The organism is Amycolatopsis sp. WAC 01375, assembly GCF_003947325.1.
In the GTDB taxonomy this organism is placed as follows: Bacteria; Actinomycetota; Actinomycetes; order Mycobacteriales; family Pseudonocardiaceae; genus Amycolatopsis.
This window is the reverse complement of the sequence record NZ_QHHW01000027.1, coordinates 168,230-223,930: the sequence shown is the minus strand read 5'-3', so window position 1 is coordinate 223,930 and position 55,701 is coordinate 168,230. Positions and strand designations below refer to the sequence as shown.

General features: G+C 69.2%; 56 protein-coding genes (2 of these 56 only partly in view). 17 read left to right on the top strand and 39 right to left on the bottom strand.

Annotated elements, in window-relative coordinates; translation table 11 throughout:
• The 10 genes from DL991_RS17730 to DL991_RS17685 all read right to left on the bottom strand — a co-directional run.
• Positions 1-1,135: the 5' portion of an MCE family protein gene (locus tag DL991_RS17730; RefSeq protein ID WP_125785422.1), read on the bottom strand. The gene continues 71 nt to the left of window position 1, outside the view; only the first 1,135 of its 1,206 coding nucleotides appear in the window; the start codon lies at positions 1,133-1,135; the stop codon falls past the left edge of the window.
• A complete protein-coding gene (locus DL991_RS17725) occupies positions 1,132-2,313 on the bottom strand; it encodes an MCE family protein (protein WP_125785421.1) in 1,182 nt (393 codons plus the stop codon). Before DL991_RS17725 ends, DL991_RS17730 begins: the two co-directional genes overlap by 4 nt.
• A complete protein-coding gene (locus DL991_RS17720; protein WP_199746550.1) occupies positions 2,310-3,341 on the bottom strand; it encodes an MCE family protein in 1,032 nt (343 codons plus the stop codon). The genes DL991_RS17725 and DL991_RS17720 overlap by 4 nt, the downstream gene beginning before the upstream one ends.
• Complete coding sequence (locus DL991_RS17715) at positions 3,338-4,375, bottom strand: MCE family protein (RefSeq protein ID WP_125785419.1); 1,038 nt, start codon at positions 4,373-4,375, stop codon at positions 3,338-3,340. The genes DL991_RS17720 and DL991_RS17715 overlap by 4 nt, the downstream gene beginning before the upstream one ends.
• A gap of 106 nt (positions 4,376-4,481) precedes the next feature.
• On the bottom strand, positions 4,482-5,798 hold the full coding sequence (locus DL991_RS17710) for an MCE family protein (RefSeq protein WP_125785418.1): 1,317 nt from the start codon (positions 5,796-5,798) through the stop codon (positions 4,482-4,484).
• Entirely contained in the window at positions 5,795-6,643 is an 849-nt protein-coding gene (locus tag DL991_RS17705; RefSeq protein WP_125785417.1) for an ABC transporter permease, read from the bottom strand. Before DL991_RS17705 ends, DL991_RS17710 begins: the two co-directional genes overlap by 4 nt.
• A gap of 1 nt (position 6,644) precedes the next feature.
• A complete protein-coding gene (locus DL991_RS17700; RefSeq protein ID WP_091597335.1) occupies positions 6,645-7,430 on the bottom strand; it encodes an ABC transporter permease in 786 nt (261 codons plus the stop codon).
• Positions 7,431-7,521: 91 nt separating this feature from the next.
• The gene (locus tag DL991_RS17695) at positions 7,522-8,283 is read right to left on the bottom strand and encodes a glucose 1-dehydrogenase (protein WP_125785416.1); all 762 of its coding nucleotides are present in this window, start codon (positions 8,281-8,283) and stop codon (positions 7,522-7,524) included.
• Positions 8,284-8,300: 17 nt separating this feature from the next.
• Entirely contained in the window at positions 8,301-9,185 is an 885-nt protein-coding gene (locus DL991_RS17690) for a 3-oxoacyl-ACP reductase (protein ID WP_125785415.1), read from the bottom strand.
• A gap of 85 nt (positions 9,186-9,270) precedes the next feature.
• Positions 9,271-9,462, bottom strand: a complete 192-nt coding sequence (locus DL991_RS17685; RefSeq protein WP_125785414.1) for a ferredoxin — start codon at positions 9,460-9,462, stop codon at positions 9,271-9,273.
• A 103-nt stretch (positions 9,463-9,565) separates the two neighbouring features.
• Between DL991_RS17685 and DL991_RS17680 the strand changes: the two genes are divergently transcribed.
• From DL991_RS17680 to DL991_RS17670, 3 genes are read left to right on the top strand one after another with little or no spacing between them, the layout of a single operon-like run.
• The gene (locus tag DL991_RS17680) at positions 9,566-10,747 is read left to right on the top strand and encodes an acyl-CoA dehydrogenase family protein (protein WP_125785413.1); all 1,182 of its coding nucleotides are present in this window, start codon (positions 9,566-9,568) and stop codon (positions 10,745-10,747) included.
• A gap of 9 nt (positions 10,748-10,756) precedes the next feature.
• Positions 10,757-11,830, top strand: a complete 1,074-nt coding sequence (locus tag DL991_RS17675) for an acyl-CoA dehydrogenase family protein (protein WP_125785412.1) — start codon at positions 10,757-10,759, stop codon at positions 11,828-11,830.
• Entirely contained in the window at positions 11,827-13,335 is a 1,509-nt protein-coding gene (locus DL991_RS17670) for a long-chain-fatty-acid--CoA ligase (RefSeq protein WP_125785411.1), read from the top strand. Before DL991_RS17675 ends, DL991_RS17670 begins: the two co-directional genes overlap by 4 nt.
• Here DL991_RS17670 and DL991_RS17665 read toward each other — a convergent pair.
• The 6 genes from DL991_RS17665 to DL991_RS17640 form a co-directional block, all read right to left on the bottom strand.
• Positions 13,332-13,877 carry a LuxR C-terminal-related transcriptional regulator gene (locus tag DL991_RS17665; RefSeq protein ID WP_158632650.1) on the bottom strand — a complete coding sequence of 182 codons (546 nt, stop codon included), beginning with the start codon at positions 13,875-13,877 and terminating at the stop codon, positions 13,332-13,334. The two genes, DL991_RS17670 and DL991_RS17665, sit on opposite strands and share 4 nt — an antisense overlap.
• Before the next feature lie 238 nt (positions 13,878-14,115).
• On the bottom strand, positions 14,116-15,882 hold the full coding sequence (locus tag DL991_RS17660) for an ABC transporter ATP-binding protein (protein WP_125785409.1): 1,767 nt from the start codon (positions 15,880-15,882) through the stop codon (positions 14,116-14,118).
• On the bottom strand, positions 15,879-16,310 hold the full coding sequence (locus tag DL991_RS17655; protein WP_125785408.1) for a lasso peptide biosynthesis B2 protein: 432 nt from the start codon (positions 16,308-16,310) through the stop codon (positions 15,879-15,881). Before DL991_RS17655 ends, DL991_RS17660 begins: the two co-directional genes overlap by 4 nt.
• A complete protein-coding gene (locus DL991_RS17650) occupies positions 16,307-16,564 on the bottom strand; it encodes a lasso peptide biosynthesis PqqD family chaperone (protein WP_125785407.1) in 258 nt (85 codons plus the stop codon). The genes DL991_RS17655 and DL991_RS17650 overlap by 4 nt, the downstream gene beginning before the upstream one ends.
• Positions 16,561-18,405 (bottom strand): lasso peptide isopeptide bond-forming cyclase, encoded by a 1,845-nt coding sequence (locus DL991_RS17645; protein WP_125785406.1) that lies wholly within the window; start codon positions 18,403-18,405, stop codon positions 16,561-16,563. Before DL991_RS17645 ends, DL991_RS17650 begins: the two co-directional genes overlap by 4 nt.
• A 21-nt stretch (positions 18,406-18,426) precedes the next feature.
• Positions 18,427-18,534 (bottom strand): keywimysin-related RiPP, encoded by a 108-nt coding sequence (locus tag DL991_RS17640; RefSeq protein ID WP_125785405.1) that lies wholly within the window; start codon positions 18,532-18,534, stop codon positions 18,427-18,429.
• A gap of 223 nt (positions 18,535-18,757) precedes the next feature.
• On the opposite strand from DL991_RS17640, the gene DL991_RS17635 reads away from it, so the two are divergent.
• Positions 18,758-19,852 carry an alpha/beta hydrolase gene (locus tag DL991_RS17635; RefSeq protein ID WP_125785404.1) on the top strand — a complete coding sequence of 365 codons (1,095 nt, stop codon included), beginning with the start codon at positions 18,758-18,760 and terminating at the stop codon, positions 19,850-19,852.
• On the opposite strand, the gene DL991_RS17630 is transcribed toward DL991_RS17635, so the two are convergent.
• Positions 19,804-20,409, bottom strand: coding sequence for a TetR/AcrR family transcriptional regulator (locus DL991_RS17630; RefSeq protein ID WP_125785403.1), 606 nt, complete (start codon positions 20,407-20,409; stop codon positions 19,804-19,806). The two genes, DL991_RS17635 and DL991_RS17630, sit on opposite strands and share 49 nt — an antisense overlap.
• A 65-nt stretch (positions 20,410-20,474) precedes the next feature.
• Between DL991_RS17630 and DL991_RS17625 the strand changes: the two genes are divergently transcribed.
• Both DL991_RS17625 and DL991_RS17620 read left to right on the top strand, forming a co-directional pair.
• A complete protein-coding gene (locus DL991_RS17625) occupies positions 20,475-20,900 on the top strand; it encodes an SgcJ/EcaC family oxidoreductase (protein ID WP_125785402.1) in 426 nt (141 codons plus the stop codon).
• Between the two features lie 28 nt (positions 20,901-20,928).
• Complete coding sequence (locus tag DL991_RS17620) at positions 20,929-21,840, top strand: hypothetical protein (RefSeq protein WP_125785401.1); 912 nt, start codon at positions 20,929-20,931, stop codon at positions 21,838-21,840.
• Here the strand turns inward: DL991_RS17620 and DL991_RS17615 are convergent.
• From DL991_RS17615 to DL991_RS17605, 3 genes are read right to left on the bottom strand one after another with little or no spacing between them, the layout of a single operon-like run.
• Positions 21,833-24,526, bottom strand: coding sequence for a bifunctional GNAT family N-acetyltransferase/acetate--CoA ligase family protein (locus DL991_RS17615; protein ID WP_125785400.1), 2,694 nt, complete (start codon positions 24,524-24,526; stop codon positions 21,833-21,835). The genes DL991_RS17620 and DL991_RS17615 overlap by 8 nt on opposite strands.
• A gap of 1 nt (position 24,527) precedes the next feature.
• On the bottom strand, positions 24,528-25,700 hold the full coding sequence (locus DL991_RS17610; RefSeq protein ID WP_125785399.1) for an acetoin utilization protein AcuC: 1,173 nt from the start codon (positions 25,698-25,700) through the stop codon (positions 24,528-24,530).
• A gap of 57 nt (positions 25,701-25,757) precedes the next feature.
• Positions 25,758-26,606, bottom strand: a complete 849-nt coding sequence (locus tag DL991_RS17605) for a sulfurtransferase (RefSeq protein ID WP_125785398.1) — start codon at positions 26,604-26,606, stop codon at positions 25,758-25,760.
• A gap of 109 nt (positions 26,607-26,715) precedes the next feature.
• Between DL991_RS17605 and DL991_RS17600 the strand changes: the two genes are divergently transcribed.
• The 3 genes from DL991_RS17600 (at position 26,716) to galE (ending at position 29,765) form a co-directional block, all read left to right on the top strand.
• Positions 26,716-27,435, top strand: coding sequence for a metal-dependent transcriptional regulator (locus DL991_RS17600; RefSeq protein ID WP_125785397.1), 720 nt, complete (start codon positions 26,716-26,718; stop codon positions 27,433-27,435).
• Positions 27,432-28,613: a galactokinase gene (gene galK, locus DL991_RS17595; RefSeq protein WP_125785396.1), complete on the top strand. Its 1,182-nt coding sequence runs from the start codon at positions 27,432-27,434 to the stop codon at positions 28,611-28,613. The genes DL991_RS17600 and galK overlap by 4 nt, the downstream gene beginning before the upstream one ends.
• A gap of 198 nt (positions 28,614-28,811) precedes the next feature.
• Positions 28,812-29,765 (top strand): UDP-glucose 4-epimerase GalE, encoded by a 954-nt coding sequence (gene galE / locus DL991_RS17590; protein ID WP_125785518.1) that lies wholly within the window; start codon positions 28,812-28,814, stop codon positions 29,763-29,765.
• On the opposite strand, the gene DL991_RS17585 is transcribed toward galE, so the two are convergent.
• The 3 genes from DL991_RS17585 to DL991_RS17575 form a co-directional block, all read right to left on the bottom strand.
• Positions 29,740-30,804, bottom strand: coding sequence for a DUF4192 domain-containing protein (locus tag DL991_RS17585; protein WP_125785395.1), 1,065 nt, complete (start codon positions 30,802-30,804; stop codon positions 29,740-29,742). The two genes, galE and DL991_RS17585, sit on opposite strands and share 26 nt — an antisense overlap.
• Before the next feature lie 151 nt (positions 30,805-30,955).
• Complete coding sequence (locus DL991_RS17580; protein WP_125785394.1) at positions 30,956-31,810, bottom strand: M23 family metallopeptidase; 855 nt, start codon at positions 31,808-31,810, stop codon at positions 30,956-30,958.
• A 226-nt stretch (positions 31,811-32,036) separates the two neighbouring features.
• Positions 32,037-33,848 (bottom strand): Xaa-Pro dipeptidyl-peptidase, encoded by a 1,812-nt coding sequence (locus DL991_RS17575; RefSeq protein WP_125785393.1) that lies wholly within the window; start codon positions 33,846-33,848, stop codon positions 32,037-32,039.
• 82 nt (positions 33,849-33,930) lie between these two features.
• On the opposite strand from DL991_RS17575, the gene DL991_RS17570 reads away from it, so the two are divergent.
• Positions 33,931-35,496 carry a DUF4139 domain-containing protein gene (locus DL991_RS17570; RefSeq protein WP_125785392.1) on the top strand — a complete coding sequence of 522 codons (1,566 nt, stop codon included), beginning with the start codon at positions 33,931-33,933 and terminating at the stop codon, positions 35,494-35,496.
• Between the two features lie 80 nt (positions 35,497-35,576).
• On the opposite strand, the gene DL991_RS17565 is transcribed toward DL991_RS17570, so the two are convergent.
• Genes DL991_RS17565 through DL991_RS17555 form a run of 3 tightly spaced genes read right to left on the bottom strand, consistent with a single transcriptional unit; the run spans position 35,577 to position 37,467 of the window.
• The gene (locus tag DL991_RS17565; protein ID WP_125785391.1) at positions 35,577-36,008 is read right to left on the bottom strand and encodes a CBS domain-containing protein; all 432 of its coding nucleotides are present in this window, start codon (positions 36,006-36,008) and stop codon (positions 35,577-35,579) included.
• A gap of 47 nt (positions 36,009-36,055) precedes the next feature.
• Positions 36,056-36,538 carry a hypothetical protein gene (locus tag DL991_RS17560; protein ID WP_125785390.1) on the bottom strand — a complete coding sequence of 161 codons (483 nt, stop codon included), beginning with the start codon at positions 36,536-36,538 and terminating at the stop codon, positions 36,056-36,058.
• Positions 36,535-37,467 (bottom strand): neutral zinc metallopeptidase, encoded by a 933-nt coding sequence (locus DL991_RS17555; protein ID WP_125785389.1) that lies wholly within the window; start codon positions 37,465-37,467, stop codon positions 36,535-36,537. Before DL991_RS17555 ends, DL991_RS17560 begins: the two co-directional genes overlap by 4 nt.
• An 85-nt stretch (positions 37,468-37,552) precedes the next feature.
• On the opposite strand from DL991_RS17555, the gene DL991_RS17550 reads away from it, so the two are divergent.
• Positions 37,553-39,559, top strand: a complete 2,007-nt coding sequence (locus DL991_RS17550; protein WP_125785388.1) for a prolyl oligopeptidase family protein — start codon at positions 37,553-37,555, stop codon at positions 39,557-39,559.
• A gap of 46 nt (positions 39,560-39,605) precedes the next feature.
• Here DL991_RS17550 and DL991_RS17545 read toward each other — a convergent pair whose 3' ends face one another.
• Both DL991_RS17545 and DL991_RS17540 read right to left on the bottom strand, forming a co-directional pair.
• Entirely contained in the window at positions 39,606-39,920 is a 315-nt protein-coding gene (locus DL991_RS17545; protein ID WP_125785387.1) for a multidrug efflux SMR transporter, read from the bottom strand.
• The gene (locus tag DL991_RS17540) at positions 39,920-40,576 is read right to left on the bottom strand and encodes an FMN-dependent NADH-azoreductase (RefSeq protein ID WP_125785386.1); all 657 of its coding nucleotides are present in this window, start codon (positions 40,574-40,576) and stop codon (positions 39,920-39,922) included. Before DL991_RS17540 ends, DL991_RS17545 begins: the two co-directional genes overlap by 1 nt.
• A gap of 93 nt (positions 40,577-40,669) precedes the next feature.
• Between DL991_RS17540 and DL991_RS17535 the strand changes: the two genes are divergently transcribed.
• Positions 40,670-41,257, top strand: coding sequence for a TetR/AcrR family transcriptional regulator (locus DL991_RS17535; RefSeq protein ID WP_125785385.1), 588 nt, complete (start codon positions 40,670-40,672; stop codon positions 41,255-41,257).
• Here DL991_RS17535 and DL991_RS17530 read toward each other — a convergent pair whose 3' ends face one another.
• Positions 41,258-41,656 (bottom strand): SRPBCC domain-containing protein, encoded by a 399-nt coding sequence (locus DL991_RS17530; protein WP_125785384.1) that lies wholly within the window; start codon positions 41,654-41,656, stop codon positions 41,258-41,260.
• Positions 41,657-41,711: 55 nt separating this feature from the next.
• Here DL991_RS17530 and DL991_RS17525 point away from each other — a divergent pair, with 55 nt between their 5' ends.
• The 3 genes from DL991_RS17525 to DL991_RS17515 are packed head-to-tail and all read left to right on the top strand — an operon-like array spanning position 41,712 to position 43,775.
• The gene (locus tag DL991_RS17525; protein ID WP_125785383.1) at positions 41,712-42,311 is read left to right on the top strand and encodes an ABATE domain-containing protein; all 600 of its coding nucleotides are present in this window, start codon (positions 41,712-41,714) and stop codon (positions 42,309-42,311) included.
• 18 nt (positions 42,312-42,329) lie between these two features.
• Positions 42,330-43,379, top strand: coding sequence for a DUF2293 domain-containing protein (locus DL991_RS17520; RefSeq protein WP_125785382.1), 1,050 nt, complete (start codon positions 42,330-42,332; stop codon positions 43,377-43,379).
• A 39-nt stretch (positions 43,380-43,418) separates the two neighbouring features.
• A complete protein-coding gene (locus DL991_RS17515; RefSeq protein WP_125785381.1) occupies positions 43,419-43,775 on the top strand; it encodes a DoxX family protein in 357 nt (118 codons plus the stop codon).
• Here the strand turns inward: DL991_RS17515 and DL991_RS17510 are convergent.
• From DL991_RS17510 to DL991_RS17490, 5 genes are all read right to left on the bottom strand, one after another.
• On the bottom strand, positions 43,763-44,425 hold the full coding sequence (locus DL991_RS17510; protein ID WP_125785380.1) for a hypothetical protein: 663 nt from the start codon (positions 44,423-44,425) through the stop codon (positions 43,763-43,765). The two genes, DL991_RS17515 and DL991_RS17510, sit on opposite strands and share 13 nt — an antisense overlap.
• A complete protein-coding gene (locus DL991_RS17505) occupies positions 44,425-45,414 on the bottom strand; it encodes a PQQ-binding-like beta-propeller repeat protein (protein WP_125785379.1) in 990 nt (329 codons plus the stop codon). The genes DL991_RS17510 and DL991_RS17505 overlap by 1 nt, the downstream gene beginning before the upstream one ends.
• Positions 45,415-45,512: 98 nt before the next feature.
• Complete coding sequence (locus DL991_RS17500; protein ID WP_125785378.1) at positions 45,513-48,329, bottom strand: vitamin B12-dependent ribonucleotide reductase; 2,817 nt, start codon at positions 48,327-48,329, stop codon at positions 45,513-45,515.
• A 34-nt stretch (positions 48,330-48,363) separates the two neighbouring features.
• Positions 48,364-48,852, bottom strand: coding sequence for a transcriptional regulator NrdR (gene nrdR / locus DL991_RS17495; RefSeq protein ID WP_034311932.1), 489 nt, complete (start codon positions 48,850-48,852; stop codon positions 48,364-48,366).
• A gap of 301 nt (positions 48,853-49,153) precedes the next feature.
• The gene (locus tag DL991_RS17490) at positions 49,154-49,513 is read right to left on the bottom strand and encodes a LysM peptidoglycan-binding domain-containing protein (RefSeq protein ID WP_233598883.1); all 360 of its coding nucleotides are present in this window, start codon (positions 49,511-49,513) and stop codon (positions 49,154-49,156) included.
• A 454-nt stretch (positions 49,514-49,967) separates the two neighbouring features.
• On the opposite strand from DL991_RS17490, the gene lexA reads away from it, so the two are divergent.
• Positions 49,968-50,684, top strand: a complete 717-nt coding sequence (lexA, locus tag DL991_RS17485) for a transcriptional repressor LexA (protein WP_125785377.1) — start codon at positions 49,968-49,970, stop codon at positions 50,682-50,684.
• A 65-nt stretch (positions 50,685-50,749) separates the two neighbouring features.
• Here lexA and DL991_RS17480 read toward each other — a convergent pair whose 3' ends face one another.
• From DL991_RS17480 to DL991_RS17465, 4 genes are all read right to left on the bottom strand, one after another.
• On the bottom strand, positions 50,750-51,757 hold the full coding sequence (locus DL991_RS17480) for a hypothetical protein (RefSeq protein WP_125785376.1): 1,008 nt from the start codon (positions 51,755-51,757) through the stop codon (positions 50,750-50,752).
• Positions 51,758-51,952: 195 nt separating this feature from the next.
• Positions 51,953-52,171 carry a hypothetical protein gene (locus DL991_RS17475; RefSeq protein WP_125785375.1) on the bottom strand — a complete coding sequence of 73 codons (219 nt, stop codon included), beginning with the start codon at positions 52,169-52,171 and terminating at the stop codon, positions 51,953-51,955.
• Positions 52,172-52,292: 121 nt separating this feature from the next.
• Complete coding sequence (gene hflX / locus DL991_RS17470; protein ID WP_125785374.1) at positions 52,293-53,729, bottom strand: GTPase HflX; 1,437 nt, start codon at positions 53,727-53,729, stop codon at positions 52,293-52,295.
• Between the two features lie 43 nt (positions 53,730-53,772).
• On the bottom strand, positions 53,773-54,270 hold the full coding sequence (locus tag DL991_RS17465; protein WP_125785373.1) for a transcriptional regulator: 498 nt from the start codon (positions 54,268-54,270) through the stop codon (positions 53,773-53,775).
• A 61-nt stretch (positions 54,271-54,331) separates the two neighbouring features.
• Between DL991_RS17465 and DL991_RS17460 the strand changes: the two genes are divergently transcribed.
• Complete coding sequence (locus tag DL991_RS17460; protein WP_125785372.1) at positions 54,332-55,576, top strand: MFS transporter; 1,245 nt, start codon at positions 54,332-54,334, stop codon at positions 55,574-55,576.
• On the opposite strand, the gene dapF is transcribed toward DL991_RS17460, so the two are convergent.
• Positions 55,573-55,701: the final stretch of a diaminopimelate epimerase gene (gene dapF / locus DL991_RS17455; RefSeq protein ID WP_125785371.1), read on the bottom strand. The gene runs 696 nt beyond the window's last position; the window shows 129 of its 825 coding nt (coding positions 697-825); the start codon falls outside the window, past its right edge; its stop codon occupies positions 55,573-55,575. The genes DL991_RS17460 and dapF overlap by 4 nt on opposite strands.

Here is a 55,701-nt window from a genome sequence, read left to right as displayed (position 1 = left end):
TCCGGGGAGCCTGCGGGAGATCGCCGGCGGGCAGGGGCAGCACCGGCGGCGCGGCACCGTTGTTGAACGGGATCGCGCCGGGGGTGCCGGTGCCTTGAGTGCCGGGCAGCTGGATGATCGGCTGCGACGAGTTGTTCATGTTCTCCAGGAACGTGTCCAGATTCAGGTCGATCTTCGCTTCGACGTTCGCGTAGTCACCCTTGATCACGTTGCCCGCGTAGTCCGGGAACGGATAGGTGAGCAGGATCCGCAGCGCCGTCGGCAGGTCCTGGCCCGCCTCGGTGAGCTTCTTCAGCGTCGGCTGCAACGCGCGCAGGTTCGCCACCAGCGTGTCCTTGCTCGCCTTGATCGTTTCGGTCGCCACCCCGGACAGCGTGTTCAGCGACTGCAGCATGCCGACGAGCTGATCCCGTTGCTCGGTCACGACCTTGAGCCCCGGCGAAAGATTGTCGAGCGCGTTCGTGAGGTTCTGCGTCTGGCCGACCAGGGTTTTGGACAGCTTGTCGAGACCGTCGATGGCGCGCAGGATCTCGCCCTTGTGCCCGTCGAGTTCGGTGGCCAGCTTGTCCACTTGGGACAGCAGTGAGCGCACCTCGGCCTCGTTGCCGGTGAGCGCCTCGTTGAGTTCGTGGCTGATCTTCTGGATCTGCTCGACCCCGCCGCCGTTGAGCAGCAAGGAAAGCGCGCCGAGGACCTCTTCGACCTCGGGGTTGCGGTTCGTGCGGTCCAGCGGGATCTTCGCGCCCTCGGCGAGGGCGCCTTCCGGTTTTTCGGGGGCGTGCAGGTCGACGAACTTCTCCCCCAGCAGACTCGACTGCCGCAGCTCGGCACGAGCGTTCGCGGGCAGCGCGATGTCGCCGTTGACGACCATGCTCACCCACGCCGATCGCGTGTCCGGCGCGAGGTCGATCTTCTCGACCCGGCCGACCGGGACGTCGTTGACCTTCACACTCGCCTGCGGCACGAGGTCGAGCACGTCGGAGAACTGCGCGGAAAGCCGGTACGGATGGTCGCCGAGATCCGCGCCACCCGGCAAGGGAGTGTTGTACAGCCCGGAGAAACCACCGTCGCTGCATCCGGCCAGCACCAGGACGCCCGCCATCACCCCCGCGATCTTCTGCCGTTGCCGCCTCATTTCGGGAGCCCCTTGGTCATGACGTCGACGAGCGGGAGAGGCAGCGGTGGCAGCTCACCGCTCTGCAGTGAGGCCAGCACCTGCGGCACCGACGGGAGTTTCAGCGTGCCGTCGAGGACGGGCGCGAGCTGTTTGCAGATGTTGCCCAGGGCGTCCGGGATCGGCTTCGGCGTGCTCGCGCTGATCAGGCGGCACACGGTCAGGATCGGCGGATGCGTCAGCTCGTTCAGGTTGTCCCGCACCGCGATCGTGCCGGACGCCGCGTCGTAGGAGTTGATGAAGTTGGTCGCCCCGGTCGGCGCGATGTCGATCACCTCGGCGAGCGAGGCCCGCTGGTCCACGAGCACCTTCGTCAGGCCCGCCAGTTTGTCCACATTGGACGAAAGCAGGTCCTTGTTCTCCGCGACGAACTTCTCGACGTCGCCCATCGCCGTCGCCAGTGAGTTCAGCGCGGCGCCAACGTCGGCGGAATCCGCGGCCAGGAAGCCGCTGACGTCCGCGGCCCGGCGGTAGAACTCGTTGAGCTGCTTGTCGCTTTCGGCCAGCGCGCCGGTGAACGAGTTCAGGTTCTGCACCGTGCTGAACAGGTCGCCTTTGGAGCTGTCCAGGGTCTTGGCCAGTTCGGACAGCCGCGTCACCGTGGTGTTGAGGTTCTTCCCGTTACCGGCGAGGTTCGCCGCCGCGGTGTCGAGCACGTCGGACAGCGCGCCGTTCTTGTTGGCGCCGTTGGGTCCGAGGCTGGTCGAGAGCTTGTCGAGACTGGTGTAGAGGTCGTCGAGTTCCGCCGGCGTCGCCGTCTTCTCCTTGGCGATCACCGTGTCCGAGGCCATTTCGGGGCCGCTCTCGTACGCCGGGGTCAGCTGGACGTACCGGTCGCTGACCAGGCTCGGCGCGACGACGACGGCGCCCGCGTCGGCCGGGATCGGGGTGTCGCCGTCGATCCGCATGTCGACCCGGACCGCCTCACCCTGTGGCGTGACGCCGGTGATCTCCCCGACCTTCACCCCGAGCACCCGCACCGACGAACCCGCGTAGAGCCCGACCGTCTTCCCGAAGTAGGCGCTGATCCGCGTCCCGCCGGGTTCCTTGAACACCAGCCACAGTCCCGCGGTGAGGAGCAGCACGAGGACGCAGGCGGACGCGACCCAGCGGTAAAGCGTGCGGTGCTGAGCGCTCATCGTCCGCCCACCCCCTGGTTCGGCGCCGCGATCGGCGGCGTGCAGCCCTCCGGGTTGACCTGGAACGCGCCCGCGATGATCGTCGGCGGCAGCAGCCCGCACAGGTACCCCTCGAACCAGCGCCCGTTGCCGGTCGCGTTGGCGCCGACGCGGGCGAACGGCGCCATCAGCGCGAGGCTGCGGCTGAGGTTGTCCTGGTTGCGCTGCAGGATGTCGGTGACCTTGCCGAGTTTCTCGAGGGTCGGCTTCAGCTGTTGCCGGTTGTCGGCGACGAGACCGGACAGCTGCGCGGAGACCTGTTGCGTGCCCTTGAGCAACGTACTGATCGCGTCCTTCCGGTTCTGCAGTTCGGCGAGCAGGAGGTTGCCGTCGTCGAGGATCCGTTTCAGCTGGGCGTTGCGGTCGGACAGCGTCTTGGACACCTTGCTCGTGTTGGCCAGCAACGTCTTCAGGTCACCGTCGCGTGAGGACACCGTCTTGGACAAGGAGGACAGGCCGCTCAGCGCGTCCTTGAGATACTGCGGGCTGTCCTTGAGCGCGTCGGAAAGGACGGTGAAACTCGACGCCAGCTGCGCGGTGTCGATCTCGCCGACGGTGCCCGACAGCTCCTGGAACGCGTCCTGCAGTTCGAACGGCGTCCGCGTGCGGTCGAGCCCGATGGTGGTGTTCGGATCCTGGTTCGCCTTGCCCTTCGGGGTCAGCGCGAGGAACTTCTCCCCCAGCAGGGTCTTGATCTCGATCGAGGCGGCGGTCGCGTCGCCGACCCTGACATCCTTGACCCGGAACTTCACCAGCACCTTCTTGCCTGCCAGCTCCACGGAGCTGACCTGGCCGACCTTGACCCCGGCGACCTGGACCTCGTTGTCCGGCGCCAACCCCGCCGACTCGCCGAAGTACGCGGAGTACGTCGTCCCGCTGCCGAACAACGGGATCCGGTCGGAGAAGTACGTCGTCGCCGTGATCAGCACGATCAGGATGAGCGTCACGCCGCCGACCAGGGCCTGGTTGCGTTCCTTGAGCGGTTTCACGGCCCGCACCTCTCCGGTCGCTGCGTGCCGGGCAGCGGCGTGATCGGCAGTTCGATGTTGAGCGACTTGATGCCGATGCTGCCGGAGATCCCGCACAGGTAGTAGTTGAACCAGCTGCCGTAACTCAGCGTCCTGGTGAACTTCTGCAGGTTGCCCGGCAGCACCTGCAGGAGATGGTCGATCAGTTGTTCCGAGTCGCCGAGGTTCTGCGACAGCGCGCCGAGCTGCGCGACGTCTTCCTTGAGCGCCGGCCGCGCGTCGGCGAGCAGCCCGGTGGTGGCGACGGTGAGGTCGCCCAGCGCCTTGACCGCCTCCCCGATCGGCTGCCGCTGCTCGGCCAGCCCGGTGACGAGCCGCTGGGTCTGGTCGATCAGCTCGCCCAGCTCCGGCGACCGCTTCTCGACCGTGCCGAGCACGGTGTTGAGGTTCGCGATGACGTCACCGATGATCTTGTCCTTGCCCGCGATGGCCGACGTGACCGACGCGGTGTGCGCGAGCAGACTGGTGATCGTGCCGCCCTCACCCTGGAATACCTGGATGATCTCGTAGGACAGTTTGTTGACGTCCTCGGGGTTCAGCGCGCGGAAGAGCGGTTTGAACCCGTTGAACAGCACGGTCAGGTTCAGCGCCGGTTTGGTGCGCTCGGGCGGGATGACCCCGCCGCGCGGCAACGACTTCTCGTCCCCGATATCCGTGCCGAGCGAGAGATACCGCTGGCCGACCAGGTTGCGGTACTTGATGGTCGCGGTCACCGACGCGGGCAGCCGATGCGAGGTCTGGACGTCGAAATGGACCTGGGCGAAGCTGCGGTCGCCTTCCTCGACCTCGATCCTGGCGACCTGCCCGACCTTGACGCCGACGATGCGGACGTCGTCGCCCTCCTTGAGCCCGGACGCGTCGGTGAACTTGGCCGTGTAGCCGGAGGTCTCGCCGAAGTTGGTGTTCGCGATGGTGGCACCGAGGATCGCGGTGAGCAGCACCGTCACCACCGCGAAGATGAGGATCTTGACCAGATCCGGGACGAAGGACCTCATCGGAGTTCCACCTCCCTCGCGGATCCGGTGATTGCCGTGGCTCCGCTGGCGCGCCGAGCGTGTTGCGAAAGTGGCTTTCGCAACGTCGGCTGAGCAGCCGAGTACCTCATCGGAGTTCCACCTCCGCCCCGCGGTACAGCGGCCCCACCAGCAGGCTGCCCCAGTTCGGCACCTGGTCCGGTGTCGTGCCCATGGCGGGCGACACGAGCAGGTCGATCAGCTGCTGTTCGTCCGGTGTGTTCACCACCGAGCCACCCGCGCTCCCACCAGAGGGCAGGGTGCCGTCGGGATCCCGCGGTGGCGCGGGTTTCGAGGACCCGTCGTCGATGGCGCCGTCCGGCGGGTACTGCGGCCAGCGTCCCGGCGGCGGCACCTGCGGATAGCAGCGCGGGCCGCGTTTGTCGTCGTACTTCGGCTCGTCGACACCGGGCAGGTACTTGCCCCTGCTCGGTGTGAACTCGATGGTCACCCGGCTGACCTCGGGATGCGCGGTGCCCTTGCCGAACGCGAGTTCCGCGCGCGGCACCGATTCGGCCAGCTGCTTGAGCAGGCACGGATACTCCGGCGCGTACTTCGCGAGGACGTCCAACGTGGGCTGCAGGTTGGTGGTGAGCCGGATCAGGTTGTCCTGGTTCACTTTCAGGAAGCTCGTCAGGTCGATCGAAGCGGCGGTCACCGTCGAGTAGACGTCGGCGAGACCGCGCTGGCTCTCGACCAGGGTCTTGCTCGTGGTGGTCAGATCCGACAGCGCGGCCAGCAGATCCGGCGCGGCCTTGTCGTAGATCGCGGTCGCGTCGGCCAGCCCGGTGATGTCGGCCTTGAGATCGGGCAGCGACGGGTTCACCTTGCCGAGATAGCCCGAAAGCCCGGCCAGCGTCGTGCCGAGCTGTTTCCCCTGACCGTCCAAAGCGGACGCGACGGCGTTGAGCGTGCTGGCCATCTTCTCCGGCTGTACGGCCTGCAGCAGCGGCATCACGTTGCCCAGCACGGTTTCCAGCTCGATCGCGCTGCTGCTGCGGTCCTGCGGGATGACGTCGCCCTCGGCGATGTGCCGCTGGGGTTTCTCGGGTACCTGCAAAGCGACATACCGCTCACCGAACAGTGTCTTCGGCAGCAGGCGCGCGGACACGTTCGACGGGATGACCGACGTCTTGTCCGGTTGCAGCGCCAGTTCCATCGTCGCGCGATCACCATGCGCCCGGATCGTCCGTACCTCGCCGACGACCATCCCGCGCACCTTGACGTCCGCGCCCTCGCGCATCTGGTTGCCGATGCGGTCGGTCTCCAGGTTCACCAGGGTCACCTTGGTGAAGGCCTTCTGGTAGAAGGCGATGGTGGTGACGAAGAACAGCACGACCACCACGAGGAAGATCAGTCCCAGCACCTGGTGCCGGAGCCGCTGCAGCAGAATCCTCCTGTTCACCCGGAAATCCTCACCGTCGTCGTGGCACCCCAGATCGCGAGGCTGAGGAAGAAGTCGAGTACCGAGATCAGCACGATCGACGTCCGCACCGCGCGCCCGACCGCGACGCCGACCCCGGCGGGCCCACCGCTGGCGGTGTAGCCGTAGTAGCAATGGGACAGGATGACGAGCACGCTGAAGATGATCACCTTGAGGAACGACCAGAGCACGTCCTCGGGCGGCAGGAACAGCGTGAAGTAGTGGTCGTAGGTGCCCGCGGACTGGCCGTAGAGCCAGATGGTGATCTGCCGCGAGGCGAGATAGGACGAAAGCAGGCCGACGGCGTAAAGCGGGATGACCGCGGTGACGCCGGCGATCACCCGCGTCGTCACCAGGTACGGCAGGCTCGGCACGCCCATCACTTCGAGCGCGTCGATCTCCTCGGAGATCTTCATCGCGCCCAGTTGCGCGGTGAACCCGCAGCCGACGGTTGCCGAGAGCGCGAGCCCGGCCGAGAGCGGCGCGACCTCGCGGGTGTTGAAGTAGGCCGAGATGAACCCGGTCAGCGCGGCGGTGCCGAGCTGGTTCAGCGCCGAGTAGCCCTGCATGCCGACGATGAGACCGGTGAACAGCGTCATCCCGATCATCACGCCGAGCGTCCCGCCGATCACCGCGAGCGCGCCGGTGCCGAAGCTGACTTCGGTCAGCAGGCGGAAGATCTCGCGGCCGTAGCGCCGGATCGTGCGCGGGGTCCATGCCAGCGCGCGGAAGTAGAACGACAGCTGGCCGCCGAAGCCTTCCAGCATCGCGCCGGGACGCGCGATGATCTCGAGCGTCCGATCCGAAACAGCGGGTTCGCCTGCCATGTCACATCGCCTTCGGCGGCACGATCCGCAGGTAGATCGCGGTCAGCACGACGTTGATCAGGAACAGCAGCAGGAAGGTGATGACCACGGCCTGGTTCACCGCGTCGCCGACGCCCTTCGGCCCGCCCGCCGGGTTCAGCCCGCGGAACGCCGCGACCACCCCGGCGACGAAACCGTAGAGCAGCGCCTTGATCTCGCTGATCCACAGGTCCGGCACCTGGGCGAGCGCGTTGAAGCTGGCGAGGTACGCGCCGGGGGTGCCGCCCTGCATGACGACGTTGAAGAAATAGCCGCCGAGCACCCCGACGACGCTGACCAAACCGTTCAGCAGTACCGAAACCACGATGGCCGCGAGGACGCGGGGGACGATCAGGCGCTGGATCGGGTTGACCCCGAGTACCTCCATGGCGTCGATCTCTTCGCGGATCTTGCGGGCGCCGATGTCCGCGCAGACCGCGCTGCCGCCCGCGCCAGCCACGAGCAGCGCGGTGATCAGCGGGCTCGCCTGCTGCACGATCGCGAGCGCGCTCGCCGCGCCGGTGAACGACTGCGCGCCGATCTGCTGCGTCAGCGAGCCCAGCTGCAAGGCGATGACGGCGCCGAACGGGATCGCCACCAACGCCGTCGGCAGGATGGTGACACTGGCGAAGAACCAGCACTGCTGGATCCACTCGCGGAACTGGAACGGGCGTTTGAAGATCGCGCGCAGGACTTCCCACGACAAGGTTGCGAGCCTGCCGACCTGGATTAGCGCACCCGTACCCGGGACGGACACCGATGCGTTCACAGAACCTCCCAGTAGCCTGCCCCGAGTCTTACTCCACCTGTCAACGCCCCATTGCGTTAGCGGTGTTCACTTTGCTCTCGGCACCTCCACGCTAGAACTTGAGTGCGTGCGTAGCGGTCGCACCGCCATCGGCGACGAACTCCGCGCCCGTGCTGTACGAACTTTCGTCACTGGCCAGGAACAACACGAGTTTCGCGATGTCCTCCGGTTGCCCGACGCGGCCGAGGGCGACTTTCTTGCCCACCCACGACATGTCGACTTTCTGCCCACCCGCGGCGGCGGCGACCATCGGGGTGTCGATCGCGCCGGGGTGGACCGAATTGACCCGGATGTTCTTCGCGCCGAGTTCGAGCGCCGCGACCTTGGTCATCCCGCGGATCGCGAACTTGCTCGCGGTGTAGGCGACGAGGAACGGCATCCCGGCGAGGCCTTCCACTGAGGACACGTTGACGATGGAGCCGCCTCCGGCCCCGGTCATCGGTTCAACGACCGAACGCATCCCGAGAAACGCCCCGATCTGGTTGACCCGGATGACGCGTTCGTAGTCGGCGAGCGTGGTCTTGCCCAGTTCCGAGAAATGCAGGATGCCCGCGTTGTTGACCAGCACGGTCGGCGGGCCGAACTCCGAGCGGGTGCGCTCGATCGCGGCGTCCCATTCGGCCTCGTCGCCGACGTCGAGATGCTGGTAGACGGCGGACTCGCCCAGATCGGCGGCGAGTTTCTTGCCGTCGAGGTCGTTGATGTCGGCGATCACCACACGCGCGCCCTCGGCCACGAACAGCCGCGCGGCCGCTTCGCCCTGCCCACGGGCACCGCCGGTGATCAGGGCTACCTTGCCGTCGAGCCTGCCCATCCCATCATCTCCTCTGTTCACGGCAGCGACATGATCTCGGAGGCGGCGAACATGCGTTCCTGGTCACGGTCGGCGAAGTAGCCGCCCACGTTGGCCGCGAGTTCTTCGGTGGTCCAGGTGCCGTTGACGGTGTCGAACCGCTGTTCCACCGACGGCGGCCGCATCAGCGCGACCATCCCGCCGTAGACGAGGAAGACCTGACCGTTGATCCGGTCGGCTTCCGGCGAGCAGAGGAAGGACACGAACGGCGCGACGTGGTCGACCGAAAGCGGGTCGATCCCCTCCGGCGCGTCGGCTCCGAAGACGGCTTCGGTCATCGCGGTGCGGGCGCGCGGGCAGATCGCGTTGGCGCGGACGCCGTAGCGGGAAAGACCGCGGGCGGTCGAGACGGTGAGCGCGGCGATGCCCGCCTTCGCGGCGCCGTAGTTCGGCTGGCCGGGCGCACCGAGCAGGAACGACTCCGACGCGGTGTTGACCACCCGGCCGTACACCGGCGCTCCGTCTACTTTGGACTTGTCGCGCCAGTACGCCCCGGCATTGCGGGAAAGCAGGAAGTGCCCGCGAAGGTGGACCCGGAGCACCGTGTCCCATTCCTCGTCGGACATCGAGAACAGCATCCGGTCGCGCAGCACGCCCGCGTTGTTGACCAGGACGTGCAGACCGCCGAAGTGGTCGACGGCGCCGGTGAGCAGTGCGTCCGCGGTCGAGGACTCCGAGACGTCGCCGGTGACCGCGACGGCCTTGCCGCCTTCGGCCTCGATCTCGTCGGCGACCGCCTGCGCCGCGGCCGACACGTCGTTGACCACCACCGACGCCCCCGCGGCGGCCAGCGCCAGCGCCTCGGCCCGGCCGAGTCCCGCGCCGGCCCCGGTCACGATGGCCGTCTTGCCGTCCAAACTCACTCCGGGCCTCCAGCCTTTCAACGCACAGCCTCTCCGCACACACTAGAATCTGTTCTCGCCGTATGCAAGCGTCAAATAAACGGTGCTAACCACGTATGAGCAGGGCGTTTTTCGGGCAGCTCGCCACAGCTTGAGTAACACGTTCTACTTGATTATGCGGAACTTCGGCCGACGCGAGGACAAGCTCCTCGTCGTCGTCGAGATCGAAGACCTCCGGCGCGAAGCCGACACAGATCGCGTTCGCCTCGCAGAGCGACCGATCGACGTCGATCTCCATATTCCCTCCTCGCCGTCACACCTGGTACAACTAGAACAGGTTCTACCCTACCGCCGCGAGCGGCCATGGCACCAGTAACGAGCACCGACGGCAGAGGTGACGGATGCGGATCGACTACACGCCGGAGCAGCGCGCACTGGCCGGGGAACTACGGGAGTATTTCGCCGGGCTGATGACCCCCGAACGCCGCGAAGCCCTGGCCGGTGACGGCGGCGAGTACGGCGACGCCGTGGTGTACAAGGAAATCGTCCGGGACCTCGGCAGTTCGGGCTGGCTCGCGATCGGCTGGCCCCGCGAGTACGGCGGGCAGGACCGGCCGATGCTGGACCAGCTCATCTTCACCGACGAGGCGGCCGCCGCGGGGGTGCCCGTCCCGTTCCTCACGGTGAACACCGTCGGGCCGACCATCATGCGTTACGGCACCGAAGAACAGAAGGCGTTCTACCTGCCGAAGATCGCCGCCGGCGAGCTGCACTTCGCGATCGGCTACTCCGAACCGGGCGCCGGGACGGACCTGGCGGCGCTGCGCACCCGCGCGATCCGCGACGGCGACGACTACGTCATCAACGGCCAGAAGATGTGGACGAGCCTGATCGAGTACGCCGACTACATCTGGCTGGCCGCCCGCACCGACCCCGAGGCCCACCGGCACAAGGGCCTGAGCATGCTGATCGTGCCGACGTCGGCGCCGGGCTTCTCGTGGACGAAGGTGCACACGGTCGCCGGACCGGGCACGAGCGCGACCTACTACGACGACGTGCGCGTGCCGGTGACGTCCCGGGTCGCCGGGGAGAACGAGGGCTGGCCGCTCATCACGAACCAGCTCAACCACGAGCGGGTCGCGCTGACCTCGGCCGCGCCGATCCAGACGTCGCTGCGCGAGGTGCGGACCTGGGCGCAGACCACGAAACTGCCCGACGGCTCCCGCGTCATCGACCAGCCGTGGGTGCGGCTGCATCTGGCGCGGGTCCACACGCACGCCGAGTACCTGAAACTGCGGAACTGGCGGATCGCCTGGGCGGCCGCGACCGGCGACCTCGGCCCGGCGGAGGCGTCGGCGACCAAGGTGTTCGGCACGGAGTTCGCGACCGAGGCGTACCGGCTGATGATGGAGATCCTCGGCGCGGGCGCCGTCGTCCGCGAGGGCTCCCCCGGCGCCCTGCTGCGCGGCCGGATCGAGCGGCTGCACCGGTCTTCGCTGATCCTCACCTTCGGCGGCGGCGCCAACGAGATCCAGCGGGACATGATCGCCGCGACCGCCCTCGGCCTGCCCGTCACGCGCTAGGAGGCACCCATGGACTTCACGCTCACCGAAGCACAGCAGGATCTCGCCTCGCTCACGAACCGGATCCTGACGGACAAGGTCACCCCCGATGTGCTGGGACCGCACGGTTCCGGCGGCTTCGACGCTCCACTGTGGACTTCACTGGCCCAGGCGGGGGTGCTCGACGCCGCCCTGCCGCAGTCGGTCGGCGGTGGCGGGTTCGGCTTGCTGGAGCAGTGTTCCGTACTGGCCGAGATCGGCCGCGCGGTCGCGCCCGTGCCGTATCTGACGTCGGTCGTCCTCGGCGCCGCGGCGGTGGCCCGGTTCGGGGACGGTCGGCTCGTGGAGCGCTGGGTCGTCCCGGTCCTGCGCGGCGACCACGTCCTCGCGGTGGCGCTGCCGGATTACGGTGTGCCCTGCGGTTTCACCGCCGAGGCCGACGGCGACGGCTGGCGGCTGACCGGTGCCCAGACGGCGGCGCCTTCGGGTGCTTTCGCGCACGGGTTCCTCGTCGAAGCCGCCATCGACGGCGGACGGCAGGTGTTCCTGCTCGACCGGGACGCGGTGACCGTCTCCCCGCAGCGGACCGTCGACCACGCCGACGCGGCACTCGTCGAACTGTCCGGCGCGAAAGCCGCGACCTCACTGGGCGACATCGGCGAATGGCTGCGGCTGCGGGCCACGATCGGCGTCTGCGCCCAGCAGCTCGGCGTCGTCGAACGGGCACTGGAACTGACCGCGGCGTACGCGCGGGAGCGCAAGCAGTTCGGCCATCTCATCGGGAGTTTCCAGGCGGTGCGGCAGCGGCTCGCCGACGCCTACGTCGACGTCGAAGCCGTCCGGCTGACGTTGTGGCAGGCCGCCTGGCGGCTGAGCGAAGGCCTTCCGGCGGCCGAAGAGGTCGCGACGGCGAAGTTCTGGGCGGCCGAAGCCGGGCATCGGGTCGCGCACACCGCCGTGCACATCCACGGCGGGGTCGGCATCGACGTCGACCACACGCTGCATCGTTACTTCGTCGCGGCGAAGCGGCTCGAGTTCACGCTGGGCGGCGCGACCGCGCAACTGCGCGGACTCGGCGACCTGCTGGCCGCGGATCCGGCATGACCCCCACGGTCACGGAACTCCTGCTCGCGCGGGCGGAGGACCGCTCGACCGGCCTGCTGTTCGAAGACCGGCGCTGGACCTGGGCCGAGCACGTCCGGGCCTGCGCCGGATACGCCACCGCGCTCGCCGGGCTCCTGCGGCCCGGCGGGCATTTCGGGCTGCTGGCGGACAACGTCCCCGAGTTTTCGTTCCTGCTCGGCGGCGCGGCGCTATCGGGGCACGTGCTGGTCGGCCTGAACCCGACGCGCCGGGGCGCGGCACTGGCCCGCGACGTCGCGCTGGCCGACTGCGAGCTGGTGTTCGCCGAGGAAAAGTACCTGCCGCTCCTGTCCGAGGCCGGTGTCCCGGTGCTGCCGCTGAGCGAGCTCGAGCCGGCGCGGGAGGCCGTCGTCCCCGTGGCCGCGAAGCCCGAAGACCTGCTCATGCTGATCTTCACCTCCGGCACCAGTGGCGACCCGAAGGCCGTCCGGTGCACACACGGGAAGATCGCCTACCCCGGCGAGATGCTGGCGACGCGGTTCGGTCTGTCCACAGAGGACGCCGTGTACGTGTCGATGCCGATGTTCCACTCCAACGCCATCATGGCGGGCTGGTCGGTCGGGCTCGCCGCGGGCGCGGGGATAGCGTTGCGGCGGCGGTTCTCCGCTTCGGGCTTCCTGCCGGACGTGCGGAAGTTCGGTGCGACGTACGCCAACTACGTCGGCAAGCCACTGTCCTATGTGCTCACCACTTCCGAGCGGGACGACGACGCCGAAAACCCGCTGAAACTCGTCTACGGCAACGAAGGAGCGGAAGCCGACCTCGCCGCTTTCGGCAAACGCTTCGGCTGCCACGTCGTCGACGCGTTCGGCTCGACCGAGGGCGGCGTGAACTTCGGCCGGGACGCCACCACCCCGGCCGGCTCACTCGGCCGACTGCTCGACGGCGTCGCCGTCCTTGATCCGGGGACCGGGAAACCCTGTCCCCCGGCGGAATTCGACGCGGGCGGGAGGATGCTCAACGCCGCCGAGGCGGTCGGCGAACTGGTCAACACCGGCGGCGCCGGCTTCTTCGCCGGTTACTACGGCGATCCGGCCGCCGAGGCCGAGCGGATGCGCGACGGGATGTACCACACCGGAGACCTGGCGTATCTCGACGCGGACGGCTATTGCTACTTCGCGGGACGACTCGGCGACTGGCTCCGCGTCGACGGCGAGAACCTCGGTACCGCGCCGATCGAACGCGCGCTCCTCCGCCATCCTTCGGTCAGCGAGGCGGCCGTGTACGGGGTGCCGGATCCGAGGGTGGGCGACCGGGTGATGGCCGCCTTGGTCTGCCGGACGCCGATCGACGCGGCCGAGTTCGCCGCTTTTGTTGCCGCGCAAGGCGATCTCGGGCAGAAGCAGTGGCCCCGGTTCGTGCGAATGGTCGAGGAACTGCCGCGGACGGCGACGCACAAAGTGCTCAAACGGGCGCTGGCGGCGGACGGGACCTCGGGAGCCTGGGAGGTGCGGTACCGGGACTAGACGCGCTTGGTCACCCGGCCGAGACTGAAACCCAAGGCCATCCGCGAGGTGGTGCCGAACCGGTCGTGCAGCTCGGACACGATCGTGCGCACGGTCCTGCTGCTCATGCCAAGGCGGTTGGCGACCTGATGGTCCGTGGCTCCCTCCACCAGCAGGTCCGCGACCTGCCGCTGCCGTCCCTTGAGACAGGCGCCCCGTCCGGGCCCGCCACCGAGCGGCCGCGACTCCGACCAGAGGACCCCGAAGAACTGACCGCAGGGACCGACGAGCGGGGGACGCAGCACCAGCGCGCCCGCGTGCAGGCTCACCTCGTCGAGCGGCACGACCGCGTACCGGGCGTCGAAGACCAGCATGTGCCGCAGCACTCCGCCGTACACCCTGATTTCGGTCTGCCTGGCCTTTTCGTGGTGCCGCACCAGCTCACCGCCCGCCAGCCGCGAGTCGACCACCAGCCGCCTGCGTCCCGGACTGAAGAGCATCGACTCCAGCAGCGCCGGGTCGCAGACGCCTGCCCGGCCGCCGTTGGAAAGAATTCCGGACACGAGTTTGGTGGTTTCACAAAACCGGTCGATACGCCTGAGCGTATCGCATCGTCCCGACAGCACCTCCACGAATTCCATTTGCCGACTCAATTGGCCACCGGCCAGTCGGTTGTAGATCATCTGAGCATCATCACCCGCCCATCCGAATAACCCATCCGACATCCCAGCGATCCATTCTCAAGAGCGCCCGGAAGATGCGACAGGGCCATCCGGGGGACGAGATGTCCACCATCGGGGACTATCCGGCGGAAGCCGCTTCGGCCGGTCGGCTTCCGGCAGACCGATCATCGGACAACTGATTCTCGACGAGCCGCCGGTACAGCGGGCAGGACACGGCGAGCTCGTCGTGCGTGCCGTCACCGGCGACCCTGCCCTCGTCGAGCACCAGTATCCGGTCGGCCCGGCGGACGGTGGCCAGCCGGTGCGCGATGATCAGCAGCGCGCATTCACGTCCGGCCCGCTCCAGCGCCATGGCCAGCGCGAGCTCGTTGATCTGGTCGAGATGCGCACTCGGCTCGTCGAGAAGCAGCAGGTCAGGCCGGGTGAGCAGAGCGCGGGCGATGGCGACCCGCTGCCGCTCGCCGCCGGAGAGCATGTTCCCGCGTTCACCGACCTGGGTGTCGAGCCCGTCGGGCAGGCCGGCGACGAGCCCGGCCAGGTTGACCATGTCCAGCACTCGCGCGAGTTCCCCCGCGTCGGCGTCCGGTGCCGCGTACACGAGGTTTTCCCGCAGCGTGCCGTGCAGGATGGGCACGTTCTGGTCGACCAGTGCCAGCCGGGAACGGCAGTCGGAGAGTGACATTCCGTTCAGGTCGACGCCATTCAGCAGTACCGTTCCGGAAAAGGGCTGATAAAAACGCTCGGCCAGCGAGAAAATTGTCGACTTTCCCGCCCCCGACTTTCCGACCAACGCCACACTCGTACACGGTTGGACCCGGAACGAAACACCGTCCAGCACCGTCCTTTTCCCGTAGGAGAATCGGACGTCGCGAAATTCCAGCACCGGCGCGGACCGCCCGGGGAGTATCGGTGAGCGGCTTACCGTGTCGCTTTCGACGGGCAAGAGGGATGCCTCGTGCACCCGCTGCAGCGCGCCCATGCCGCGCTGGACGAGGCCGATTCCCTGGAGCAGGGAGATGAGCGGCACCACCAGATAGGTCGCGTACAACAGGAACGCCACCAGCTCGCCCAGCGAGGTCGCGTTCGCCGCCACCCGCGCCCCGCCGATGAGCAGCACCAGCAGAAGCGAGCCGCGGATGGCCAGTTCGACGGCCGGGGTCATCACCGAGGTCAGCTTGGCCGCCTGCACCCCCGCGGCGAAGGCCGACTCGGCCCGTTCGCCGATCCGCCGCTCCTCTCGCGGCTCCGCCCGGTTCGCGCGCACCATCCGGATCGCGCCCAGCGCGCGTTCGAGGTCCGCGGCCATCTCGCCGACGCCGCGTTGCGTCCGCTCGCCGGCCGCGCGGAGCCTGCCGAGCAACGCGGCCACCACGACGGCGGCGACCGACACGGTCGCCGCCACCAGGCCGAACAGCACCGGGTCGAGCAGCAGCATCAGCACCGCCGTGCCCAGTCCGGTCAACCCGCCCGCGACGAGCTGGACCGACGCGGTCGACACCACGTCGCGCAGCACGGTGGTGTCGACGCTGAGCCGGGAGATCAGGTCGCCGAGCCGATGGTCCTCGTAGGCGGGCATCCGCAGCCGCAGCAGGCGCGCGATCATCCGTCTGCGCACGCTGAGCACCACGCGTTCACCCGATCGCTCCAGCATGAACAAGCCGAGCCCGTCCACAGCGGCCTGGACGAGGAAAAGCCCGGCTATGCCCGCGATGAACCACCAGGAAAGCGGCCGCGTGCCCACCGAGTCGATCCCGTGCCGGACCAGCAACGGCTGGAGCATCCCCAGTCCGGACGCCGACACGGTGAGCACGATGGCCAGTGTCAGCACCCTCCGGTGGCCCGCGGTCAGCCGCAGCAGGTCCCGGAAGCCCGCCCGATCGCTCATCGGACCCGATCCGGCGGTCCGACCGCGACGAGCCTGGCGAAATACCCGGCGGAGACCCCTTCGCCGACAGGCTGCCCGTCCACCTCGACCCAGGCGTGCGCACCGAACGGCGGCCGCGCCCGGACGCCGACGCACCACGTCGGCCAAACACCACGCAGCCTGCACAGCAGCGTGACCGCCAGCGACCTGGGCAGGCAGCCTTTCGGACCGAGGCAGACCAGGCTGACCGCGAGCACCGCCTCCCTCGCGGCCTCCGCCTGCTCGCGGGTGGCGGGCCGGGCGCCGCGGCGGAGTACGCCGAACACCAGCCGGATCCGGTGGGGCGGCAGCATCGCGATCAGCCTGGCCACGGCGACCGCCTGCCGCGCGGCGAGCCGCCGCCCGAACGGCAGTGATCGCGGCCTGCTGAGCGCGCTCGGGGTGGTCACGGTGTCACCAGGCCCGCCGCGCGCAGACCCTCCACCAGCGCGGTCACGTCCTGCTCGGCACGCTCACGCGAGACGTCGTACTCCTCGATGAGCGCGCCGGCCGCCTCGTCGCTGTCACCGCCTTCGAGCAGCGTCCGCACGACGATCCGGCCACTCGGGTTGAGCTGGAAATACCGGCCCTTGCGCTCGTCGAGCAGCACTGACCCATAGTCGGTGTCCACAATGGACACGTTGGGGCGGAACGCGAGGCTCATTTCTCCTCCAGAGAGAGCAAGGGCTTCGAGAACGTGCGCAGCCAGACCTCGCAGCCGATGGTCGGATACAGGATGCTGTCGCGAAGTTCCGGTGTATCGGGCCGCGATGCCAAGGCGCCCAAGCGATTCCGGTCGACAAGGCCGAGCTCGGCCAGCCGCGGGTCCGCCCACAGCTCGCGCAGGTCGCCGCGGCAGGCCCGCAGACCCGCCGCGGCGTCCATCGACGCCTGCGCCTTGCTGGTGCGGGCCAGGCATTCGCCGGGTACCACGCCGCGCATGGCTTCGGTGAGCACCGGTTTGTACGCCCACGGCGTCACCCGGTCGTCCGGCCTGATCGACAGACAGGCCTCGATCACCCGGTCGTCGAGGAAGGGCGACTGGATCGGCAGCCCGGCCCGCGCGCTCATCTGCTCCCATTGCCGGATGATCCGCGTGCAGGACAGGATCTGCTCCAGGTCCGCGTGCTCGCCCCTGGTCCTGCCGAGCGGCTCCGCGGTGAGCGCCGCGTCGCGGATCGCCACGCTCGCCAGCTCTTTCGCCTCCAGCGTCACCCAGTCGAACAATCGGGGCGGAGTGCTCCAGCCCAGCGCCGCGGTCACCGGTGCGGTCTTCGGCGCGCGGACGTCGGCCGCGGCGTCCGAGAGCCACCGGCGGTACGAACGGGAATCGGCCAGCGCGCGGACCATGCCACCGAGCGGCCAGGTGAACAACGCGCGGAAACCCCGGAGCGCGCCCAGTGCGAACAACGGGCGTCGCCGCAGAATCGTGTGATAGTGCGCTTCTGAGCACCAAGCGACGTGATCGCCGCCGATTCCGGTCAGCCGGACCCTGCTGCCCTTGGCCGCCAGCGGCGCCAGATCGCTGAGCAGCCTGGCCCTGTCCATCATCCCGATGGTCGGTTCGTCGAGCGGATCGTCGATTTCGAGCAGGCCCGCATAGACCAGCGGAGACGCGGCGACGTCCCACACCACATGCTCGACCTCGGGCAGATGCGCCGCCGCGCGCGTCGCCCAGGTGAGGTCGTCGTCGGCCGGGTCGAGTCCAGGCCAGGTGCTCGCCACGATCTTCGCGTCGCCGCGTGCGGCGAGGAAGGTCACCGAGGTCGAGTCCAGGCCACCGGAAAGATCACAGGCGACCACGCCACCGGCGGCCGTGCGCGCGTCGACCGCGGCGGTGAGCGCTTCCCGCACCAGCGGCGCGCCTTCCGCGAGCGAGCGTTCCGGGCGCGGCGGATCCCACCACCGCACCGTGCGGGCGGCGAGGCCGTCCGGCGTGAGCACGAGCGCGCTGCCCGGCTCCACCCCGTGCACCCCGCGCCACATCGGCTTGTGCAGCAACGGATGCGGGACCGGGAACAGCAGCCGGACCGCGAGCATCCGCTCGTCGATGTCCGCGCCGGCCGCGTGGGCGAGGATGTCCGCGCGGTCGGCAGCGACCACTACGCCGCCGATCCTGGTGTGGTGGACCAGCCGCAGCCCGGACGCGGTGCCCTGCACCCGGCAGTGCCCGTCCACCGAGGCCACCAGGTGGAAGCTGCCGGGCAGTTTCGCCGCCAGCGCGCCGAGCCCGCCGGGATCGCGCAGCCGCGCGGCCGCGATGGTCAACTCCTTCTCGGTGACCGGGCACCAGCCGATCACCGCCAGCCTGGTCCGCCCAGCCGAGGCCACGACGATCCCGTCGTCCGGCCACCGGCCGGTCAGCCACGGCCGCCCCGACGCGTGGGCGAGCGTCCGGGACCCAGGTGCGTGCAACCGCGGGGCCACGGCGAGAGCGGCTTCGTGGTCGGGAAAGACCGCGAAGTACTCCTCGCCGTGACCCAGCGTGTCAACGACTTGACGCATCGACGCAGACGGTCAGCGCGTTCAGTTCTTGCTGAGGATCAGCCGGTCGTTGCCCGACGACTGCAGCAGGCCGGTGACCTCTTCGAACTCGCCGGCCTCGATCAGCATGGGGGTCTCGTATTCCTTCATGGCACTCACCTCTCGTCGGATTTCCTTCGGTGCGGGCGTGCACGCGCCATCACCGAACGTAACAAGGTGCTCGCCGGTTCTACAGCGAACGAAGCTTCCGGAACCGGCAATTGCCACAAGCGGCACTCGAGGTGCGATCGAGGAGACCCGGGGCCGATCCCAGGGTCGGCACCGGTGATCTTCCCGATGTCCCGGGACCGGCCAACTCCCTACGTTCGGTGCCATGGAACGAATCACGCGCCGGATCGGCGTACTCGCCACCGCGCTCGCCCTGCCCGCCGTCCTCCTCACGCCGTCCGCGTCGGCGGCACCCGTCCGCTTGAGCCTTCCCGTGCCGACAGGCCCGTACGCGGTCGGCATCACCGATCTTCACTTGGTCGACCACTCCCGCCAGGACCCGTGGGTTCCGGGCGTGACGCGGGAATTGATGGTCACCGTGCGGTACCCGGCCCTGCCGACGGGACCGAAAGCGCCGTACATGGCGCCGGGTGTCGCGAAGGTGGTGGCCGAGGGCGACGCCGTCAAGCTGGGCATCGCCGCGGATCGGCTCGACTACCGCTTCCCCACCCACTCCCGGACCGGTGCCCCCGCGGTCGGCGGCAAACGGCCTGTCGTGCTGTATTCGCCCGGGGGCACCTTGTCGCGTTCGCACGGCACCACGCAGATGGAACAGCTCGCGAGCGAGGGTTACGTCGTGGTGGCCATCGACCACACCCACGAGGCCGAGGCCGTCGAGTTCCCCGATGGCCGCGTCGCGAAGAAGGCCTTGCCGCCGTCGAGCATCGAGGTGTCGAAGCGCCTGATCGAGACCCGCGTCCAGGACACCCGCTTCGTCCTCGACTCACTCCACCTGACCCGGGTCGGCATGTTCGGCCACTCCGCCGGCGGGTTCACCGCGGGCGAGACGATGGTGACCGATCGGCGCGTCGTCGCCGGGGCGAACCTGGACGGCAGCATGGCCCATTCGCAGTCGCAGCGGATCTTCGGCCGCGTCGCCGACGAGGGGCTGGACCGGCCGTTCCTGCTGATGAGCGCGGGTGACCACAGCGCCGCGTCGGACGCGTCCTGGCAAGAGTTCCTCCGCAACCAGCGCGGCTGGACCGGCGAGTCGCGGTTGCCGGACGGCGAGCACTTCAGCTTCACCGACTACCAGACCTTGTTGCCACAGCTGGGCTACGCCCCGGCCGCGTTCATCGGCACCGTCGACCCGGCGCGGAGTGTCGCCGCGCAACGCGCGTGGCTCTCGGCGTTCTTCAGCAAGAACCTGCGTCACCGGAGCAGCGACACGACCAGTGTGTCCTTGAGCCAGGCTTCGTAGTCGTCGTGACTCCACCCAGCCTCGGTGACGAGGCTGGCGTGGACGTCTGCGCTCATCAGGGCCACGGCGATGTCCGCGGCCCTGGGCACCACGGCGCGGCCGCCGGTCCGGACCCGGTCGATGACCAGCTCGACACCGAGCCGGTTGCGCCGGGCGCCTTCCGCCTGTGTCGCGGCGATGTCCGGGTCCACGGCCGCGCCGGAACCCAGCATCGTGACGATGTCGCCACAGCGCTCCCGAACCTGCCGCGCGACCGTGGCCAGCAGGCCGAGCAGCGCGACCGGGTCCTCGGTCCGCCCCGCCTCGGCGACGAGGTCGGGAATCCCGGCCTCGTCGTCGAGGAGGTCGACGAGGCCGCCGAGAACACCGGCTTTCGAGCCGAAGTGGGCGTAGATGGTCTGCGGGGACACCCCGGCTTCCTGGGCGATGAGGCGGATCGGCGTCCGCGCGTACCCGCGTTCGGCGAACAGCCCGCGGGCCGCCGTCAGGATCGTGCGCAGCGTCAGAGCCTCACGACGGTCGCGCAACCGGACGATGCCGGGAAGGTCCGCGGGCATGTATGCTCCTCGAAAGTTGGAACGTTGTTCTAACTTATGGATCGCTGTTACAAGAGAGGATAGCGATGACCACCGAGGAGATCATCACCGCGCTGGAACGCGCCTGGAACGCGGGCGACGGCGAGGCGTGGGCCGCGAACTTCGCCGAGGACGCGGACTTCGTCGACGTCGTCGGCCGGATCCAGCGCGGGCGGGCGACGATCGCGCGCGAGAGCCAGAACATCTTCGACACCATCTACCGGGGCAGCACGCTGGAGATCCGGCAGGTGTCGAGCCGCCCGCTCGGCGGCGGGTTCGACCTCGTACACACCGCGACCAAACTGTCCATCCCCGCCGGTCCCATGGCCGGGGAGGCGCAGGCGGTCCAGACGAAGCTCATCCACGACGGGCGGATCGTCGCGTTCCACAACACCATCCGGGGAGACATCGCGGCGTTCGCTCGCCACGACGCGGACCTCGGCGCCCGCTCGCCCCAAGAGTGGGATTCCTGACCGGCGCCGTTCCCGGCAGACTGACGGCGTGACGCGCCTGAGGAAGCATTGGCTCTGGCCGCTCGTGATCAGCGTGCTCGCGCTCGGCGCCTTCGCCGGACTCGGCCTGCTGACCCGGGCGGTGCTCGGCTCGCGAGGCAACCGGGCGCTGGCCGACACCGGCGGGTTCGGTGTGTGGTCGATACTCATCGGGGCGTCGGTGGTGTTGTTCGCCTTCCTGTTCGCGCATTCGATCCACCTCACGGCCTGGCGTCGCCTTGCCGGGGTCGCGGTCTGGAAACCGGCGCTGGCGTACGGGATCTTCGCGGCGATCCTTTTCGCTTTCCAGTGGAAGGCCGGTTCGCCGATCGGCGAACTCAAACCCACGACGGCGATCGGGGTGTCGCGGACCCTGCTCGCCCTCGGCCTGATCGCGGCGGCGCCCGCGGTGCTGGGCCTGTGGCTCAACCACACACGCCTCCGCCGGATCTCGCGGGTGTTCGACGGCGAGACCAGGGAGCAGGCCGTCGACGTGCTCGGCGAACTCCTCGAATGCAAGCGCGCCAACGGTGCCTGTCTCGCGGTGCTGGCGCTCATCGTGTCCACGGCGGTCATCGACGCCGGGGCCCAGCGCCGGGCGTTCCTCGCGACAGGCACCCCGAAAGAGGCGTTCCCACCGGAAAGCGTGCTGCTCTACGGCGCGTTGTTCACCGCGATCTCGCTCCTGCTCTACGTCCCGGTGTTCCTCGCGTGGAAGACCCGGTGCCTGCGGCTGGTCGACGAGATCTACCCGCTGCCGCCCGACGCGCGGCCCGGCGAGGACTGGCTCGCCGGACGCGCCCGGCTGACGCAGGTTCTCGGCACCGACACCACGGTGGGCAAGACCGTCACGGCGGCGTTCGGGATCCTCGCGCCGCTGGCGGCGAGCGTCCTCAGCATCGTGCTGCCCGCGCTCAAGTAGGGGCGTTGATCGGCCGCAGCCGTCGCGGCCCGGTGTCGGGACGGGAAGGCGGCGGGCCAAGCACGATGCGGGCGTTGGCGACGAACGCGCCGCCGGGCGAGGCCAGGATCGGGTCGAGCGTCATCGAACGGACCTCGGGGTTGTCCTCCGCGAGCGCCGCGACACGCAGCACGATGTCCTGGAGCGCGGCCAGATCCGCCGGTTCGTCGCCGCGGTACCCGGTGAGCAGCGGTGACGTCCGCGGCTCACGCAGCAACGTGGCGGCGTCGACGTCGGTGAGCGGGACCGCGCGGTAGGCCCTGTCCCCCAGCAGCGTGCTGACCAGCCCGGAGAGACCGAACGACACGAGCGTGCCGAACGACGGATCGTCCTGCAGCCCGACCACACACGAAATGCCCTTGGGCGCCATCCGCTGGACGTAGACCTCGTCGTCATGGGAGATCTCGCGCAGATCGGCGTACGCCCGGCGCACTCCGTCCACAGAGGACAGATCGAGCCGCACACCCGCGAGGTCCGGCCTGCCGCGCAGCCGTTCGTCGACGGCCTTGAGGGTGACCGGGAAGCCCAGCTCCTCAGCCGCCTTCACCGCCTCGTCCGCGGACGAGGCGACCCGGAACGGGACGACGTCGATGCCGTAGCAGCCCAGGAACCGGACCACGTCGTCGTCGGACAGCAGCGTCGTCTTGCCTTCCTCGCCCGCCAGCAGTTCGGAGACGATCACCTGCGCCTGCTCGGCGTGCAGGCCCGCGGGGCGCACCAGATTGCCCTGCGGCCGCTGCCGCCAGGCGGCGTAGCGCACGACCCGCGCGAGCGCGTTCACCGCCCGTTCGGGACTGGGGTACGACGGAACCGAACCTCGCGTCGGCACGCCGTCGTCGGACAACACGGCCAGCTCGTCCGGCACCCCCTCGACGGCGAGGAAGGTCGACACGATCGGCTTGTTCTTGTCCAGCTCGACGACGGCCTCCCGCAGCGCGCGGGCGTAGGCCGTACCCGGGATCGCGAGCGGCGGCACGAAGACCACGACGAGCGCGTCGGTCTCCGGCGAGTTGAGTGCTTCGCGCACGGCGTCGGCGAATTCCTCCGGGCTCGCCTGCGGTCCGACGTCGACCGGATCGACGGCCAGCCGGAGCCCGTGCGCCCGGGCGGTGTCGGCGGCGAGCAGCCCGATGGCGCTGGAGTTGCCCACGATGGCGACCCGCGGCCCGGCGGGCAACGGCTGATGCGCGAAGACCAGCGCGGTATCGAAGAGTTGCGCGAGCGTGTCGACGCGGACGACGCCAGCCTGCTCGAACAGGGCCTGGACACTGGACTCGTCGACCTCCGCCGAAGTCGCGGCGAGCTGCGGGCGGACGGCGTGCCTGCCGGATTTCACCGCCACCACCGGCTTCGTCCGCGCCAACCGCCGCGCGAGCCGGGCGAACTTGCGCGGGTTGCCGAACGATTCCAGGTACAGCAGGACGAGGTCGGTCGCCGGATCGGTCTCCCAGTACTGGAGCAGGTCGTTGCCGGAGACGTCGGCCCGGTTCCCCGCCGAGACGAACGTCGAAAGCCCGAGACCGCGCGCTTCCGCGTCGGCGAGGATGGCGGTGCCCAGCGCGCCGGACTGGCAGAAGAACCCGGTGCGGCCGCGCGCGGGCAGGCGGGGCGCGAGGGTGGCGTTGAGCCGGACCGCGGAGTCGGTGTTGAGCACGCCCAGCGCGTTCGGGCCGACGACCCGCATACCGTGCGCCCTGGCCTCCCCGACCAGTCTCAGTTCGGCGTGCAGCCCGTGCGGACCGGCCTCGGCGAACCCGCCCGAGACGATCAGGAGGGTCTTGACCCCCTTGGCCAGCGCACCGTCCAAAACGGACTCGACGGCCTCGGCGGGCACGGCGACCACCGCGAGGTCGACGTCCTCGGGAATGTCCACGACGGACGGATAGGCACGCACGCCGCGGACGGACTTGTGCTCCGGGTTGACCGGGTAGACCGTGCCGGCGAAGTCGGCGCTGAGCAGGTTCGTGAGGGCGACGTAGCCGATCTTCGTCGGATCGGTGGACGCGCCGATCACCGCGACCGACTTCGGATGCAGCAGGTTGTGCACGCTGCGCGCCTCGGCGGCCTGCTCACGGGAGCGGGCGACCGCGAGCGACTCCTCGGTCGGGTCGATGTCGAACTCCAGGTGCAGCACACCTTCTTCGATCTCGCGGCTGACCTGGTAGCCCGCGTCGCGGAACACGCGGACCATCGCCGCGTTCTCGGCGAGCACTTCGGCGACGAAGCGGCGAAGCCCGCATTCCTTGGCGGCGGCGGCCAGATGCTCCAGGAGGATCGACCCGAGCCCGCGGCCCTGATGGGCGTCGTCGACGACGAACGCGACCTCGGCCGACGGTCCGTGTTCGAGCCGTTCGTAGCGGCCGACCGCGACGATGTCGTCGCCCAGAAGCGCGACGAAGGCGACCCGGTCGTGGTGGTCGACGACGGAGAACCGTTCGAGGTCCCGCTGCGGGATCCGCGGATAGGCGCCGAAGTACCGGAAGTACCGGGTGCGTTCGGACAACCGCCCGTGGAAGGCGACGAGCCCGTCGGCGTCACTCGGGATCACCGGGCGCAGGTGCACGGTGCCGCCGTCGGAGAGCAGGACGTCGGCCTCCCACTCCCTCGGGAAGTCGTAGGGGTCGCGTTTGGTGTCCTCACTGGCCATGTCAGTCCCTCGGATCGTCCGGATCGAGGCCGTGCAGCGGGAAGATCGCCCGGCGGGTGTCGCGGATGGCGATGTCGACCGGCTCGTCCGCCCCGTCCCCCCACGGGACGTACGCGGTGTCGCGATCGTCGGACATGCCGGGCGGGATCTCGGCTTTCGGCGCCGCCCTGGAGATCGACGCGACCCAGTTCGGCGGCAGGGCCGTCGCCGGATCGACGTCGCGGTCGAGCACGGTGGCGAGCAGATGGGTCCAGGACCGCGGCACCACCCGGATCAGCTGGTAGCCACCGCCGCCCACGGCGAGCCAGCGGCCGCCCGCGTGCGCTTCGGACAGTTCACGCAGCCGCCGGTAGATGGCGCGATGGCCGTCCACGGAGAGCGAGAGGTCCGCCAGCGGGTCTTCTTCGTGGGAGTCGACGCCGCATTGGGTGACGAGGATCTGCGGCCGGAACTGTTCCAGCAGCGACGGCACCACCGCCTCGAACGCCCGCAGCCAGCCGCCGTCGCGGGTGCCCGGCGGCAGCGGCAGGTTGACCGCGGTGCCCTCGGCCCCGCCCTTGCCGATCTCCGCCGAGTAGCCCGTGCCAGGCCACAACGTGAACGGATGCTGGTGCAGGGAAACGGTCAGCACCCGGGGGTCGTCGTAGAACGCCTCCTGTACGCCGTCGCCGTGGTGGACATCGGTGTCGACGTAGGCGATGCGGTCGAATCCGTGGTCCAGCAGCCACGAGATCGCCACCGAACAGTCGTTGTAGACGCAGAAACCCGACGCCTTGCCGGGCATCGCGTGATGCAGGCCGCCCGCGATGTTCACCGCCCTGGTGGCCTCGCCCTCGGCGATCTTGCGCGCCGCCAGCAGCGTCGAGCCGACGACGAGCGCGGAAGCCTCGTGCATACCGGTGAACACCGGGTTGTCCTCGGTACCGAGCCCGTGCGCGAAATCGGCTCCGGTCATCGGCGCCTGCCGGACGGCCTCGATGTACTCGCCGAGGTGCACCCGGCGGAGCTCGTCTTCGCCCGCCGGGCCGGGGACGAGCAGGTCGACCCCGTCGAGCACGCCGAGTTCGGTGGCGAGCCGGATGGTCAGTTCGAGCCGGACCGGGTTGAACGGATGCTCGCCGCCGAGGTCGTAACCCAGCAGCGAGGAGTCCCATACGACGGCCGGTGCTCGCATGGTCGGAACTCTAGTGCCCTGACGCGGCTCACGCGTCGTTCCGGACCCGCCCGCGGGTCAGCCGGGCAGATCGCCGGTGGCCACCGGACGCTCCGGATCGCGTGACCAATGCGACCACGAACCCGCGTACAGCGCCGCGGGCTCCGGGTGACCGGCGACCTCGAGCGCGAGCACGACGGACGAGGCGGTGACCCCCGATCCACAGTAGACACCGACCGGGTTCTCCGGGGCCACGCCGAGACCTTCGAACCGCTCGGCCAGTTCCGAGGCGTCACGCCAGCGGCCGTCCTCCGCGAGATGCCCGGAGAAGGGCGCGTTGACCGCGCCGGGGATGTGCCCGGCGCGCGGGTCGATCGGCTCGGTCTCCCCCGCGTACCTCGGCCTCGCCCGCGCGTCGAAGAGCAGCCCGTCCCTGGCGAGGGCGGCGGCCTCGTCGGCGTCGAGCACCGGCATGCCACCGGGCTTCACGACGATGTCGCCCCCCGCGGGCGAGGGGACCTCGCCGGTGAGCGGGCGCTCTTCCTCGGCCCAGGCGGCGAACCCGCCGTCGAGCACGGCGACCTCGGTGTGCCCGGCCCAGCGCAGCAGCCACCACGCCCTGGCCGCGACCGAACCGTCGGAGTCGTCGTAGACCACGACCGGGTGCCCGGCGCGGACCCCGGCCGCCCGCAGGTGCCGTTGCAGTGTCGCCGGTTCCGGCAGCGGATGGCGGCCGCCGTCACCCGGCTCCCCGGCGAGCGCCGTGTCGAGGTCGACGTACACCGCGCCCGGGAGATGCGCCTCACGGTAGGAATCGGCACCGGGCGGGCCGGCGAGCCGCCAGCGGACGTCGAGGATCACGGAACGTGCCGGTTCCGGCCCGGAGAGCTGCGCGGCTAGTTCGCCGGTGGTGATCATGGGGCGCATACGACCATCTTTCCGTGCCTCACGGCTCCACGCCCAGCTTGGGGGGACTTTTCCCGCCTCGGCGCTTGTTCTCCCCACGCCTGCGTCGCTGTCGGTGCCAGCGACTACGATGAGCAACGCGGACGAAGGGGACAGCGTGAACGATCTCATCGACACCACAGAGATGTACTTGCGTACGATCTACGAGCTCGAAGAAGAAGGTGTCGTCCCGCTGCGGGCCCGGATCGCGGAGCGGCTGCAGCAGAGCGGCCCGACCGTGAGCCAGACCGTCGCCAGGATGGAGCGCGACGGACTGGTCGTGGTCGCGGACGACAGGCACCTGCAGCTGACCGAACACGGTCGCGAGCTCGCCATCGCGGTCATGCGCAAGCATCGCCTGGCCGAGCGCCTCCTGGTCGATGTCATCGGCCTGGAGTGGGAGCACGTCCACAACGAGGCCTGCCGCTGGGAACACGTGATGAGCGAGGCCGTCGAGCGCAAGCTGGTCAAGCTGCTCGACCACCCCACCACGTCGCCCTACGGCAACCCGATCCCGGGGCTGGACAAGCTCGGCGACGGTGATCCCGCCCCGCCCGCCGAGGCCGACCTGGTGCGGCTCGACGAGTTCGCCCGCATGGGTGGCGGCGAGGTCGAGATCCGCCGTATCGCCGAGCACGTGCAGCTGGACGAGGCGCTGATGACGGAGCTCAAATCCGTCGGCATCGTGCCCGGCAGCCGGGTCAAGGTCGGCAAGGCGGCACCCGGCGGGACCATAGAGGTCACCGGCGGGGACAACACCGCGCAGGTTCCCGTGTCGGCGCTGCACGCCGTGCTGGCGCAGGCCAGGTGAGCGCCGCGTCCGACGCCGCGGAGACCTTCCAGGCCCTCCACGGCCGGGCTCCGGCGGGCGTCTGGTCCGCACCCGGCCGGGTGAACCTGATCGGTGAGCACACCGACTACAACGACGGTTTCGTGCTGCCCTTCGCCCTCCCGCACCGGCTCGCCGCCGCGGCGGCCCCGCGCGAGGACGGCGTGCTGACCGTGGCCACCCTCGGCTCGGACGGCAGGGTTCAGGAATCCGGCCCGCTCACGATCGCCGATCTGCGGCCCGGCTCGGTCGACGGGTGGGCCGCGTACCCGGCGGGAGTCGCGTGGGTGCTGCGTGACCAGGGCCTCGGCGGCGGCGCGGACGTGGCGATCGCGGGGGACGTGCCCTCGGGGGCGGGCCTGTCCTCCTCCCACGCGCTCGAATGCGCGGTGGCGCTCGCCCTCCTGGGGCTGGCGGGCATCACTCCCGGGGCAGGCGCGGGTTCGCCGAGCCTGCACGAGGTGGCCCGCTGGGTGCAACGTTCGGAGAACGACTTCGTCGGTGCGCCGACCGGTCTGCTCGACCAGACCGCTTCCCTGTGCTGCACCGAATCGAACGTGCTGTTCCTCGACGTCCGCTCCGGTGAGATGGAGCAGGTGCCGTTCCCGCTGGAGGAATCCGGCGTCCGAATCCTGATCATGGACACCCGCACGAAGCACTCGCACGCCGAGGGCGGCTACGGCGAACGCCGGCGGGGCTGCGAGCGCGCCGCGGAACTGCTCGAGGTGAAGGCCCTCAGGGACATCGACGTGGACGGGCTGGACGCCGCCCTCGACAAGCTGCCGTCCGAACTCGTGCCGCTGGTGCGCCACGTGGTGACGGAGAACCAGCGCGTCCTCGACACCGTGGAGCTCTTGCGGGCGGGCCGGATCACCGAGATCGGTCCTCAGCTGGACGCCTCGCACGTCAGCATGCGCGACGACTACCGGATCTCCACCCGGGAACTCGACCTCGCCGTCGATTCGGCCCGTGAAGCCGGGGCGCTCGGCGCGCGGATGACCGGCGGCGGCTTCGGCGGCTCGGCGATCGCACTGGTCCGCGAGTCCGATGTGGACTCGGTGGGCCGGGCGGTGAAGGCCGCGTACGAAGCGGCGGATCTGCGCCACCCCAGGCTGTTCACCGCGGTGCCGTCGCGCGGCGCCGGCCGCGACGAGCTCTAGCCCGGGGTCGGCCCCGGGAAGGCCGCTTCGGCGTGATTCGCATGCTTGAAGGCGGAACACGGTGAGGCCGGATTTCGTCGAGCACACCCGTACCCCCGGGCGAACCTCGTCGCCGGGGGCGAGGACACTGGGCCGCGACCGCATCCGCAGCAGAAAGGCGCGAACGTGACCGACGAACCGACCAAGACCCTGAAGCTGATGGTGACGGGCGGAGCCGGTTATGTGGGCAGTGTCTGCGCGGCCCGCCTCATCGAGGCCGGGCACGACGTCACCGTGGTCGACGACCTCTCCACCGGGCACGCCGACGCGGTGCACCCGGACGCCACCTTCGTCGAGGGCGACGCCGCCGAGGTCGCTCAGCGCCTTCTCGGCGACGGCTTCGACGGTGTCCTCCACTTCGCCGCCAAGTCGCTGGTCGGCGAGTCGATGACGGATCCGGCGAAGTACTGGGAAGGCAACGTCCTGACCTCGCTTCGCCTGCTGGAAGCGATGCGCGACCACGGCACGAAGCGGCTGGTGTTCTCCTCCACCGCGGCCACCTACGGCGAACCGGAGTCCTCCCCCATCCCGGAGACGGCGCCGACGCGGCCGACCAACACCTACGGCGCGACGAAGCTGGCCATCGACCACGCGATCACGTCGTTCTCGCGCGCCCACGGCATCGCCGCCGTCAGCCTGCGCTACTTCAACGTCGCCGGCGCCTACGGCTCCTTCGGCGAGCGGCACGCCACCGAAACCCATCTGATCCCCCTCGTGCTCCAGGTCGCCACCGGGGACCGCGAGCGGATCCAGATCTTCGGTGACGACTACCCGACCGCCGACGGCACCGCCATCCGCGACTACATCCACGTGGTCGACCTCGCCGACGCGCACCTGCTGGCCCTGCGCCATGCGGCCGACGGCGAGCACCGCGTCTACAACCTCGGCAGCGGCACCGGTTTCTCCGTGCTCGAGGTGATCGAGGCGTGCCGCCGCACCACCGGTCACGAGATCCCCGCCGCGGTCGCGCCGCGCCGGGCGGGCGACCCGTCGGTGCTGGTGGCCTCCAGCGAGCGGGCGAACGACGAACTCGGCTGGAAGCCCGAGCGCACCGACCTCGACGGCATCGTGGCCGACGCCTGGGCGTTCACCCGGTCCCGCCAGACCGCCTGAGGCGGATCTCGGGAGTTCCGTCGTCCCGCTGTCGCAGGACCACTCTGGCCACTTCGGACGGCTGCACCATCGCGTGCAGAGCCCTGGTCAGCAACTTCGTCAGCCCGTGTTCGGGGTCGGTTTCGCCGGCCCTGACCAGGGCGATCCCGGCGGTCGCCAGGTCGCCGCGGACGTAGGCGGCGTGCGCCTTCAGCGCCAGCGCCTCGGCGGCTTCCGGCGCCGGGAGTTCCCGGGCCAGCGTGAGCCAGAGCTCCTCCGCCGTGCGGGCTAGGGGTGACTCCGCGGGGGCGGCGGTGAGCATGCAGGCGCCCCGGACCTCGACCAGGGAAAGGGCCCAGGCCAGCCGGACGGCCTGGTCGTCGGTGATCGTGAGGTCGCCGTCGTCGGCGCGGGCGAGCGCGGCGTTCACCTCGCCGACTCCCGCCCCGACGAGATCTCCGCCTCGCCATGGCGGATCGGCCATTCTCGTGAGGAGATCGGCACGTCTGGCGAGTGTCTCCGGCGCGACGGGGTCGAAGAGGCGCTCGACTTCTTCCCGGCTCGCGTGCGTGATCTGCCCGGCACCGGTGACGACCGCGGCGGCCACCGAGTCGCGCGGATCCGGCAGGCGACCGCCACAGGTTCTGTCCCGGTAACAGCCCCACCGCACGTCGGCGGCGATACGCGGAGCCCACACCGAATGCTTCAGCGAGATGTCGTACTCGGCCAGCGAAGCTTCCAGGCGCCGGATGAACCGGCGTCGCGGTGGCCGGCCCGCCTTGTTCAAGGTGCCACCGCCGACCACCGCCACGGTGGCACCGGTGTGGCGGGTCACGGCGAGCCTGATCGCCAGGTCACGCGCCTGGTCGTGTTCCAGGCCCGGGGGTGGCAGGTCCACGCGCATGACGAGGCCTTGTTGCTTGCGTCCCGGGCCGCGCAGGCCGAAGACGACGACGGAATCCTCGGGATGGAAGCCGAGGAGGTACGGGATCGCGGCGAGCAGGTCCGCCGGATCCGTCAGATCGACCGTGGTACTGCCGGTCGGGGTGGATGTGGTCATGCCCCCACCCTGCGGCGGGAATGGGGCCGCTGGGTGGGGGCGGGACACATCTGTGGACAGCCGGGGCCGTTGTGGACAACCGCCGCGGGACGGGGTCGCGGGGACGCCGATCCTGTCGGTGGGGTGGTCTACAGTGCCCGGCCCCGCGGGGTCAGCCGCAGTGTTCGAACGGGCTCTCGTAGGCGTTCGACCCGACCGAGCCGCCCCACTTGACGCAGGTCGAGGCGGCCGTCTTCTTCACCGGTCCGGCGTAGTAGGTGAAGCTGCCGGAGTCGGTCACGCGAGCGGACCCCTGGACTTCGAGGAACGCCGACACCGGCGACGCGGTGCCGAGGGAAACCGCCTTCAACGTGGTGACGCAGTTGGCCTTGGTAGAGGCGTTGTAGAGCAGGTACGCCGTTCCCGCGCTGTTCGCGAGCCCTTGCGAATCGACGACCGAGAATCCGCTGCCGCACACCTCGGTGGCGTCGTACGGGTTGCCGCCGCACGAGTTCTTGCTGGTGAAGTTGGTGTGGCCGTAGTACGGCACCGCGACCCCGTGCAGCACCGCCTTCTGCGCCACCCCGTTGAGCCGCTGTTCGAAGTGCAGGTGCGGACCGGTCACCCCGCCGGTCGCCCCGGCCGTGCCGATCTGCTTGCCGACGCTGACGGCCTGGCCGACCGAGACGGACTGGGTCGACAGGTGGGCGTACCGGGTCCGCCAGCCGCCACCGTGGTCGATCTCGACCCAGCGCCCGTAGCTCGTGCTGCCTTCGTTGGCGACCCTGGTGATGGTGCCGCCCGCCGACGCCAGCACCGGCATCCCGGTGATCCCCGACTTCTGGAAGTCGACCGAGTTCGCCGGGCTGTGCCCGCTGAACGTCGCCGCCGTGACCGTGACACCGCATTTGAAGGGGACCTGGAAGTTCGGGGCGGCCGACGCCTGCGTCGTACCGGCGAGGGTCAGGCCGAGCGCGGGCAGAACGGCGGCCGCGGCGAGCACTGCGAAACGGCGCAACCTGGACATGGAGACCTCCATCAGGTGGGGAAGCCGGACAGGCCGAAGCAAAGCCGGGAGAAATACATTTTCCGTACAAGCCCGAGGTCGGGTGGGTGTTTTCCACCCGGAACGCCGGATGCCACGTCCCGCCGGCCCTCCATCGCGGCGTCACCACGGCACATCGATGACGTAGTGAAGGCCTCCTTCCCTACCCTCAGGGTAAGGAAGGAGGCCTTCACGGAAGTGGGCTCGCTCAGCCGAAAGCGGCTCGCAGCGCGGGCTTGCCCCCCGCCACCGGCAGCACCAGCGAGGTCCGGTTCAGCTCGACCGAGACACCGGCGCCGGGCTTGGGCCGGAGCGTGTAGTCGTGGTCGCTGGAGGCCACCAGGAACTCGATCTTGTGCCCGGCAGCGAGCAGGTAGTCCTTCGCGACCAGCTCGACCTCGACCTTGTAGTTCTCACCAGGGGTGATCGGCTCGGTGCGGGCGGGGTCGCGCCGGTTCTGCGGGTCGGTCCAGCCCCGGGTGATCACCTTCGCCGTCCCGTCCGGAGCGCGGTCGAGGAGCACCGCGGTCACGTTCGCGGCCGGCTTGTCGAAGGACAGCGACAGGTCGGTCTTCACAGTTCCGGAGAGACGCACGGGCTGCTTCGCCGCAGTGGTCGCGTAGAGCAGCCGGTTGCCCGACGACGTCGCGGCGGCGAGCTGCTCGATGGTCTTGCTCGCGTCGTCCGCCAGCGTCTCGACCGCGGCCTTGCCCGGAACGGGGTTGCGCGTGTCGAGCTTGCCCTTCGAGGAACCACCGGGCCACGGGTAGAGCTTCACGTCCTGGGTGCCGGGCAGCGGCCACTCCGGCTCGTCCACCCACGTCTTGTCCTCACGCTGGATGGTGGCCTTCGGCTCGCGCTCGATGCCGTTGTCCACGTCGTAGAGGTAGTGCGACATCCACTTGTTCAGGGTGGCGAGCCAGACGTCGCGGCGAAGGCTGTACGGGTCGGCGTGCCCGGCCTGGTGCAGCCAGATCTTGTGCTCGACCCCGTGCCGCTTGAGCATTTCGTACCAGCGGGTGCCCTGGTCGGTCTTGACGTTCCAGTCGCCTAAGCCGTGCACCACGAGCACCGAAGCGCGCACCTTGTTCACGTCGTTGCGGTAGTTGCGCACGTCCCAGAAGCGGCTGTAGTCACCGGTCACCCGGTCCTGGTCGACCGCGATGCTGTCGATCAGCGGGCGGCAGACGGCGCGATCCTGGCGGGTGTAGACGTAATCCGCGAGCACGTCCGCGTCCTCGCCCTGGAAACCGCCGGCCGCGACGACGGCGCCGTCGTTGCGGTAGTAGTCGTACCAGCTGGAGATCGCCGCGATCGGGACGATCGTCTCCAGCCCTTCGACGCCCGTGCTGGCCACGGCGTTGGGCAGCGTCCCGTTGTAGGAGACGCCCATCATGCCGGTCTTGCCGGTGCTCCAGTCCGCGACGGCGGCCTTGCCCGCCGCGTCACGGGCCGTCGCACGGCCGTTCAGCCAGTCCACAATGGACTTCGCGCCGATGGTCTCGTTGACGTCGCCGGTGCTCGGGCAGCCGGTGGACTGGCCGCTGCCGAGCGACTCCCCGTACACCACGGCGAAACCGCGGGCGGTGAAGTAGTCCTGGTACCGCCAGCCGATCGGCGCCGGGTTCGGGCCGACGGTCTTGGTCGCGATCCGCGGGCCCGCGGCGGGCCGCTTCGCGCCGGGCACGTACAGCTCGACGTCGACGTTGTGGTTCGCGACGTCGTTTCCGCCCGCGTAATACGGGCTGGCCTGGTAGACGACCGGGACCTTGATGCCCTGCTGTGTCGCACGGGGCCGCACCACCTCCGCGTGCACGAGGTCGTCCTTGCCGTCGCCGTCGCTGTCGACCGGCGCGGTGACCCAGACGTTCTCCCGGATGACGTCGGCCGGGTCGAACACCGGTTGCGCCTGGCCATCGGAGAAGACCGGCGCCGGTGGCGCGTCGGCTTGGGCAGGCAGCGCGGTCGCCGGAAGAACCAGGACGGCGGTGAACAAGGCGGCGAGTCTGGCGACTCTCACGTGACCCCCAAGGGCGGGCGGGCAAGACGCAGCTGAGGTTTCCGGCCACCCGAACGGGTGTCAAGAGACTAACGTCGGGGGCATGCCGAGCACCCTGGAAGCACCGATCGTCGCCGTCACCGTCTACCCGCACCACGCCCGGATCACGAGGCGGGCTTCGGCGGGCCTGGACGGGGAAACGCGCTTCGCTTTCGCGGGCCTGCCGTGGAACCTGGACACCGATTCGGTCCGTGTCACCGGGACCGGTCCGGCGGTCATCGCCGGGGTCGACGTCGCCGTCGAGCGTCATCCCGCCCCCGCGGACGTTTCCCTGCGCGCGCTGACCGAGCGACGGCGGGCCGATCAAGCGGTGGTGGACGAGGTCGCGGACGCTGTCGCCGCGGAGACCACGAAGGTCGATCTGCTGACCGGGGTGGCGAAGCGAAGTGGCGGCAGTTTCGCGAAGGCGCTCGCGGCGGGTACGGCGGAGCCGCCCCGGGTCGCCGAAGTCACCGAGGCGCTCGGCGCGCAACTCGCCGAGGCACTGGGGAAGCGCCGCGAACTCGGCATCCGCCTCGCCCGGCTCCGTGACGACCTCAAGGCGCTGGACCGGGAGATCGAGGCGAAACAAGGCATGTCCGAAGTGGACAGTGCGACGGTCACGGTCGAAGTCGAGAGCCAGGAGGACGGCGCGGAGATCGGCCTCGAACTGTCCTATGTGGTCGCGAACGCGAGCTGGGAGCCCGGCTACGACGTCCGCGTCCGCGGTGAAGACGTCTCGGTGACCTGGTACGGGCGGATCACCCAGCACACCGGGGAGGACTGGCCGGAATGCGAGCTGGCCCTGTCCACCGCGCGGCCGGCGAACACGGTGGAGGTACCGGAACTCGAACCGTGGTTCCTCGACCGCGTCCGGCCGGTCCAGCCGTTGATGGCGCGCGCCGCGTACGGCAGTGCCTCGCCCGCGGGCGGTGGGATCCCGGAGTCGGTGGGCATGGCCGCCCCCGCGGCGCCGCCGATGGCGATGCGGACCGCGTCCGTCGAACAGGGCACCACCGCGGTCACCTACCGGCCGGGACGTCCGGTGGCGGTGCCGTCGGGAGCGCAGGGTCACCGCACGACGCTCGCGCAGCTGGAGCTGACGGCGAAACTGGGTTATGTCACCGCTCCGGCGGTGTCAGGCGAGGCGTACCTGCGGGCGGCCGTGGTCAACACCTCGGAGCACACGCTGCGGCCTGGGAAGGCGTCGGTTTTCCACGAGACGGAGTTCGTCGGCACCACACGGCTGGACGTCTGGGCGCCGGGTGAGGAACTCGAACTCGCCCTCGGCGTGGACGACCGGATCCGGGTCGACCGGGAACTCGCGCACCGCTCGGCGAGCAAGGCGACGCTGTCCGGCGCCCGGAAACGGGAGGCCGCCTACACCACGACGATCGTCAACCACAGCCCGCGCGAAGCCGTCGTGACCGTGCTGGACCAGGCACCGGTCTCCCGGGACGACGCGATCACCGTCCGCGACGTGCGCACCGTGCCGGAGCCGGTGGAGCGGACCGAACTGGGCGAGTTCACCTGGCGGCTGACGCTCGCTCCGGGCGCGAAGGGTGTCGTGACGCTCGGGTACCGGGTGGACGTCGCGAAGGGTGTCGAGCTGTCGGGGTGGCGAGAGTAGCCGTCCCCGCTGCAATGAAGGGGCCTTTCATAGCAAATTTTGCTATGAAAGGCCCCTTCATTGCGCTTGGCAAGCCCGGCTCAGCCCTGCGAGATGTACGCCTCCAGCTGTTCCTGACTCTTCTCCAGCTGTTCCATCCGGGTCTTCACGACGTCGCCGATGCTCACGATCCCCGCCAGCCTGCCGTCCACCACGACCGGGACGTGCCGGATGCGGCGTTCGGTCATCAGGACGGACAGCTGATCGACCGAGTCCTCGGGAGTGCAGCTGGCGACCATCTTCGTCATGATCGCGGCGACCGATCCGTCGAGCAGCTGGGGTCCGCGCTCGTTGAGCCGCCGCACCACGTCCCGTTCGGAGACGATGCCGACGATCCCGCCCTCGGCGTCGACGACCACGAGGGCGCCGACGTTGTGCTCCGCGAGTCTCTCGAGCAGTTCGGTTACGTTCGTCTCCGGCGAGACGGTCGCGACGGCCGCCCCCTTGTTCCGCAACAGATCGGAAATCCGCATACGCGCTCCTCCCGGATGGGTGACCTGAGTCACTCCAGGTTATGGCCTCACCGCCCTGCGCGAAAGTCCGGAGAGTCCGGTTCCATCCCCAATCTGGTCGCGAGCGCGGCGTAGGCCTGGACGATCCCGGCGCCGTACGGGTCGTCGCCGAGCGCGCCGAGGGTGCCCCGTCCGAGCTCCCACTGGGCCTTCGCGGACTCGTGATCACCGAGTTTGCGGTAGTCCTCGGCGAGGTTCAGGTGCAGCGACGGGTAGAAACCGCGCACGGCCAGCGTCGCGTGGTACTCCTTGGCGCGTTCGTCGGTGAGCGAATCGGCCGCCGCGAGCGCGCGGAGATCCCAGGCGAGTTCGTCGGCAGGGTCGTCGCAGACGTCGGCCATGTAGTGCGCGAGCGCGCACCGGTGCAGCGGGTCGCCGTCCTCGCCGATCCGCTCCCACAGCGCCGCGAACCTCTCGCGCGCGCCGACGCGATCACCGGAGATGTGCAGCTGGAGGCCGGTGTTGATCTCCGCCATCACGTCGTCGGTCATTTGACGTCCGAGGCCGGGGCCGCCCAGGTGTTGCACGCCGACGTCGTCTTCCCGGAGAAGCCTGCCTTCGCCCATTTCAGCTGGTTACGGCGGCTGCCGTGGGTGTCGCTGTCGTCGGCGCGGCCGTAGTCGTCGAGGGCCGCGTTGGCCAGCGACCTGCTGATCGAACCGCGTCCGGCGGCCGCCGCGAGGGCGAGCGCGCCGAAGCAGTTCGCCTGCAGTTCGATGCGGCGGACCAGTTCCTTGTCCGCGGGCGCGTTCTCCTCCGGCGACGACATCTTCTCCGCGGCCGCCGACAGGATCCCGCTGGACCGCTGGACGTGGTGCCCGTACTCGTGGGCCATCGTCGCGAGGTGACGGGACCGTTCGAGGCCCGCGTCGCCCAGCATCCACTCGGTCGGCGCGTAGATCGTGGTGTCGCCGCCGCAGTAGTAGGCGACGGCCTCGTTCTCGCCCGGCGCCTTCCCGCAGGCGCTGGTCTCGGGCAGCGTCACCTGCACGGTCACCGTCAGCGCGGGCTCGTTCGCCTGGTCCAAGGCGGGTTTCCAGGCTTCGGCCAAGCACGTCACGAATGTCTTGTAATAGGTCTCCAGCTTCGCGGGCTCGCGGCTGATCCCGGGCAGGCGGCAGGTGACCGCGCCGAGCGCGACACCGTCGGCCAGCAGCGGGTTCGTCTCCAGTTCCCGCACCTCCTTGGGCGCGGGTTTCGCGTTCCCTGCCGGAGCCTTGGCGCCTTCCGAGGTGTACTGGCCGGACACCGGGAAGGCCTGGCCGTCGATCTTCCGCGGCCCGCCCGCCATCGCCATCCCGGTGGTGGTCAGGGCGGCGACGATGAGCAGACCGACCACGGCGGCCCCCGTGTTGCGGGGGCTTTCGGGACGACCCGGCGAGGGCGCGAACGGTCTGGGTACCTCGTCGGTGCCGGTCATGGTGTCCCCCAAACGTGCGAGCCCACAGCATACGGAATGCCACACCTGGTGGCGCCGGGACGGAACACCCGGCGAGACTGTCAGCATGAGTGACGAGGACCCGTACCTGTGGCTGGAAGACGTGACCGGCGAAGAAGCGCTGGACTGGGTGCGAGCCCGCAACGCCGAAGCTCTGGAGGAACTGGCGGGCGGCGAACGGTTCGCCGGGATCCGTGACGAGGTCCGCGAGGTCCTCGACGCCGACGACCGGATTCCCTACATCCGGCGCCGCGGCGAATACCTGTACAACTTCTGGCAGGACTCGGCCAACCCCCGCGGCCTGTGGCGCCGCACCACCCTGGAGCAGTACCGGCTCGACACGCCGGAGTGGGAGCTCCTGCTCGACGTCGACGCGCTGGCCGAGGCCGACGGCGAGAACTGGGTGTGGCAGGGCGCGGCCGTCCTCCGGCCGGGTTACCAGCGCGCGCTGGTCGAACTGTCGCGGGGCGGCGCCGACGCGACCGTGGTCCGCGAGTTCGACCTCGCCGAGCGACGCTTCGTCGAAGACGGGTTCTTCGTGCCCGAGGCCAAGACCCGGATCGGCTGGATCGACCGCGACCGCGTCTACATCGGCACCGACTTCGGGACCGGGACGCTGACCAGTTCGGGCTATCCGAGGCTGGCGAAGGAATGGCGGCGCGGCACCCCGCTCGAAGAGGCGACGGTGGTCTTCGAGGGCAAGCCCGACGACGTCTCGGTGTCCGCCCACCACGACCCGACCGAGGGCTGGGAACGCGACTTCGTCTACCGCTCGATCGACTTCTACCGCACGGAAAGGTATCTCCGGACGCCTGGCGGGCTCGAACGCATCGAGGTCCCCGAAGACGCGCAGACGTCTTCACACCGCGAGTGGCTGCTGATCCGGCTTCGCTCGGACTGGACCGTCGAGGGCACGACGTACCCCTCCGGCACCCTGCTCGCCTCCGGGTTCGACGCGTTCATGGCGGGTGAGCGCACCTTCACAACCCTTTTCACCCCGGACGCGCACACGTCGCTGGAGTACTGGGCCTGGACGCACAACCACCTGTTGCTCTCGACGCTGTCCGACGTCCGGACGGAACTGCGCGTGCTCACGCCGTCCGACGGCTGGAGCTCGCAGCCGCTCGCCGGCGCCCCGGAACTGGGCACCGCGCAGATCACCGGCACGGACCCCGACGTCAGCGACGAATACCTGCTCGACTCCAGCGGCTACACCCAGCCGTCGACACTGAACTACGGGCACGTCGGTGGCGAGGTCGAGGTCCTCAAGCGCGCCCCCTCGTTCTTCGACAGCGAGGGCATGACGGTCTCGCAGTACTTCGCGACCTCCGAAGACGGCACGAAGATCCCGTACTTCGTCGTACGCCCCTCCGGCGCTGAAGGCGGCCCGACGCTGCTGACCGGCTACGGCGGCTTCGAGGTCTCGCTGACCCCCGGCTACAGCGGTGTCATCGGCCGCGGCTGGCTCTCGCGCGGCGGCACCTACGTCGTCGCGAACATCCGAGGCGGCGGCGAGTACGGGCCGGACTGGCACACCTCGGTGACCAAAGCCAAGCGGTACAAGGTCTACGAAGACTTTTCGGCCGTCGCCGCCGACCTCGTCGAACGCGGCATCAGCGAGCCTGCCCGCCTCGGCATCCAGGGCGGCAGCAACGGCGGGCTGCTGATGGGCGTCATGCTGACGCGCTACCCGCGGCTGTTCGGCGCGATCGTGAGCCAAGTGCCGCTGCTGGACATGAAGCGCTATCACAAACTCCTCGCGGGCGCGTCGTGGATGGCCGAGTACGGCGACCCCGACGACCCGGCGGAATGGGACTTCATCGGGAAGTACTCGCCGTACCAGAACGTGCGCGGCGAAGGCGAGTACCCGCCGGTCCTGTTCGTCACGTCCACCCGGGACGACCGGGTGCATCCCGCCCACGCGCGCAAGATGGTCGCGCGGATGCGGGAGCAGGGACACGACGTGCGGTACCACGAGAACATCGAGGGCGGTCACGGCGCGGCGGCCGACAACGAGCAACTGGCGTTCAAATGGGCGCTGATGCTCGAATTCCTGTGGGAGAAGCTGGCCTGACCCGCTGGGAAGGGGACTTCCCGGCGAGAAAGTCCCCTTCCCGAGGTCACTCCGCCACCTTCGCCAGCACCACCCCTCCGACGATCAGCGCCATCGCCGCGAACCGCCCGAAGCTGAGCGGGTCCTTGTGGATCACGATGCCGAACACGATCGCGCCCACCGCGCCGATGCCGGTGAACACGGCGTACGCGGTCCCCACCGGGAGCGAGTCCATCGCCTTCGACAGCAGGTAGACCGCGGCGACGCCGAGCACGAAGCACAGCACGGTCGGCCAGAACCGGGTGAAGTTCTCCGTCGGCTTGATGCTCTGCGACCAGGCGACCTCGACGACTCCGGCCAGGAGCAGGATTCCCCAGCCCATCAAGCTTCCCTTCCGGCCGAGGCCAGCTTTTCGGCGCCAAGGAGCGCCTGTTCCCGCGACGCGATCCGGTCAGGATCACGCGGGCTCAGCCGCGGGTCGACGAGAGCGTTCGTGAGTTCGGAATGCAGGAACGTGACGTCGCGGACGTCGTAGTGACCGGCGAAGAAGTCACGCAGGTAGCGCTCGTGATGGTCGACCGGCTCCCGCGGAGTGCCGGGCAGGTACGTGCCACCACGCGCTCCCGCGACCACGAAAGCCTTGCCCGCCAAGGACATCTTCGGGAACGTCACCTGGTCGATCCACAGTTTGAGCGTCGCGGGGACCGAGAAGTTGTACATCGGCGCCCCGATCAGCACGACGTCGGCGGCGAGCAGTTCGGCCAGGAGCGGCTCGATGATCGCCCAGGCCTCGCGCTGCTCCGGTGTCTTCACCACCGAGGCGTAGCCGTCCGGATCGGTGATCCCGTTCCGGAGGAGCGCGTCACAGATCTCGGTCCAGGCCTGGCCGATCGGCGGCACCGGATCGGCGGCCACGTCGCGATAGGTGTAGCCGGCGCCCGGGTTCGCGGCAAGCCAGGTCTCGGCGAAACGAGCACTCAGCTCGCGGGAGAACGACGCGCTGCGGGCACTGGAGTCGAGGTGGAGAAGGTGGCTCATCGGGGCCTCCCGGACCAGGAAGTGGACACGGCGTCCACTTGCTTCGACGGGTACAAGTGGACGCCGTGTCCGGATATTCCCTAGGCTGCGGACATGCCGACGGAAGACCTGCTCGCGGACAACTCGGGACGGGAACGCTCGGACGCCGCCCGCAACCGCGCGAAGATCCTGAAGGCCGCCGAAGAGCTCTTCGCCGCACGTCCGGCCTCGGACGTCACCATGGAGGACATCGCCAAAGCGGCCGGAGTCGGCCGGGCGACGCTGTACCGCCGCTATCCGGACCGCTCGGCGATCGCCGTCGCCCTGCTGGACGAACACGAGCGGGAACTCCAGGAGCGACTGCTCACCGGCCCTCCCCCGCTGGGCCCCGGCGCGCCGCCCGCCGAGCGGCTGGCCGCGTTCTACGCGGCGATGATCGGACTGCTCGCGCGGCACGCGCATCTCGTCCTCGGCACCGAGGTCGGGCATTCGCGGTTCACCAGCGGGCCGTACCGGCTGTGGCGCACGCACGTCCGTCTCCTCGCCGAGGAGGCGAACGCGAAGGATCCCGACGCGCTCGCCGACATCCTGCTGGCACCGCTGGCCGCGGACGTGTTCCTCCACCAAACAGGCGAACTCGGCCTGAGCGCCGAACGGATCACCGACGCACTGGCCGAGCAGGCACGGCGAGCGCTGGCCTGATCAGCCGGCGAGGCCGTCGGCGACGAGCTTCATCACGGCCTGCCAGTGCTCACGCTGAGCGGCGCGTTCTTCCGGCCCGGCGAGCCGCTCCTGATGGAAGACCACGACCGTCTTGTCCGGCCCCGCCGGACGGAGCCCCACCTGGACCGTGCTCTCGTGGTCCCAGTCCTTCGGCCGCCAGGTGAGGCGGATCTTCTCCTGCTCGCGGTAGCCGCGAACCTCACCGACAGTGCCCTCCGCCGTCTCGTACGGCGCACCCTTCTCCGACCCCAGCCGCACGTCGCCCAGCCAGGCCGCGAGGCCCGGACCCGAGAGGTACTCCCAAACCTGCGCCAGCGGATACGCCATCGTCTTGGACACGCCGATCTCCCAGCCCGCGTCCTTCGTCTTCCCGATCATCACGCCTCCGCCGTAACCATCTTACCTGGTTTCCGAAACCGACTATAGTGGTTACATGACTCCGGGAACAAGACTGCTCGTCAGCGCCCAGGGTGAGCGCTATCGGTTCGATCCGGGCAGCCTCAGCCTCGAACTCATGCTGACCGGCGGTCCCGGCCCGTACGAGCGCTACGAGAGCGCGCATACTCCGTCCGATCTGGCCGAGTGGTTCACCGGCTCCCGGCTGGCACTGACCGCTCCCCTGACCGACGTCCGGATCAAGCCCGCCGAACTCGCCGCGCTCAAGGAACTCCGCGACACGCTCTACCGCGTCGCGCCCGCCCTCGCCCGTGGCGAAACGCCGTCGGACGAAGACCTCGCCTTGCTGAACAGCGCGACCGAGGCGACCCCGAGGCCTCTCGTCGACCCGAGGACCCGGCGGCTCGCCTGGGCGCCACCCGTCACCGGGAAGCAACTCCTCGGCGCCGTCGCCCGCGACGCCATCGGACTCGTCGCGGGCGAACGGTCCGGCCGGGTCCGCGAATGTTCCGCGGACGACTGCCACCTGCTGTTCTTCGACACCTCGCGCTCGGGCAACCGCCGCTGGTGCTCGATGGAACGCTGCGGCAACCGCGCCAAGATCCGGGCCTACCGCGCGCGGACCGAGACCGCCTGATCGCTAGGATTCCCGGCGATGCAAGGTGAGGCGAAACTGGAACAGCGCGTCGTGGAGACGGCGGAGAAACTGCTGTCCAAACGGAAATCGGTGACCGCGCTCGACATCCTGAGCGGCATCGGCTGGCTGCCGGAGAACGTGCTCAAAAGCTGGCAGCAGGGACGGATCCCCGATCTGTCCACGGCCTTGCCGGTGAGCGCGGAGAAACTGAACTTCGCCCTCGGCGCACTTCAAGGATGGGCGAAGGAAAAGGCCCTCGAAAGCTCCGAGATCGAGCATGTCGGCGCGACCCGCGACCGAGCTGTCCTCCGGGTGACTTCGGGCGAACTGGCCGGCCTCGAACCGCTGTTCCGGACGCAGTGGCTCATGCCGGGACTGTCCGAAGCGAAACGTGCGCAAGTCCTCGCCCGCCAACAGAAGGCGCCGGATCTCGTCGTCTCCGTGGCGCTGAAGGACTGGACGTGCGCCGACTGCGGCGGCACCGGCGACCTGCTGTTCATGGAGAACGAGAAGCCGCTCTGCCTCGACTGCGCCGACCTCGGTCACCTGGTCTTCCTGCCCTCGGGGGACACCGCGCTGACCCGCCGGGCCAAGAAGGCGAGCCGGCTTTCCGCCGTCGTCGTCCGTTTCAACCGGTCGAGGAAGCGGAGTGAGCGGCAAGGGCTCCTGGTCGAAGACGCGGCGTTGCGCGCCGCCGAAGAACAGTGCCTCGCGGACGAGGACGTCCGGGAACGACGCCGCGGACGGGATCGTGAGCGGCGCGCCGAGGAAGACGTCGAGTTCACCGCCCGGTTCCACACCGCGATCACGGAGATGTTCCCCTGCTGCCCGCCGGAACGAGCGCGCGCCATCGCCGAACACGCAGGCCAGCGCGGCAGCGGCCGGGTGGGCCGCTCCGCCGCCGGCCGGGAACTGGCCGAACGAGCGGTGTTCCTCGCCGTCGTCGCCTCGATCCGGCACCTGGACACCGAGTACGACGACCTCCTCATGGCAGGCGTGGAACGGCAGACCGCCCGCGACCGCATCCACTCCGCCATCGAAGCCGTGCTGGAACGCTGGCGAGCCTGACCGCTGTCACGTTCCGGGCGCGGGCCTCGTCCAGTGGGCATGTCCACCGCATATCTCACCCTCGCCATCCTGACGATCGTGATCAACGCCGGGATCGCCGCCGCCGACTTCGCGCGGATCCCGTTCGTCCTGAAGAACTCCGCCGAGGTCAACGTGCCTCAGTCCTGGATCCCGCCACTGGCTTCGCTGAAAGCCGCGGGCGCGGCCGGGCTGCTGCTCGGCCTGCTCGGGGTGCCGTACATCGGGACCGCTGCGGCCGCCGGGCTCGTGCTGTTCTACGTCGGCGCCGTCCTCACCCATGTGCGCGCCCGCGTCCTCTACAACATCGCCTTCCCTGCCGGATTCCTCGCGCTGGCGGTGGCGACCTTCGTCCTCGATCTCGCTCAGACCAGGTAGGGAGCGAAGTGTTCGGCGACGACGTCCGCGACCGCCTCGGCGTCTGCTGAGCCGTCGATTTCCAGCACCCGGACGCCGAGGCTCTTCGCCGCGCGGACGGCGTCTTCGGCGACAAGACGGTCTCGCTCGATTCGGTTGCGTTGCGCGCGCTCGGGATCGCTGACCCGGTGCGCCACCGCGACGGCCCGCGGCAGCACGCGAAGCTGATGCTCGCGGAAACCGTCGGTGGGCACCATCACGATCATCCGCCGCGGTGAATCCAGGAGGGGCGCGACCAGTTCCGGGCGCAAACCCCAGCCCTCGGCGAGGATCGGGCGACCGGAGACCAACGCGCGCAGATCGTCCAGAGCCCATTCGAACCGCAGCGGGAAGCCGGCGATCGTGTCGGCGGCCATCCGTTCGGGAGTGGGGTCGACCCAGACGGCGTCCGGGTCGGGATCCGCCGCGGGCAAACCGTTGCGGAGGCGGTGGGCCACGCGCCGGTCCTCGTGCGCGCGGGCGTCGTGGAAGTCGTAGTGATACACGGTGATGCCGTGACGACGCGCGAGAAGCCGGGACACGGTGGACTTTCCCGCCCACTGGCCGCCGCAGATCCAGAGCGCCCGCTTGAGCGTGCCGAACGGGTCGACGATTCCACTGTCAGCGGTCATCAGAGCCTCCCGGCGTCGACAGCGAGTAAGGACCCCTTCGTGAGCAGAACGAACCTTGAAGGCGCTTGCTCGCGAAGGCCTCGGATCCGCTGGGTTATCCGGACGCGCTCGCTCACCGTTCCGGCCAAGTCGATCCGGAACAACAACCCGCTCTCGTCGGCGATCACGAACCCTCCGTCCGCGGAAGCGACCGAGGGGACGAACCGCCGGTCGTGCCGGATCCTCCACCGCTCGGCGCCGTCCGACGCGTCGACCACTGTGTAGCCACCACGCCGCTCGGCCAGCCAGAGCAAGCCGCCACACAGGTCCACCGCCCTGGACGCGAGAGCGCGCTCGGAACGGACCACTGTCTCGGCTTTCGTCTCGGACAGGGCGATACGTACGACCAAGCGGTCGCCGCACCGCACGAGGACGCCACCGTCGTCGTCCACACGAAAGGCCGGCCCGGTGTCGGGCCCGACCAATGGCTCCGGCAAGGACCAGGTGACCAGTTCCCGGCCGTCACCTCGATCGATCAAACGTACGGAGTCGCCGCCCGGCTTGCCGAGGAGGAAACCGGCCTCGGTCGCTGCCGGACGGACCGTGCTTCCGCACTCTCTCGCCCGCCAACGCAAAGCACCGGTGCGGAGGTCCACCGCGGACAGTGGCGTATAGCCGCGCCAGCCGCCCACGAGCACGAGCTCTTCGTCTACGACGACATGACCGGCGAACGAGCCCGGCTCCGCCTGCCAGACGTCTTCGCCGGTTTCGACGTCCAGGCAGACCAGCCTGCTGCTGTTCTGCGGAACCACCAAGCAATACGGTTCGTCGATCACGATCGCACGCGGCCATGTCCCGACCGGGACATCCCAACGCACCGAGCCGCCGGCAGGCTCCAGGCCGACCAATCGCGTACTTCGCTCGTGCACGACCAGGTGGCGTGCGGTGGCCGCCATCGCGGACGGCGAACCGGCTTGATGCAGCGGCCGTTCCCAGCGGACATCGAACACGAGACCAGTTCAGCAGCGGACGGGCCACCGCACAACCGGGTTCACCGGCGCCTGCTCCGGCGAACGACGTCGGTCGTCCGCCGAAGCAGGCATCGGGATCAGCTACAGCCGGAGGTCGCTCCGCAGCCTTCACAGGCGTAGCAGGAACCGGCGGGCCGCATCTTGGTGCCGCAGGTCATGCAGAGCGGCGCGTCGGAGGCGGTGCCGAGGTTCAGCTCCACCAGTTCCGCCGTCGAATGCGCCACCTTGGCGGGAGCGCCGGTCGACGAGTCCACAGTGGACCGAAGGGCGTCGAGGTCGACGTTCTCCTGTTCCGCGGCAGGAGCGGCGCCGTAGCTCGCCTCGACCTGTGCCGAACGCTCGTCGGCGGTGAAGATGCCGAGCTGCGAACGCTTCTCGTACGGCAGGTAGTCCAGCGCCAGCCTGCGGAACAGGTAGTCCATGACACTGGTGGCGATCCGGATGTCCGGGTCGTCGGTCATGCCAGCGGGCTCGAAGCGCAGGTTGGAGAACTTCGAAACGTAGAACTCCAGAGGGATCCCGTGCTGAAGGCCGACCGAGATCGACATCGAGAACGCGTCCATCACGCCCGACAGTGTCGAACCCTGCTTGCCGAGCTTCACGAAGATCTCGCCGAGCCCGTCGTCCGGATACGAACCGGCGTGCAGGTAGCCCTCGGCGCCACCGACGGTGAACGACACCGTCTGGCTCGGACGCTTCTTCGGCAGGCGCTTGCGGACCGGCCGGTACTCGACGACCTTTTCGGCCTCGGGGGCGGCCTTCTCCTTCTTACCGGTGGACAGCGGCTGGCCGACCTTGCAGTTGTCGCGGTAGATCGCGAGCGCCTTGAGGCCGTACTTCCAGCCCTGGAAGTAGATCTCCTCGACCTCTTCGACGGTCGCCGACTCCGGCATGTTGACCGTCTTGGAGATCGCGCCGGACAGGAACGGCTGCACCGCGGCCATCATCCGGACGTGCCCCATCGGCGCGATGGACCGCTCCCCCACCGCGCAGTCGAACACCTCGTAGTGCTCCTGGCGGAGGCCGGGAGCGTCGACGACGTGGCCGTGCTGGGCGATGTACTCGACGATCGCTTCGATCTGTTCGCCCTGGTATCCGAGCGCGGACAGGGCGCGCGGGACGGTCTGGTTGACGATCTGCATCGAACCGCCGCCGACCAGCTTCTTGAACTTGACCAGCGAGAAGTCCGGCTCGATGCCGGTCGTGTCGCAGTCCATCATGAAGCCGATGGTGCCGGTGGGGGCGAGCACCGAGGCCTGCGCGTTGCGCCAGCCGCCTGCCTCGCCCAGTTCGATGCCGCGCTTCCATTCCTGGGTCGCGAGCGCGCGGACCGCGGCGTCGTTCGCGTGGTAGGTCCGCACCAGTTCGTTGGCGGCGGCATGCTTGCGCATGACCCGCTGGTGCGCCTCGGCGTTGCGCGCGTAGCCCTCGTACGGCCCGACGACCGCGGCGAGTTCGGCGGAACGGCGGTACGAAACGCCGGTCATCAGCGAGGTGATCGCGGCGGCGAGCGCGCGGCCGCCGTCGGAGTCGTACGCGTGCCCGAGCGCCATCAGCAGCGCGCCGAGGTTCGCGTAGCCGATGCCCAGCTGACGGAACTTACGGGTGGTGTCGCCGATCGCCTCGGTCGGGAAGTCGGCGAAGCAGATCGAGATGTCCATGGCGGTGATGACCAGCTCGACGGCCTTCGCGAACAGCGGCGCGTCGAAACCGCCGTCCTCGGTGGCGAACTTGAGCAGGTTCAGCGAGGCCAGGTTGCAGCTGGAGTTGTCCAGGTGCATGTACTCCGAACACGGGTTGGACGCGGTGATCCGGCCCGATTCGGGGCAGGTGTGCCAGTCGTTGATCGTGTCGTCGTACTGCAGCCCCGGATCGGCGCATTCCCAAGCGGCCTGCGCGATGGTGCGGAACAGCTTCTTGGCGTCGACGCGGTCGATGACCTCACCGCTCGTCCTGGACCGCAGGCCGAAGTCGCCCTGGGTCTCGACGGCCTGCATGAACTCGTCGGAGACACGGACCGAGTTGTTCGCGTTCTGGTACTGCACGGAGGTGATGTCCGAACCGGAGAGGTCCATGTCGAACCCGGCGTCGCGGAGGACCTTGATCTTCTCCTCTTCGCGGGCCTTGGTCTGCACGAACTCCTCGACGTCCGGGTGGTCGACGTCGAGGACGACCATCTTCGCCGCGCGACGGGTGGCCCCACCGGATTTGATGGTGCCCGCGGAGGCGTCGGCACCGCGCATGAAGGAGACCGGACCGGACGCGGTGCCGCCGGAGGACAGCAGCTCACGCGAAGAACGGATGCGGGAGAGGTTCAGCCCGGCACCGGAGCCACCCTTGAAGATCAGGCCCTCTTCGCGGTACCAGTTGAGGATCGACTCCATGGTGTCGTCGACCGAAAGGATGAAACACGCCGAGACCTGCTGCTTCGACGTCGTGCCGACGTTGAACCACACCGGCGAGTTGAAGCTGAACACCTGGTGCAGCAGCATCCAGGTCAGCTCGTGCTCGAAGACCTCGGCGTCGGCGGAGGTCGCGAAGTAGCCGTGTTCGCGGCCCGCGTTGACGTAGGAGTGGACGACGCGGTCGATCAGCTGCTTGAGGCTCTGCTCGCGCTGGGCCGAGCCGACGGCGCCACGGAAGTACTTGCTGGTGACGATGTTCGTCGCGTTGACCGACCAGAAGCCGGGGAACTCGACACCGCGTTGCTCGAAGTTGACCGTGCCGTCGCGCCAGTTCGTCATCACGACGTCCCGGTTCTCCCAGGTGACCTGGTCGTACGGGTGGACGCCCTCGGTGGTGAAGACCCGGCGCACGGTGAGCCCGCCCGCCTGCTTCTTCTTCCCACTCGTCCGCGCTGTGGCCGGGTTGCCTGTTCCCACGGTCTCGGTCATGGGTTTTTCCCTCACTCCCACGCGGGAGGCGGCTTCAGCCGTCTTTCGCGTCTTGATCGCTCTCGTCCGGTGTGGCAGCCATGGCCTCACGGAGGTCCGAGATCTCCTTCTCGAAGTCCTCGACCGAGGAGAAGGAGCGGTAGACACTGGCGAACCGGAGATAGGCGACGCCGTCGAGTTCGCGCAGGGGGCCCAGGATCGCCAGGCCGACCTCGTGACTCGGGATCTCCGCCAGCCCCGCCGACCGGATCGATTCCTCGACCCGCTGCGCCAGCTGCTGCAGCGCGTCGTCGTCGACCGGCCTGCCCTGACAGGCGCGGCGCACCCCCCGGACCACCTTGTCCCGGCTGAACTGCTCGGTGACCCCGGATCGTTTGACGACGGCGAGCACCATCGTCTCCGAGGTGGTGAAGCGACGACCGCAGGCGGCGCACGAGCGCCTCCGCCGGATCGCTTGACCCTCATCCACCTCTCGGGAGTCGACGACCCGAGAGTCCGCATGCCGGCAGAACGGGCACCTCATCCGCCGATCACCTTCCCCTCCGCGCCGGCCGGTCCCGAGTGGACATCCGCCCCCGTCGCCACGCAACGACGGGAAAGATCGACATGTGGATCGATCTGTGGACATCCGGTGGGTGAACACCGGCCAGCTGTGGACAACTGGTACCGAGTCTACCCCAAGCTATGGACCAACTACAGCCATGTAACTACTACATATAGCGGTGGAGACTAGATCGCAGGTCGGACGCACGCAAGCGCGGCGGCCAGGTCGATCAGACACGAACGGGGAGCTCACCCACAGCGGGTGAGAGCGGCCCTCCTGATCACCTCCCACCCTCCGCGACCTCGGCCGCGACCGGGACCGTGAGCGGCAGCCCGGGCACGAGAACAGCGTTTTCCAGGGAGTTGAGCTCCTTGATCTTGGCCACGACCGCGCCGGTGTCACTGCCTGGCGCGAATCGCGTCGCGAGATCCGTCAGCGTCTCCCCCGTCGAAACGGACACCGTGATGGTCCGTTCGGGTACCGCGGCCCCCGGAACACCGGCCAAGAACAGACCCGATCCGGTGATGACGCCGGCGACGAGCAAGGCCATCGCGACGAGCGACGGCCACCTGAGCGGAAGCCGCCTCGGCGCCGGGCACGCCGGGGAGGCGGTGGCGACGCCGGGGCGACGGCCCGCCACGACCCGCGCCCTGGTTGGCGGACGCAAAGGTTCGGCACGCCTGCCCCGAACCACCCGAACGGGCCTGGTCAACCCTGCCGGAACGGGCCCGGGGGAACTGGGCCGCGCCAGTCCTCGATCGGCCAGAATCGACATAGGAACCTCCTCGCAAGTCCTGCTGCGCTCGGCGCCGAGCCGCGGCCCGGCGATCAAGGTCGAACAGGCGTTCTATCGAACGCCCGTGCGAATGTGTACCACCTCCCACCGACAAAAATCGAGCGACACGGCGTGTCCATCGAACAGATGTTTGAAATCGTCGTCCCGGCGGGCTAACGTCGTTGACCAGGGCGTCTGCTGCGCGGACGCCGCCGGTGCCGTGGGCGGGAAGATCGTCCGCCACCGGCGAAGACACGCGAAGTCGGTCCGGGCGACCGGACGTACTGGGAGGCGACGCAGGAGATGAAGGAGCGATACGGTGGCTAAGGAGAGCAAGGCGGGGAACGCGCCTAGGGGCTCGGGTAAGGTGCGCGCCTTGCCCGAGGTCTACGAGGTGGACGAGACCCTGACCGTGCGGCAGCAGCAGGTGCTCGACGTGATCAAGCTGTGGGTGAGCCGGTTCGGCTACCCGCCGAGTGTGCGTGAGATCGGCGAGGCGGTCGGTTTGACCTCCACCTCTTCGGTGTCGCACCAGTTGCAGGCCCTGCAGCGCAAGGGTTATCTGCGACGCGACCCGAACCGTCCGCGTGCGGTGGGCGTGCTCGCCGCGACGGACGACAACCCGATGGGCATCGACGTCGAGCAGCCGCAGTCCGCCGCGAAGGCCGCGTACGTGCCGCTCGTCGGCCGGATCGCCGCCGGTGGGCCGGTGCTGGCGGAGCAGGCGATCGAAGACGTCTTCCCGCTGCCTCGGGAAATCGTCGGTGAGGGTGAGCTCTTCCTGCTCAGCGTCACCGGCGACTCGATGATCAACGCCGCCATCACCGACGGGGACTGGGTCGTCGTACGCCAGCAGCCCACGGCCGACCCCGGCGAGATCGTGGCCGCGATGATCGACGGCGAGGCGACGGTCAAGACGTTCAAGCGCAAGGACGGCCACATCTGGCTGATGCCGCACAACGAGGCGTACGAACCCATCCCGGGTGACGACGCCACTATCCTCGGCAAGGTCGTCGCCGTTCTTCGCAGGCTGTAGCCCGGAGCCGGAGCAAGTCGGGATCCCGGGTCGCGGAGACCCGGGTCAGGCTCGGCAAGCTTCGGTCAGGCTCGCCGTTTGCGGAGTCTGCCGACCAGCAGGAAGCCGCCGATCACGACGATCGCGGCGATACCGACCTGCACGTAGGGGAAGTCGGTTCCCTGGCCCGTGCCACCGGCCGTCCCACCCGACGTGCTGCCCTCGGATTTGGCCGCGTCCACGGCGAGCGCAGCCGCGCCCTTCACCGCACGGATCTGCTCTCCGACGCCCTCCCCGCCGGACAACAAGGTCCCGTCCGGATCAAAGGCGAGCGCCTCCCCCTGTTTCTCGTTCGGCAGCGGCACCCGCACGGGCTCGCGCTGCAGCGCGCTCTTCAGGTCTCCGTCGGTGACGGCGTAGAGATAGGCGTCGGTGTAGGTGCGCAACGCGACCACCGAGCCGTCGGCCATCGACGCCGCGCCGGTCACCGTCATCGAACCGATCGATCCGGCCGGCCCGCCCTGCGTCGAGGTCTCCTTGATCTGCAGCGATCCCACGTTCTCCAGCGGAGTCGGACCGGGACTGGCGAGCGGCCCTGTCGGCCGGTACACCTTGGAGCTGCCGAAGAGGTCCTTGGTGATCAGGTACGGCGTGCCCGAACGGTCCATGATCAGCGCTTCGACGTCGTGCTGCCCGTCGGGATAGGTGAGCCGGTGCAACGTCGCCTTGCCTTGCGGGGTCAGCGAGATCAGCGCGACCGTGTCCCGCCGCTTGCGGTTGTCGCCAGTGTCGGAAAGCCAGAAGGTGCCGTCAGCGGTGCGGGCGAGATCCTCGGGGTCGTACGGGTCCGTGGCGGCCGAGATGACCTTCTGGACCTTGCAATCGCGGCCGAGGACGAAAACCTGCGTCTTGGTGCCGCCGTCGTTGAGGGCGTAGAGGTGCTCGCCGTCGGAAACGAGGCCGGAAAGCTCGCTGAGCCGGGAATCGCTGTTCTTGCACACCGGCTGCGGAGCCGGAACCTCCTGCGCCACGGCGGGTGTCGTCCCGCCGATGAACGCCGCCAGCACGGCCACCGCCGCGACAATCCCCCGCACATCCACCTCCGTACCGTGGAACCCCTGAAGCCCCACAGTACGGAGACGTCCGGGACGGCGCGCAGTTCGGTCGGAACGCCGAGATAGGGCGGAATGTCGCGAAGGCCACTTTCAGGGGCGAGCGCGGTGCCCCGTGGTCTTGGACCCCCACAAGTACACGAAGGGGTCCTTCACGGACCGCCCTAACCGTCCTCACTACTCGCGAGCATCGAACTCGTCCAGCCATGCCCGGAAGTCGGCCGGGCCGTGCAGGTGGCTCGACGGTGAGGTCATCAGGTCGGCGCCGAACAACCGGTCGAGTGTTCGCCGAACCAGATCGTCCTCGACCGGAAAGCCGTCGTCAACGAGCCAGGGACGCGCCCAGTCGTTGGCTTGTGCCCGCGTGATCGCACCATCGACGAGGGCCTGGAGCACGTCGCGAACCTCAGCACGGGTCGGCACAGACACGGATCCACCACCAGCGTCAGAAGTCAAAGTGAAGGCCCCCTTCACCGCGCCCTAACGCAATGAAGGAGGCCTTCACGTACCTGCTTGCTTACAGAGCCGAGCCGTTCGTCTGGAAGTCGCTCAGTGCCGCGGCCAGTTCGGGCCTGCCGCGGACGACCAGGCGCGTACCGGTCTCGACGTGCTCTTCCTCCAGCACCTCGCCGTCGGCGTGGGCGCGGGAGACGAGTTCGCCTCGCGAGTACGGGATCAGCACCTCGACCACGATCTCCGGCCTCGGCAGCCGCTCCGCGATCACCTCGGCCAGCTCCGTGATCCCGGTGCCGGTCCGCGCCGACACCTGCACCGATCCGGCCATCTGGTGCCGCAACCGGGCCAGCGACACCTCGTCGGCGGCGTCGGCCTTGTTGATCACCAGCAGCTCCGGCGGGAGCGGCTCGGAACGGCGCTTCGTGATCTCGGCGAGCACTTCGCGCACCGCGTTGACCTGCTCTTCCGGCGTCGGGTCGGCACCGTCCACGACGTGGACGAGCAGATCGGCGCCGGCCGCCTCTTCCAGCGTCGACCGGAACGCGTCCACCAGCTGGTGCGGCAGGTGCCGGACGAAACCGACGGTGTCGGTCAGCGTGTAGGTGCGGCCGTCAGGGGTCTGCGCCCGCCGGGTCGTCGGATCCAGCGTGGCGAACAGCGCGTCCTCGACCAGCACCCCGGCGCCGGTCAGCGCGTTGAGCAGGCTCGACTTGCCGGCGTTGGTGTAGCCGACGATCGCGACACTCGGCACCTCGTTGGCCACCCGGCGACCGCGTTTGGTCTCGCGGATGGTGTCCATCGCGGCGATCTCGCGGCGCAGCTTCGACACGCGCTTGCTGATCCGCCGTCGGTCGGTTTCGAGCTTCGTCTCACCAGGACCGCGCAGACCGACACCACCGTTGGCGCCGCCCGCCCGGCCACCGGCCTGCCGGGACAGCGCCGCACCCCACCCGCGAAGCCGCGGGATCAGGTACTGCAGCTGGGCCAGCTCGACCTGTGCCTTGCCCTCCTTGGAGCGGGCGTGCTGCGCGAAGATGTCGAGGATCAGGGCGGTGCGGTCGATGACCTTCACCTTGACCTTCTCCTCCAGCTGGCGCAGCTGGCCTGGCGAAAGCTCGCCGTCGCAGATCACCGTGTCGGCGCCGGTGGCCGCCACGATCTCACGCAGTTCCTTGACCTTGCCCGAGCCGATGTAGGTGGCGGGATCCGGGCGGATCCGCCGCTGCACCAGGCCTTCCAGCACCTCGGAGCCCGCCGTTTCGGCGAGCCGGGCGAGTTCGGCGAGCGAGGCCTCGGACTGGAGGGCGCTGCCCTCGGTCCACACACCGACCAGAACGACGCGCTCCAGGCGCAACTGCCGGTATTCGACCTCGGTGACGTCCGCGAGTTCGGTGGACAGGCCCGCTACCCGGCGGAGCGAGGCGCGGTCCTCGAGCTCCAGTTCGCCGGTCGATGGGTCCATGTCGTCGTTCAGATCGTTGTGTGTCAGTTCTGTCATCGTGCCTCCATGGTCCCACGTTTCGGCGGCGGGACCGAATTCATTACCTGCTGGGATACTTCGACAAGTAGATGGCCGTGCGTTTCGCTTCCGGGTCGACCGGCCGGGAGATGAAGTCGTCGACAAGCTCCATGAGCCGTGCTTCGAACTCCGCGATCTGCTCGTCCGGTACCTGGACGACCAGGCGCGTCTGCTGCACCTCGTCGAATCCCACGTCGGCGATCTCGGCCAGGTAGGCCTCGAAGATCGCCTGATCGATCCCCCTGTCGCGGGAATCAAGATGCCAGGACAACCCGGTCGAGCGATACGGAATTTCTTTCGCGCCTCGCGTGCCTCGTCTCGGCGCGAGCGCTTCGAGGAACCCGGTGTCGACGAGCTTGCGCACGTGGTGCAGCGTCGTCGCGGGGTCGCGATCGAGCCGTTCGGCGAGTTCCTTGTTGGTCAGCGCCTCTGAATATGTCAACCGGATGATGCGCAGCCTTATTCCGGAGGCCATGGCGGCGATCTCGGCCTCGGTGGCGGCGCGTCGTGGAGTGGGCACGGAGACAGCCTAGAGCCGAAAGTGATTGACACTTTCCAATCACTCGGGCCAAGGTGGCGTCGTGCGCAGAGATTCCCTCTTCTTCCACGCGGATTTCCGGCGGCTCTGGGCGGGCGATACGGCCAGCCAAGTGGGCGCCTTCGCCGGTCACACCGTGATTCCCCTGCTCGCGGCCACCGTGCTGGCCGCGACGCCGTTCCAGATGGGGCTGCTGACCGCGGCCGAGACGATCGCGTTCCTGATCATCGGACTGCCTGCCGGGGTGTGGGTGGATCGCCTGCGGCGGCGGGCGCTGATGCTGCGGGCCGATTTCGTCCGCGCCGCGCTGCTGCTCACGATTCCGCTCGCCTGGTGGGCGGGGGTCCTGTCGCTGACGCAACTGATCGTGGTCGCCACGCTCGTCGGCGTCGCGACGGTGTTCTTCGACGTCGCGTACCAGTCGTATCTGCCGTCACTGGTCGGCCGGGAACATCTGCTGGAAGGCAACGCGAAACTCCAGGCCAGCCAGTCGGTGGCGTTCCTGACCGGACCCGGCATCGGCGGTGGGCTGGTCCAGCTCGCGGGCGCCGCGAACGCCGTGCTGATGACCGGGGTGGGCTTCCTGACCTCCGCGCTGTGCCTGCTGCGGATCCGCACCGTCGAAGAGGTTCCCGAGCAGTATGAAGACGCGAAGCTGCTCCCCCAGATCGTCGAAGGGCTGCGGTTCGTGTTCACCGACGCGGCCCTGCGCTCGATCGTCGCCTGCACCGCGACCGCCAATCTATTCAACGGTGCCTTCACCGCGGTGGAGATCCTGTTCCTGAACCGGGAATTGGGCCTGTCGCCGGCGGCCGTCGGTCTCGTCCTGGCGACCGGCGGCGTTGGCGGGATCCTCGGGGCGATCCTGGCCGGGGCCATCACCCGGCGGATCGGGCAGGCGCGGTCGATCTGGCTCGTCCCGCTGCTGACCTGGCCGTTCCAGCTGCTGCTCCCGCTCGCCGCGCCGGGCTGGCGGATCGTGTTGTTCCCCCTCGCGCTGGCGATCGCCGGATTCGGGATCATCGTCTACAACGTCGCGCAGGTGTCCTACCGGCAAGCCGTGTGCCCGGACCGGCTGCTCGGCCGGATGAACGCCAGTGTGCGGTTCGTCGTCTGGGGGATGCTGCCGCTCGGTGCGCTGATCGGCGGCGTACTCGGTGAGGCGATCGGGATCCGCGGCACGCTCTGGTTCGTCGCGGTCGGCGAAGCGGCCGCGGTGTTGTGGGTGGTCTTCTCGCCGATCCGGAAGCTTCGTGATCTGCCACGCGAACCGATCGCGGTGGGCTAGACGAGCCCGGCCCACCAAGCTTCGTCGAGTTCGCCGCGCGCGACGATCTCCGCCGGTCCGGTCAGTGTGGACCCGCCGCGGCGCACCTCGACCACCACGCGGCCGCCGGGGATGTCGACGCTCGC

What these genes read in the sequence shown, in the direction of transcription:
- DL991_RS17725 (WP_125785421.1), bottom strand. Translation starts at nt 2,313, where the DNA reads ATGAGCGCTCAGCACCGCACGCTTTACCGCTGGGTCGCGTCCGCCTGC.
- DL991_RS17715 (WP_125785419.1), bottom strand. Translation starts at nt 4,375, where the DNA reads ATGAGGTCCTTCGTCCCGGATCTGGTCAAGATCCTCATCTTCGCGGTG.
- DL991_RS17705 (WP_125785417.1), bottom strand. Translation starts at nt 6,643, where the DNA reads ATGGCAGGCGAACCCGCTGTTTCGGATCGGACGCTCGAGATCATCGCG.
- DL991_RS17695 (WP_125785416.1), bottom strand. Translation starts at nt 8,283, where the DNA reads ATGGGCAGGCTCGACGGCAAGGTAGCCCTGATCACCGGCGGTGCCCGT.
- DL991_RS17685 (WP_125785414.1), bottom strand. Translation starts at nt 9,462, where the DNA reads ATGGAGATCGACGTCGATCGGTCGCTCTGCGAGGCGAACGCGATCTGT.
- DL991_RS17680 (WP_125785413.1), top strand. Translation starts at nt 9,566, where the DNA reads ATGCGGATCGACTACACGCCGGAGCAGCGCGCACTGGCCGGGGAACTA.
- DL991_RS17675 (WP_125785412.1), top strand. Translation starts at nt 10,757, where the DNA reads ATGGACTTCACGCTCACCGAAGCACAGCAGGATCTCGCCTCGCTCACG.
- DL991_RS17670 (WP_125785411.1), top strand. Translation starts at nt 11,827, where the DNA reads ATGACCCCCACGGTCACGGAACTCCTGCTCGCGCGGGCGGAGGACCGC.
- DL991_RS17660 (WP_125785409.1), bottom strand. Translation starts at nt 15,882, where the DNA reads ATGAGCGATCGGGCGGGCTTCCGGGACCTGCTGCGGCTGACCGCGGGC.
- DL991_RS17650 (WP_125785407.1), bottom strand. Translation starts at nt 16,564, where the DNA reads ATGAGCCTCGCGTTCCGCCCCAACGTGTCCATTGTGGACACCGACTAT.
- DL991_RS17645 (WP_125785406.1), bottom strand. Translation starts at nt 18,405, where the DNA reads ATGCGTCAAGTCGTTGACACGCTGGGTCACGGCGAGGAGTACTTCGCG.
- DL991_RS17640 (WP_125785405.1), bottom strand. Translation starts at nt 18,534, where the DNA reads ATGAAGGAATACGAGACCCCCATGCTGATCGAGGCCGGCGAGTTCGAA.
- DL991_RS17635 (WP_125785404.1), top strand. Translation starts at nt 18,758, where the DNA reads ATGGAACGAATCACGCGCCGGATCGGCGTACTCGCCACCGCGCTCGCC.
- DL991_RS17630 (WP_125785403.1), bottom strand. Translation starts at nt 20,409, where the DNA reads ATGCCCGCGGACCTTCCCGGCATCGTCCGGTTGCGCGACCGTCGTGAG.
- DL991_RS17625 (WP_125785402.1), top strand. Translation starts at nt 20,475, where the DNA reads ATGACCACCGAGGAGATCATCACCGCGCTGGAACGCGCCTGGAACGCG.
- DL991_RS17615 (WP_125785400.1), bottom strand. Translation starts at nt 24,526, where the DNA reads ATGGCCAGTGAGGACACCAAACGCGACCCCTACGACTTCCCGAGGGAG.
- DL991_RS17610 (WP_125785399.1), bottom strand. Translation starts at nt 25,700, where the DNA reads ATGCGAGCACCGGCCGTCGTATGGGACTCCTCGCTGCTGGGTTACGAC.
- DL991_RS17605 (WP_125785398.1), bottom strand. Translation starts at nt 26,606, where the DNA reads ATGCGCCCCATGATCACCACCGGCGAACTAGCCGCGCAGCTCTCCGGG.
- DL991_RS17600 (WP_125785397.1), top strand. Translation starts at nt 26,716, where the DNA reads ATGAGCAACGCGGACGAAGGGGACAGCGTGAACGATCTCATCGACACC.
- galE (WP_125785518.1), top strand. Translation starts at nt 28,812, where the DNA reads ATGGTGACGGGCGGAGCCGGTTATGTGGGCAGTGTCTGCGCGGCCCGC.
- DL991_RS17585 (WP_125785395.1), bottom strand. Translation starts at nt 30,804, where the DNA reads ATGACCACATCCACCCCGACCGGCAGTACCACGGTCGATCTGACGGAT.
- DL991_RS17580 (WP_125785394.1), bottom strand. Translation starts at nt 31,810, where the DNA reads ATGTCCAGGTTGCGCCGTTTCGCAGTGCTCGCCGCGGCCGCCGTTCTG.
- DL991_RS17570 (WP_125785392.1), top strand. Translation starts at nt 33,931, where the DNA reads ATGCCGAGCACCCTGGAAGCACCGATCGTCGCCGTCACCGTCTACCCG.
- DL991_RS17565 (WP_125785391.1), bottom strand. Translation starts at nt 36,008, where the DNA reads ATGCGGATTTCCGATCTGTTGCGGAACAAGGGGGCGGCCGTCGCGACC.
- DL991_RS17560 (WP_125785390.1), bottom strand. Translation starts at nt 36,538, where the DNA reads ATGACCGACGACGTGATGGCGGAGATCAACACCGGCCTCCAGCTGCAC.
- DL991_RS17555 (WP_125785389.1), bottom strand. Translation starts at nt 37,467, where the DNA reads ATGACCGGCACCGACGAGGTACCCAGACCGTTCGCGCCCTCGCCGGGT.
- DL991_RS17550 (WP_125785388.1), top strand. Translation starts at nt 37,553, where the DNA reads ATGAGTGACGAGGACCCGTACCTGTGGCTGGAAGACGTGACCGGCGAA.
- DL991_RS17545 (WP_125785387.1), bottom strand. Translation starts at nt 39,920, where the DNA reads ATGGGCTGGGGAATCCTGCTCCTGGCCGGAGTCGTCGAGGTCGCCTGG.
- DL991_RS17540 (WP_125785386.1), bottom strand. Translation starts at nt 40,576, where the DNA reads ATGAGCCACCTTCTCCACCTCGACTCCAGTGCCCGCAGCGCGTCGTTC.
- DL991_RS17535 (WP_125785385.1), top strand. Translation starts at nt 40,670, where the DNA reads ATGCCGACGGAAGACCTGCTCGCGGACAACTCGGGACGGGAACGCTCG.
- DL991_RS17530 (WP_125785384.1), bottom strand. Translation starts at nt 41,656, where the DNA reads ATGATCGGGAAGACGAAGGACGCGGGCTGGGAGATCGGCGTGTCCAAG.
- DL991_RS17525 (WP_125785383.1), top strand. Translation starts at nt 41,712, where the DNA reads ATGACTCCGGGAACAAGACTGCTCGTCAGCGCCCAGGGTGAGCGCTAT.
- DL991_RS17520 (WP_125785382.1), top strand. Translation starts at nt 42,330, where the DNA reads ATGCAAGGTGAGGCGAAACTGGAACAGCGCGTCGTGGAGACGGCGGAG.
- DL991_RS17515 (WP_125785381.1), top strand. Translation starts at nt 43,419, where the DNA reads ATGTCCACCGCATATCTCACCCTCGCCATCCTGACGATCGTGATCAAC.
- DL991_RS17510 (WP_125785380.1), bottom strand. Translation starts at nt 44,425, where the DNA reads ATGACCGCTGACAGTGGAATCGTCGACCCGTTCGGCACGCTCAAGCGG.
- DL991_RS17500 (WP_125785378.1), bottom strand. Translation starts at nt 48,329, where the DNA reads ATGACCGAGACCGTGGGAACAGGCAACCCGGCCACAGCGCGGACGAGT.
- nrdR (WP_034311932.1), bottom strand. Translation starts at nt 48,852, where the DNA reads ATGAGGTGCCCGTTCTGCCGGCATGCGGACTCTCGGGTCGTCGACTCC.
- hflX (WP_125785374.1), bottom strand. Translation starts at nt 53,729, where the DNA reads ATGACAGAACTGACACACAACGATCTGAACGACGACATGGACCCATCG.